This is a genomic window from Vibrio neptunius (genome assembly GCA_019339365.1).
Taxonomy (GTDB): domain Bacteria; phylum Pseudomonadota; class Gammaproteobacteria; order Enterobacterales; family Vibrionaceae; genus Vibrio; species Vibrio neptunius.
This window is the reverse complement of record CP079859.1, coordinates 2,364,532-2,422,202: the sequence shown is the minus strand read 5'-3', so window position 1 is coordinate 2,422,202 and position 57,671 is coordinate 2,364,532. Positions and strand designations below refer to the sequence as shown.

55 protein-coding genes and 7 pseudogenes (2 of these 62 only partly in view) are annotated in these 57,671 nt (G+C 44.6%); 35 read left to right on the top strand and 27 right to left on the bottom strand.

Going from position 1 to position 57,671, the window contains the following annotated elements:
• The 6 genes and pseudogenes from KW548_11465 to KW548_11440 all read left to right on the top strand — a co-directional run.
• Positions 1-315, top strand: a pseudogene (locus KW548_11465) (hypothetical protein); it begins 526 nt to the left of the window's first position.
• A gap of 504 nt (positions 316-819) precedes the next feature.
• Positions 820-1,032: a hypothetical protein gene (locus KW548_11460; GenBank protein ID QXX05798.1), complete on the top strand. Its 213-nt coding sequence runs from the start codon at positions 820-822 to the stop codon at positions 1,030-1,032.
• 107 nt (positions 1,033-1,139) lie between these two features.
• Positions 1,140-1,388 carry a hypothetical protein gene (locus KW548_11455; protein ID QXX05797.1) on the top strand — a complete coding sequence of 83 codons (249 nt, stop codon included), beginning with the start codon at positions 1,140-1,142 and terminating at the stop codon, positions 1,386-1,388.
• A gap of 151 nt (positions 1,389-1,539) precedes the next feature.
• Positions 1,540-2,052: a lipocalin family protein gene (locus KW548_11450; GenBank protein ID QXX05796.1), complete on the top strand. Its 513-nt coding sequence runs from the start codon at positions 1,540-1,542 to the stop codon at positions 2,050-2,052.
• A 2-nt stretch (positions 2,053-2,054) separates the two neighbouring features.
• A complete protein-coding gene (locus KW548_11445; protein ID QXX05795.1) occupies positions 2,055-2,477 on the top strand; it encodes a glyoxalase/bleomycin resistance/dioxygenase family protein in 423 nt (140 codons plus the stop codon).
• 398 nt (positions 2,478-2,875) lie between these two features.
• Positions 2,876-3,904, top strand: coding sequence for an LD-carboxypeptidase (locus KW548_11440; protein QXX05794.1), 1,029 nt, complete (start codon positions 2,876-2,878; stop codon positions 3,902-3,904).
• A gap of 54 nt (positions 3,905-3,958) precedes the next feature.
• On the opposite strand, the pseudogene KW548_11435 reads toward KW548_11440, so the two are convergent.
• Positions 3,959-4,479 (bottom strand): annotated as a pseudogene (locus KW548_11435) (DUF2058 domain-containing protein).
• Positions 4,480-4,651: 172 nt separating this feature from the next.
• On the opposite strand from KW548_11435, the gene KW548_11430 reads away from it, so the two are divergent.
• The 15 genes from KW548_11430 to KW548_11360 all read left to right on the top strand — a co-directional run bounded on the left by KW548_11430 (position 4,652) and on the right by KW548_11360 (position 12,395).
• Positions 4,652-5,038, top strand: coding sequence for a DUF4440 domain-containing protein (locus KW548_11430; GenBank protein QXX08047.1), 387 nt, complete (start codon positions 4,652-4,654; stop codon positions 5,036-5,038).
• Between the two features lie 98 nt (positions 5,039-5,136).
• Positions 5,137-5,661 (top strand): GNAT family N-acetyltransferase, encoded by a 525-nt coding sequence (locus KW548_11425; GenBank protein QXX05793.1) that lies wholly within the window; start codon positions 5,137-5,139, stop codon positions 5,659-5,661.
• The gene (locus KW548_11420; GenBank protein ID QXX05792.1) at positions 5,658-6,152 is read left to right on the top strand and encodes a GNAT family N-acetyltransferase; all 495 of its coding nucleotides are present in this window, start codon (positions 5,658-5,660) and stop codon (positions 6,150-6,152) included. Before KW548_11425 ends, KW548_11420 begins: the two co-directional genes overlap by 4 nt.
• A 2-nt stretch (positions 6,153-6,154) precedes the next feature.
• Positions 6,155-6,637, top strand: a complete 483-nt coding sequence (locus tag KW548_11415) for a GNAT family N-acetyltransferase (protein QXX05791.1) — start codon at positions 6,155-6,157, stop codon at positions 6,635-6,637.
• Positions 6,638-6,646: 9 nt separating this feature from the next.
• Positions 6,647-7,123 carry a GNAT family N-acetyltransferase gene (locus KW548_11410; GenBank protein ID QXX05790.1) on the top strand — a complete coding sequence of 159 codons (477 nt, stop codon included), beginning with the start codon at positions 6,647-6,649 and terminating at the stop codon, positions 7,121-7,123.
• Positions 7,124-7,141: 18 nt separating this feature from the next.
• Entirely contained in the window at positions 7,142-7,705 is a 564-nt protein-coding gene (locus tag KW548_11405; GenBank protein ID QXX08046.1) for a hypothetical protein, read from the top strand.
• Between the two features lie 23 nt (positions 7,706-7,728).
• Positions 7,729-8,130, top strand: coding sequence for a DUF2007 domain-containing protein (locus KW548_11400; protein QXX05789.1), 402 nt, complete (start codon positions 7,729-7,731; stop codon positions 8,128-8,130).
• Positions 8,131-8,154: 24 nt separating this feature from the next.
• Complete coding sequence (locus KW548_11395; protein QXX05788.1) at positions 8,155-8,673, top strand: NAD(P)H-dependent oxidoreductase; 519 nt, start codon at positions 8,155-8,157, stop codon at positions 8,671-8,673.
• Between the two features lie 155 nt (positions 8,674-8,828).
• A complete protein-coding gene (locus KW548_11390) occupies positions 8,829-9,251 on the top strand; it encodes a hypothetical protein (protein ID QXX05787.1) in 423 nt (140 codons plus the stop codon).
• A gap of 72 nt (positions 9,252-9,323) precedes the next feature.
• A complete protein-coding gene (locus KW548_11385) occupies positions 9,324-9,788 on the top strand; it encodes a GNAT family N-acetyltransferase (GenBank protein QXX05786.1) in 465 nt (154 codons plus the stop codon).
• 9 nt (positions 9,789-9,797) lie between these two features.
• Positions 9,798-10,352: a GNAT family N-acetyltransferase gene (locus KW548_11380; GenBank protein ID QXX05785.1), complete on the top strand. Its 555-nt coding sequence runs from the start codon at positions 9,798-9,800 to the stop codon at positions 10,350-10,352.
• Entirely contained in the window at positions 10,345-11,115 is a 771-nt protein-coding gene (locus KW548_11375; protein QXX08045.1) for a nucleotidyltransferase domain-containing protein, read from the top strand. Before KW548_11380 ends, KW548_11375 begins: the two co-directional genes overlap by 8 nt.
• A gap of 1 nt (position 11,116) precedes the next feature.
• On the top strand, positions 11,117-11,341 hold the full coding sequence (locus KW548_11370) for a hypothetical protein (protein QXX05784.1): 225 nt from the start codon (positions 11,117-11,119) through the stop codon (positions 11,339-11,341).
• Between the two features lie 23 nt (positions 11,342-11,364).
• Positions 11,365-11,883 (top strand): GNAT family N-acetyltransferase, encoded by a 519-nt coding sequence (locus KW548_11365; protein ID QXX05783.1) that lies wholly within the window; start codon positions 11,365-11,367, stop codon positions 11,881-11,883.
• Positions 11,880-12,395, top strand: a complete 516-nt coding sequence (locus KW548_11360) for a GNAT family N-acetyltransferase (protein QXX05782.1) — start codon at positions 11,880-11,882, stop codon at positions 12,393-12,395. Before KW548_11365 ends, KW548_11360 begins: the two co-directional genes overlap by 4 nt.
• 307 nt (positions 12,396-12,702) lie before the next feature.
• Here the strand turns inward: KW548_11360 and KW548_11355 are convergent, their stop codons facing one another.
• Positions 12,703-13,224 carry a hypothetical protein gene (locus tag KW548_11355; protein QXX05781.1) on the bottom strand — a complete coding sequence of 174 codons (522 nt, stop codon included), beginning with the start codon at positions 13,222-13,224 and terminating at the stop codon, positions 12,703-12,705.
• 968 nt (positions 13,225-14,192) lie between these two features.
• On the opposite strand from KW548_11355, the gene hppD reads away from it, so the two are divergent.
• Genes hppD through maiA form a run of 4 tightly spaced genes read left to right on the top strand, consistent with a single transcriptional unit; the run spans position 14,193 to position 18,074 of the window.
• Positions 14,193-15,266: a 4-hydroxyphenylpyruvate dioxygenase gene (gene hppD / locus KW548_11350; protein QXX05780.1), complete on the top strand. Its 1,074-nt coding sequence runs from the start codon at positions 14,193-14,195 to the stop codon at positions 15,264-15,266.
• Positions 15,259-16,398 (top strand): homogentisate 1,2-dioxygenase, encoded by a 1,140-nt coding sequence (locus tag KW548_11345; GenBank protein QXX05779.1) that lies wholly within the window; start codon positions 15,259-15,261, stop codon positions 16,396-16,398. The genes hppD and KW548_11345 overlap by 8 nt, the downstream gene beginning before the upstream one ends.
• Before the next feature lie 12 nt (positions 16,399-16,410).
• Positions 16,411-17,421: a fumarylacetoacetate hydrolase family protein gene (locus tag KW548_11340; protein ID QXX05778.1), complete on the top strand. Its 1,011-nt coding sequence runs from the start codon at positions 16,411-16,413 to the stop codon at positions 17,419-17,421.
• Entirely contained in the window at positions 17,421-18,074 is a 654-nt protein-coding gene (gene maiA / locus KW548_11335) for a maleylacetoacetate isomerase (GenBank protein ID QXX05777.1), read from the top strand. Before KW548_11340 ends, maiA begins: the two co-directional genes overlap by 1 nt.
• A 78-nt stretch (positions 18,075-18,152) precedes the next feature.
• Here maiA and KW548_11330 read toward each other — a convergent pair whose 3' ends face one another.
• The 5 genes from KW548_11330 to KW548_11310 all read right to left on the bottom strand — a co-directional run bounded on the left by KW548_11330 (position 18,153) and on the right by KW548_11310 (position 22,046).
• Positions 18,153-18,332: a hypothetical protein gene (locus KW548_11330; protein QXX05776.1), complete on the bottom strand. Its 180-nt coding sequence runs from the start codon at positions 18,330-18,332 to the stop codon at positions 18,153-18,155.
• 169 nt (positions 18,333-18,501) lie between these two features.
• Positions 18,502-19,536: a J domain-containing protein gene (locus KW548_11325; protein ID QXX05775.1), complete on the bottom strand. Its 1,035-nt coding sequence runs from the start codon at positions 19,534-19,536 to the stop codon at positions 18,502-18,504.
• A gap of 111 nt (positions 19,537-19,647) precedes the next feature.
• Positions 19,648-20,316: an OmpA family protein gene (locus KW548_11320; GenBank protein ID QXX05774.1), complete on the bottom strand. Its 669-nt coding sequence runs from the start codon at positions 20,314-20,316 to the stop codon at positions 19,648-19,650.
• Between the two features lie 191 nt (positions 20,317-20,507).
• Positions 20,508-21,191 (bottom strand): DUF2786 domain-containing protein, encoded by a 684-nt coding sequence (locus KW548_11315; GenBank protein ID QXX05773.1) that lies wholly within the window; start codon positions 21,189-21,191, stop codon positions 20,508-20,510.
• Between the two features lie 171 nt (positions 21,192-21,362).
• A complete protein-coding gene (locus tag KW548_11310) occupies positions 21,363-22,046 on the bottom strand; it encodes a DUF3334 family protein (protein ID QXX05772.1) in 684 nt (227 codons plus the stop codon).
• 205 nt (positions 22,047-22,251) lie between these two features.
• Between KW548_11310 and KW548_11305 the strand changes: the two are divergent.
• Both KW548_11305 and KW548_11300 read left to right on the top strand, forming a co-directional pair.
• Positions 22,252-25,283: pseudogene (locus KW548_11305) on the top strand (FAD-binding oxidoreductase).
• A gap of 126 nt (positions 25,284-25,409) precedes the next feature.
• On the top strand, positions 25,410-25,811 hold the full coding sequence (locus KW548_11300) for an isoprenylcysteine carboxylmethyltransferase family protein (protein ID QXX05771.1): 402 nt from the start codon (positions 25,410-25,412) through the stop codon (positions 25,809-25,811).
• A 49-nt stretch (positions 25,812-25,860) separates the two neighbouring features.
• Here the strand turns inward: KW548_11300 and KW548_11295 are convergent, their stop codons facing one another.
• From KW548_11295 to hutC, 6 genes are all read right to left on the bottom strand, one after another.
• Positions 25,861-26,586, bottom strand: a complete 726-nt coding sequence (locus tag KW548_11295) for a DUF3581 domain-containing protein (GenBank protein ID QXX05770.1) — start codon at positions 26,584-26,586, stop codon at positions 25,861-25,863.
• A 137-nt stretch (positions 26,587-26,723) separates the two neighbouring features.
• Positions 26,724-28,256 (bottom strand): histidine ammonia-lyase, encoded by a 1,533-nt coding sequence (hutH, locus tag KW548_11290; GenBank protein ID QXX05769.1) that lies wholly within the window; start codon positions 28,254-28,256, stop codon positions 26,724-26,726.
• A 26-nt stretch (positions 28,257-28,282) separates the two neighbouring features.
• Complete coding sequence (locus KW548_11285) at positions 28,283-29,980, bottom strand: urocanate hydratase (GenBank protein QXX05768.1); 1,698 nt, start codon at positions 29,978-29,980, stop codon at positions 28,283-28,285.
• A gap of 95 nt (positions 29,981-30,075) precedes the next feature.
• Entirely contained in the window at positions 30,076-31,074 is a 999-nt protein-coding gene (gene hutG, locus KW548_11280) for a formimidoylglutamase (protein QXX05767.1), read from the bottom strand.
• Positions 31,067-32,305 carry an imidazolonepropionase gene (gene hutI, locus KW548_11275; protein QXX05766.1) on the bottom strand — a complete coding sequence of 413 codons (1,239 nt, stop codon included), beginning with the start codon at positions 32,303-32,305 and terminating at the stop codon, positions 31,067-31,069. The genes hutG and hutI overlap by 8 nt, the downstream gene beginning before the upstream one ends.
• Before the next feature lie 107 nt (positions 32,306-32,412).
• Positions 32,413-33,126, bottom strand: coding sequence for a histidine utilization repressor (gene hutC, locus KW548_11270; protein ID QXX05765.1), 714 nt, complete (start codon positions 33,124-33,126; stop codon positions 32,413-32,415).
• Between the two features lie 187 nt (positions 33,127-33,313).
• Between hutC and KW548_11265 the strand changes: the two genes are divergently transcribed.
• Positions 33,314-34,057, top strand: coding sequence for a sporulation protein (locus tag KW548_11265; GenBank protein ID QXX05764.1), 744 nt, complete (start codon positions 33,314-33,316; stop codon positions 34,055-34,057).
• A 183-nt stretch (positions 34,058-34,240) separates the two neighbouring features.
• Here the strand turns inward: KW548_11265 and KW548_11260 are convergent, their stop codons facing one another.
• Both KW548_11260 and KW548_11255 read right to left on the bottom strand, forming a co-directional pair.
• Complete coding sequence (locus tag KW548_11260) at positions 34,241-35,389, bottom strand: SEL1-like repeat protein (GenBank protein ID QXX05763.1); 1,149 nt, start codon at positions 35,387-35,389, stop codon at positions 34,241-34,243.
• Positions 35,390-36,090: 701 nt separating this feature from the next.
• A complete protein-coding gene (locus KW548_11255) occupies positions 36,091-36,369 on the bottom strand; it encodes a hypothetical protein (protein QXX05762.1) in 279 nt (92 codons plus the stop codon).
• Between the two features lie 615 nt (positions 36,370-36,984).
• On the opposite strand from KW548_11255, the gene KW548_11250 reads away from it, so the two are divergent.
• Positions 36,985-37,944 carry a transposase gene (locus KW548_11250; protein ID QXX05761.1) on the top strand — a complete coding sequence of 320 codons (960 nt, stop codon included), beginning with the start codon at positions 36,985-36,987 and terminating at the stop codon, positions 37,942-37,944.
• 426 nt (positions 37,945-38,370) lie between these two features.
• Here KW548_11250 and KW548_11245 read toward each other — a convergent pair whose 3' ends face one another.
• The 3 genes from KW548_11245 to KW548_11235 all read right to left on the bottom strand — a co-directional run bounded on the left by KW548_11245 (position 38,371) and on the right by KW548_11235 (position 40,768).
• Positions 38,371-39,339 (bottom strand): DUF3187 family protein, encoded by a 969-nt coding sequence (locus tag KW548_11245; protein ID QXX05760.1) that lies wholly within the window; start codon positions 39,337-39,339, stop codon positions 38,371-38,373.
• A gap of 128 nt (positions 39,340-39,467) precedes the next feature.
• Positions 39,468-39,935, bottom strand: coding sequence for an ASCH domain-containing protein (locus tag KW548_11240; protein QXX05759.1), 468 nt, complete (start codon positions 39,933-39,935; stop codon positions 39,468-39,470).
• Positions 39,936-39,994: 59 nt separating this feature from the next.
• Positions 39,995-40,768: a phosphoribosylglycinamide formyltransferase gene (locus KW548_11235; GenBank protein ID QXX05758.1), complete on the bottom strand. Its 774-nt coding sequence runs from the start codon at positions 40,766-40,768 to the stop codon at positions 39,995-39,997.
• Positions 40,769-41,081: 313 nt separating this feature from the next.
• Here KW548_11235 and KW548_11230 point away from each other — a divergent pair.
• Positions 41,082-41,733, top strand: a pseudogene (locus KW548_11230) (thiopurine S-methyltransferase).
• Between the two features lie 36 nt (positions 41,734-41,769).
• Here the strand turns inward: KW548_11230 and purT are convergent.
• Positions 41,770-42,946 (bottom strand): annotated as a pseudogene (gene purT, locus KW548_11225) (formate-dependent phosphoribosylglycinamide formyltransferase).
• Between the two features lie 337 nt (positions 42,947-43,283).
• Between purT and KW548_11220 the strand changes: the two are divergent.
• Positions 43,284-44,486 carry an HD-GYP domain-containing protein gene (locus KW548_11220; protein ID QXX05757.1) on the top strand — a complete coding sequence of 401 codons (1,203 nt, stop codon included), beginning with the start codon at positions 43,284-43,286 and terminating at the stop codon, positions 44,484-44,486.
• 48 nt (positions 44,487-44,534) lie between these two features.
• Here KW548_11220 and cdd read toward each other — a convergent pair whose 3' ends face one another.
• The 4 genes from cdd to sbcB all read right to left on the bottom strand — a co-directional run bounded on the left by cdd (position 44,535) and on the right by sbcB (position 48,282).
• On the bottom strand, positions 44,535-45,422 hold the full coding sequence (gene cdd / locus KW548_11215; GenBank protein QXX05756.1) for a cytidine deaminase: 888 nt from the start codon (positions 45,420-45,422) through the stop codon (positions 44,535-44,537).
• A gap of 249 nt (positions 45,423-45,671) precedes the next feature.
• Entirely contained in the window at positions 45,672-46,349 is a 678-nt protein-coding gene (locus KW548_11210; protein ID QXX05755.1) for a CidB/LrgB family autolysis modulator, read from the bottom strand.
• Positions 46,349-46,714 carry a CidA/LrgA family protein gene (locus tag KW548_11205; protein ID QXX08044.1) on the bottom strand — a complete coding sequence of 122 codons (366 nt, stop codon included), beginning with the start codon at positions 46,712-46,714 and terminating at the stop codon, positions 46,349-46,351. Before KW548_11205 ends, KW548_11210 begins: the two co-directional genes overlap by 1 nt.
• Before the next feature lie 143 nt (positions 46,715-46,857).
• Positions 46,858-48,282 carry an exodeoxyribonuclease I gene (gene sbcB / locus KW548_11200; GenBank protein QXX05754.1) on the bottom strand — a complete coding sequence of 475 codons (1,425 nt, stop codon included), beginning with the start codon at positions 48,280-48,282 and terminating at the stop codon, positions 46,858-46,860.
• 182 nt (positions 48,283-48,464) lie between these two features.
• On the opposite strand from sbcB, the pseudogene KW548_11195 reads away from it, so the two are divergent.
• Positions 48,465-48,802, top strand: a pseudogene (locus KW548_11195) (Arm DNA-binding domain-containing protein).
• A gap of 47 nt (positions 48,803-48,849) precedes the next feature.
• Here the strand turns inward: KW548_11195 and KW548_11190 are convergent.
• A complete protein-coding gene (locus KW548_11190) occupies positions 48,850-50,304 on the bottom strand; it encodes a hypothetical protein (protein ID QXX05753.1) in 1,455 nt (484 codons plus the stop codon).
• A gap of 654 nt (positions 50,305-50,958) precedes the next feature.
• On the opposite strand from KW548_11190, the gene KW548_11185 reads away from it, so the two are divergent.
• The gene (locus KW548_11185; GenBank protein ID QXX05752.1) at positions 50,959-52,707 is read left to right on the top strand and encodes an ankyrin repeat domain-containing protein; all 1,749 of its coding nucleotides are present in this window, start codon (positions 50,959-50,961) and stop codon (positions 52,705-52,707) included.
• A gap of 84 nt (positions 52,708-52,791) precedes the next feature.
• On the opposite strand, the gene KW548_11180 is transcribed toward KW548_11185, so the two are convergent.
• Positions 52,792-53,235, bottom strand: a complete 444-nt coding sequence (locus KW548_11180) for a DUF2079 domain-containing protein (GenBank protein QXX05751.1) — start codon at positions 53,233-53,235, stop codon at positions 52,792-52,794.
• A 416-nt stretch (positions 53,236-53,651) separates the two neighbouring features.
• Positions 53,652-54,614, bottom strand: coding sequence for a nitrilase family protein (locus KW548_11175; GenBank protein ID QXX08043.1), 963 nt, complete (start codon positions 54,612-54,614; stop codon positions 53,652-53,654).
• Positions 54,615-54,705: 91 nt separating this feature from the next.
• Between KW548_11175 and KW548_11170 the strand changes: the two are divergent.
• Positions 54,706-55,585: pseudogene (locus KW548_11170) on the top strand (LysR family transcriptional regulator).
• 544 nt (positions 55,586-56,129) lie between these two features.
• On the top strand, positions 56,130-56,624 hold the full coding sequence (locus KW548_11165) for a hypothetical protein (protein ID QXX05750.1): 495 nt from the start codon (positions 56,130-56,132) through the stop codon (positions 56,622-56,624).
• A 417-nt stretch (positions 56,625-57,041) separates the two neighbouring features.
• Here KW548_11165 and KW548_11160 read toward each other — a convergent pair whose 3' ends face one another.
• Positions 57,042-57,671, bottom strand: partial view of an L-cystine transporter gene (locus tag KW548_11160; GenBank protein ID QXX05749.1) — the end only. Its footprint extends 744 nt past the window's final position; the window shows 630 of its 1,374 coding nt (coding positions 745-1,374); its start codon lies off the right edge, out of view; its stop codon occupies positions 57,042-57,044.

Here is a 57,671-nt window from a genome sequence, read left to right as displayed (position 1 = left end):
ACTCTGTTTAGTGACTTGAATGTAGACCCCTTGTACGTGCATTTGTGCAAAAAACAAGAGTGCTTTAGAGCAAGGCTGACGCCAAAGCCATGGCGAATTGGTATGCCTAGGCCAGCAAGCCGCTTTCCGCGCTCAGAGCAATCGAGTATCAACGAATTTCAACAATGGCTTGGGAAATACAATGCAGCCTCTGTGAAGGCAACCTCTGCGAAATACATCACCTCGTTTGGGGAACACAGGCCACATCAAGATGTACAAACTGTCATTGAAATACATGACCAACATATTGCGCGAACAGACGTTGAACTGGCTTGATACCTTTAGATGCTTATGTAAGCAAAGGCTTTATGAGTTAAAAATAGCGTATAGCGTTAGGGCCTGTAATCAATGTTGCTTGTACCGCATACCTTCATTGGAACAGCGCTTGTAGACACATCGAATTGGAGAAGCGAATTATGGAAGTCAGTTGCCATTGTGGAAATGTGAAGTTAGCTGTTCAGACAAAACCATCACAATTGGGGGAGTGCAATTGTTCAATCTGTCGTCGCTATGCTGCATTGTGGGCATACTACTCCCCTTCTGAGGTAGACATAATCTGTGTTGAAAACCCTACGGTTTTTTATATTTGGGGAGACAAATGTGTCGAGTTTCATCGTTGCGAGCGTTGCGGGTGTTTGACCCACTATGTGACAACGCCAAAGTGTGATGAGAAGATTACGGCGATCAATATGCGTATGGCAGAAAGTGTTATACTCAAAGACATCCCAATAACTAAAATAGATGGTGCATCTTATTAAAGTCGTAGACAAAGGAAGTGAAATGGAATTTTCGATTCAACGGCTGCCCACATCTGTAGGGACTTTTCGATTAAAAGGCAAGCTCATTAATGTTAAGAGTATTCAGGAAATAAGCTATGTGGAAGCTGAATTTATGGGTACTGACGGTTGGGTTGAGATAAATACACAATCTGAAGGCGGGTTGGCCATTTTAAATCAAATAAAATCCGAAGTTATTGAACATCTGATTGAGTGAAAGGTTGACGAAAAAATACAAAATATGATGACAACAGGATGTATTTATCACAAAGGTGAGTAACATGTTATGTTATCCTGTGTTTTATAACTGAATGAGTCGCGTCATTGAAAACTAATCAATACATTAAGCACCCACATTTCTGTCAACAATGCCAATCACTTACCCCTCATATCCAACTAACGCAAATGAACAGAGTCGATTCTAAGTTCGAGCAAACACAGTCATTAATGGGACACTGTATAGAGTTCCTGATGGGATTGTTGAGCAAAGGCGATGAGCACACCAACCGCTTTTTTATCGATGAAGAAGATCAGTTTCAGTGTGAGAAATGCGGAGCCCAATCTTGGCATTAAAGTCGATTTGAATAACGACGGAGGTTGTGCGCTCTTTCTTACTGGGATAAGGATAGGGCTGTTTTCATTGAACTTGTGACAGTTAAACTCAGTATATCACTAGGGTTATTTAGAGAGTTGGCTCATACGTTTTGGTTAGAGTGGAGGTAGTATGAAGAAAACGGTTTTTGTATTTGCGGTGTTGCTTATCAGCGGTTGCTTAGGAATGCCCAGCGAGGTGAAACCTGTACAGCACTTTGACATCAATAGGTACATGGGTAATTGGTATGAGATTGCAAGGCTCGACCATTCGTTTGAGCGAGGGCTGAGTAAGGTAACCGCACAATATAGTCTGAAGGATGACGGTGGCGTTAAAGTCATCAACCGAGGCTTTAACGCACAACTCAATGAGTGGAAAGAAGCACAAGGTAAAGCCTATTTCGTTCGAGATTCAGATCAAGGTTATCTGAAAGTGTCATTTTTCGGTCCGTTTTATGGTTCATATGTTGTTTTCGAACTTGAAAAAGATAACTATGATTATGCATTTGTGTCTGGGCCAGATAATGATTACTTGTGGCTATTGGCACGTTCAAGCACGGTAGAGCAAGCAGTTATCGATAAATTTATTTCTATGTCCAATGCGAGAGGGTTTGATACGAGCCGTCTTATTTTTGTAGAGCACTAGCGATGGCTGGACAGAGAAATAAAGGCGTTGAAATAGGACAAGCGAGTTGGAGGCCAACTTGTGTTTTGATTCATGTACCTGACGTCGAACTAGGTTTGAAGTGGTATCAACAAGCCTTTCCTATGTCTAAAGTGATACATTTGCCAGAGTTTGATTTCACAGTGCTTGATATCAACGGCTTTTCTCTGGAGGTGGTACAAGCGGATGAGAAGGTGTCTGCTGGTAAGTCAGGAACCGTTTTATACTGGGCAGTGGAAGACTTACACTGGGCACTTGTTCACTTCCAGTCACTTGGCGCGAAGCTCTATCGAGGTCCAATGGAGATAGATAAAGGGCTTTCCATGTGCCAAGTAGAAGACCCTTTTGGTAATTTAATCGGACTACGTGGAAAATTAGATCTAACGTCATCAGTGAAAGATCAGTAAATGCGCACGATTAATGAGCTTTTAGCATTGTGTAGTGATGCCTATCAATGCTTGTTTCTTATATTCACCCGTTTTAATGTGTCTTATCTCTAGCCTATTCCCTGAAAGCGTGGCCGCTCGACAGGTATTCATCCTTGATATTAATATGGTTCAATCTTCGTGCGGTATGTCTGTACCGTATTTTACGTACGAAATGGACAGAAAAGATTTGGCAAAATGGTGCCAAAATCAGGGGACTTAGGGGATAGAAAAGTATTGGCTGAAGAAGAACCAAAAGAGCATCGATGGTTTTGAACCAGAGATCGCCAGTCGCTCAGGTTTAAGTGAAGTCTCTGATGAGCCTTTTTAGTTTGACCAATTTTGTTATATCTAATGGCAAGACAAAAAATAGGAATAATATGAAATACCCAGAGCCTCTACAGAAAGGGGATAAGATCGCCGTCACCGCTTTTTCTTCGGGCGTTCCTTCAGAGTGTCACCAACGTTTAGATCTCGTCTTGGATCACCTTCGAAGCCTTGGATATAGTGTTATCGAGGGTCATTGTCTAAGAGAAAACCAAAAGCATGTGAGTGCTACTCCATCAATGAGAGCAGAAGAGTTGATGAAGTTCTTGTGCGATGACTCCATTTCGGCTGTTGCTCCCCCTTGGGGTGGTGAATTTGCAATGGACATTCTGCCTCTTCTCGATTTCGAAAAACTGAAGCAGGTTAAGCCAAAATGGGTATTTGGGTTTTCTGATGTGAGTACTATCAGTTCTGTGCTTACCACGCAATTGGGTTGGTCGACGTTACATAGCTCCAATTTAATGGAGCTAAACCCACTTGAGACTGACGAGCTTACCGCAAACACCTTAAATGTTATGACAACCAAATGCGGGGCTGAAATCACGCAGTTCTCTTCTGATCTCTATCAGGTTTCTGGTGAGTCTTTCGAAACTCATCCGAACTGCTGCATAAATAAAACAGAGAGAACTCAGTGGAAAGCGGTGGGTGAGGTGGAAGAGTTGAGCTTCAGTGGGCGTCTGATAGGAGGCTGCTTTGATACTATGGTCCACCTGATTGGGACAGAATATCTCGATCTTGAGCGTTTTAAGCAATGCTATCCAAATGATGGTTTGATTCTGTATTTGGAAAATGCAGAGATGCCACCGACAGTGTTAAAGCGCGCTTTACAAGGGTTAAAATACCAAGGTGTATTTGAACAGGTTAGTGGACTGTTATTTGGAAGGAATGCGGTTTTAGATAATTGTGGAAAAGCAATAACGTCAAGTGAAGCTTTCCTTTCTGTTGCCAATGACTTAAAGGTCCCTGTTCTCTATGACGTTGATATAGGCCATCTACCGCCTAACTTGGCGCTCTTGAACGGTGCGCATGCAGAAGTTCATTTTAAGGACGGCAAAGGAAAAGTAGTACAAACTCTGCGATAGATAGCTCGCAGAATGCTAGTCAAAAAGCCACTCGGTTGCCGAGTGGCGTTTTCTTTACCACATTAGGTCGTCTGGGACTACATAGTCTGCATATGGATCGTCTTCAGCTGGCACTTCTGATTCTGGCTCTTTGAGCTCAATGATGATCTGGTCATCACGCTGTGCAATTTTGTTTGCAACAACTCCGGGGATCACCGCATAACCATCTTCATGACGGGCAATAGCAAGAATACCTTTGATCAGTTGTTCGCGAATAATCGATTCAACGTAAAGGGATTTGACGAGTGTTCCATCGGTGAAGTTGTATTTAATATCTCCCTCTTTCTGATCGATTTTGTTCATCTCGATCAACTGCTTGATTTGCGACTGAATTTCTTTGTTCAGACGCTGCTCATTTTGTTGGTCGCTTAGCTCTTTATCACGCTCTTGCTGTTGACGTTTTTGTTCTTCGACCGCGGCTTTGACTTCACGAGCTTGTACGCGTGACTTTTTGAACCTTTTTTGGCTTTCTTTAGTTTTTTTTCATTCACTAAACCAGCTTTGAGCATTTGTTCTTGAAGAGTGAGTTTTGCCATGGTGTATCCGTGTTGATAAATGTTTTATGCATTTTATAGGGACAGAGCCTGCAAATAAAGATATGTGAAGAATGTACATTAAGTTTTCTTTATTCATTGACGTGTTTCATATGGCAGCCTGGAGTGATATCTTCAGGCTACGGAAATATATGCAATGAGAGGTACTAGTGGGATGGAATTCCTGATTGAACAAGAAGTCTTGCTTCAACAATATGAAGTTCGCCACAATGAATCTGAGGTGGTGCGTTTACTTCACCCTGATTTCGTTGAAGTGGGGCGCTCAGGTAAAAGCTTTGATCTGAAATCAATCCTAGAGATGATGAAGGGCGAGACACCATCAATAGGCAAGATACACTCACAATCGTTTGAGTGTGTAGCGCTTGAACCATCTGTCCAACTGCTTATGTATAAATCTGTCTGGATCGATGCCAATGGAAATGCAAGTTTGTTTACTAAACGTGCCTCAATTTGGGTGTTTACTGGTGAAAAATGGCAGTTAAAGTACCATCAGGGCACCCCTTGTGAGCCGTTTAGGATTGAAGAGGCCCGCACGAGTTAACGAGCATACGCTATGTACCCATCACAAACTGTTGCCAACTTGCTCAAATGGATATGATGTAGAGTACTAAAATCAAACCTTAACAGGATTAAAGGAATATGTTGTACACGGAACGCTTGGTATTGAAGCCTGTAGAAGAGATGGATGTTGATGTTTATAGGCAAGTATTAAGTTCAGATAGTTTAACTCAGTTCTTGCCAAAGGGCATCGCTTATTCAGAACCAGAGATACTCCAGCATCACGCCAACAGAGTTGCGCATTGGCGAAAGTATGGTTTTGGTTCGTACGTCATCTGTTGCAGAGAAAATCCAAATTGTAAGATGGGGTACGCAGGCGTTGAAGTGTGTGAAAACCCAGAATTCAGTGATATCCGATACGCGCTATTGTCAGAATATCAGGGCAAAGGCTACGTGATGGAAGCATCGAAGGCAGTCATAGCAGCAACATTTAAACTTGGTAAGCACGAGAAAATCTATGGTGTATCTTTGGAAGCGAATAAACCTTCGGTCACCATTTTGAACAAACTTGGCATGCGGCGAGAGGTGGGTATCAGTCTATATGGCGAATGCGATGGCTTGGTGACTTTCTCGATTGATGCAGACGCTCTGGAGATTCAGCAATGAAGATTAGAACTGCACTTCAAAGTGATGTTCAAGCAGTCACCGATATCTTTAACTATTACGTTGACCATACCAACGCTCGTTTTGAAGAAACGCCATTTGCATTGGAAAACCGTCTAAATTGGTTTGAACAATTTTCACCAAACACTAAGCATCAATTATTGGTAGCCGAACATCAGGGAAACATTGTTGGATTTGCCTGTTCGCAACCATACCGGCCATCTGAGGCGTTTGCAGACACGGTAGAAGTGACGATATATCTTTCATCTGACGTAAAAGGAAAAGGTACCGGCTCTGCATTATATCAAGCACTTATGGAGGCGTTAAAGCTGCAGGGTGTTCATCGGGCGCTATCTGGTATTGCTTTACCAAACGAGGCCTCAATTGCTTTGCATAAGAAGTTTGGCTTTCGTGAAGTGGGTGTTTTTGATTCCTATGCAAAGAAAAATGGACGCTATATCAGCTCTGTTTGGCTGGAAAAATTATTCGGATAATTATGATTTCTATAGAAAAGTACAGTGCTGAAAAAGCACACCTTATACATGCATTAAGCGTTACACCTGAACAAGCTCAGTTTACCGTTGATAACATTGGCGAAATGATCCCCGAGTTGAAAGAAAGTGAACATCCCTACGTGATTATGAAAGGCGATCAGCCTGTCGGCTTCTTTCTGCTTGATATGGGTTATGCCGAGAAATACAGCTTTTGTCCTCAGCATGGTATTGGGATTAGAGCGTTATTGATTGATCGTAATCTACAGGGCCAAGGTATCGCCCGTGAAGCTCTTAAGTTGCTTCCTCAATATGTTGGAAAAGTCTATCCGCAAGTCAACGCGCTTTATCTCACAGTAAACTGTCGAAACGAGCCTGCCTATCGATGTTATTTGAGTAGTGGTTTCACTGATACAACTGAGTTGTACTTAGGCGGCCCTGTCGGGCCTCAGCATATCATGATGGCACCAGTTTATGGTCAAGGTTAAAAGATAAATATGGTTAAGCTAAGAGAAATGCGATCGGAAGAGTTTGCGGATTTTTATCACTATGCTGCTGAAGCCTATGCGCAGGATATTGCCGAGAATCAAGGCCACGCTGCTGAAAAATCTCTTGAACTCGCTCATCAGGCTTTGAAGCGTTGTTTTCCCGATGGTGTTGAGTCGAAGGGGCAGTCACTGATGTGTATCGATGCTGAAGAAGATGGTGAATCAATATTGGCAGGTTACTTGTGGCATTGCGTTAATAAAAAAGAAGGGTCGACATTTATCTACGACTTTTACGTTATGGAAGCCTTTCGAGGGCAAGGTTTGGGTAGTAAGGCTATCGAGCTTTTGGAAGCGAAAATGAAAGATGTCGATATTAAACAGATTAAATTGCGCGTTGCCTTCAACAATGAGCGGGCCCGAAAGCTCTATGAAGAGTTGGGGTTTGTGGTCACTGGTTACAATATGTCTAAGGTCATTAATGGTTGAACTAATGGGAAATAAATGATGAATACACACTTTGAGCGTTTGAAATCTCTAGGAGCGGGTGACTTTCAGCACTTAAACGGTTCGCTTGAATCCCACTTGATTGGAACAGAGTCCTTGCTGGCAAAATGGCATGCGAGTGATATGGTCAGGAGCGCTGGCCTCTTCCATGCGGCATACGGCACCGCCGGATTTGATGAGAGTATGGTCTCACTGGAAATGCGAAGTGAAATCGCCGCAGTTATTGGTCGAGAAGCAGAAGCTCTGGTTTATCTCTATTGCTCTTGCGACAGAGACTATGTGTTTCCTCAGTTTGATTCTAAACCGTTCATCCAGTTTCGTGACCGTTTTACGGGCTCGGTATTCGAGATGACGGAAGAGCAGTTACACCAGTTTTGTGAGTTGACCGTTGCCAATGAACTGGAGTTGGTATTAGCAAGCGAAGAGTTTAAGTTGAAATATGGCCAAGAGCTATGGAACCTATTTGAAGGTATGGCGGTCTATTTGAGTGAAAGTGCCAGAGCAGAGTACAAGTTGGCGTTAGCTGACTATGATACGTCCGAAAAAATGGCATGCGAAGAGTGATGGTTTAGCACAGGAGAGGTTGTATGGTAGTTGTAGCTCGTTTTTCTTTCCCTCATGAGGCTCATATTGCGAAAGCGAGCTTGGAAGCCGCTGGAATTGAAAGCAATATTGCTGACGAACATACCGTTAACACCCAGTGGCTCTATTCAAATGCGATTGGCGGAGTTCGTTTAATGGTTCAGGAAGAGGATGCCGAGCAAGCGACCATTATCCTAAATACCGATTATTCTGATGCTTTATGCTCTGAAGAAAGTTCCACTTCACAAGATCATTGCCCTAACTGTGGTAGTCTAAAACTAGAGCCGTTTACCAAAGGTAAGCGACCCGCTTTTTTAGTCTTTATTCTTTTAGGCTTTCCGCTGTTTTTCTATAAACACGGTTATAAATGTAGCGATTGCGGACATTTCACCGAAAAAACGGCCTAGCTTACTAAACTAGAGGGAATTCTAATGAAGGTAGCAGTGGTCTTGGGTACGTCAAAAACAGATGGTAATACGCGTCACTTAGTGAATAAATTTGTTGAGATGACAAGTGCTGCGGTGTTTGATTTAGCGGATCACCAGCTCTCTTATTATGACTATCTACACGAAAATCGCAGCGATGATTTTATTCCTTTGATTCGCATGCTTACCACCTATGAGCACATTGTGTTCGCTTCGCCTGTCTATTGGTATTCCATGTCGGCACAACTGAAAGTGTTCTTCGATCGCTTGTCAGATCTGCTGACCATAGAAAAGCCACTTGGACGCCAGCTGAAAGGTAAGGAAATATCTGTTATCTCGACTGGCTACAATCATGAATTACCAGATTGTTTTATTGAACCTTTTAAGCTTACTGCTCGCTACATGCAGCTTGAGTTTAGAGGCTTTGCTTATCTTCCTGTGAGCGAAGAAGAAGACCTTGGGCGAGCTCGTGCCATTGCTGAATGGTTTAGTGAAAGTATTTGTCGAGAATCTTCTAATACCTGATTCAACTATATTTCCCTCATCTATGACTGACCTTTGGCAAGCTAAGATAATTATTCTTGTTTTTCTCATTGGTTTGTTTTATAAAATCAATTAAATCCATAAGTAACTCCATGTATATCGTCGTTTTTTACATTTTCATAACATGGAGAAAAGTGATGAGTAAAATCACTCAAAGTAAAAAGCTAGTGGATTGGTTTCGTTTTCGCACAACGGTAAGCGAACAAGACTTTATGCTAACTTCCAATGAATTAGTGGTTAAGTCCGACGCTTATAAGTTGAGTAAAATCAAGCGTTTTGAGGTTCGTCGACTAGGCATCAAAGAAAATGTTGTCCGAGTATTGTCATTAGCATTGCTCTTGTCTGCTGCCACATGGGCATTTGTCCCACAGTTTGGCTTGTATACTTTGGCGCTAACCCTGATTATCGCCTTTATCACGTGGCGTGGGTATGAATTGCGTGCGGAGTTTAGAGGAACAGATGAAACGGGAGATCACTGGGTGTCTATTGTTCGTGGTTGTGATAAAGAGGAATACCACGTCTTAAAAGAAGTTGAAGCAAAGCTACAGGCTGCTATTTAACGGGAAAGCTCGCTAATGATTAGCGAGCTTTTTTCATCTTATAACAAAGACCTGCAATCTAGGGAGAGCATTATGATTACTATTCGTCAATATCAGCCAGAAGATGCCAAAGCCCTTTGGGAGGTGTTTTTCTATACAGTCCGAAATATAAATCGCCAACATTACAGCCAAGAGCAGGTGGAAGCATGGGCGCCAGAAGAATGGGACATTGAAAGGTGGAAAAACAAAATGTCCCAAATTAACCCTTACATCGCTGAAATGAACGGCCAAATCGCGGGGTATACCGATTTGCAAGATTCCGGATTAGTTGATCATTTCTTTTGTCATCACGCTTTTCAGGGTAGGGGTGTGGGTCGGGCGCTTATGGAGCATGTATTAAAGGTTGCGAACGACAAAGGTATCAGCCGCCTCTACTCGGAGGTGAGCATTACTGCTCGTCCTTTCTATGAGCGGATGGGGTTCAAAGTAGTCAAAGAGCAACAGGTTGAGATGCGTGGTCAGGTACTGACCAATTTTGTGATGGAAAAGCACCTTTAGGGAAAACAATTGTTTAGGCTAGACACACCAAGACTTGTTATCAGAGACATGTCGCTAGAAGATGAAGCGGCGTTTGTGGCGATATCTCAAGACGAAAAGTATCAACGTTTCTATGACGAAGCGGACAGCAAAGCAGAAAAATACCGTCAATTGACCAAATTGTTTATTCAACAGGCTGCTGAAATACCAAGAAGAAGTTACCAACTTGCCATAGAGCATAAACAGCAAGGTATCTTTATTGGTACGGTATGCTTGAGATTGGAAGATGAGCATAATGCGTCAATGGGATGTGGAATAGCCCGTTCATTTCAGGGAAATGGTTTGATTTATGAAGCCGCGACGGCTTTGGCAAATTATGGGTTTAGTGAACTTAATATGCATCGGATATACGCCGAAACGATTAAGGAAAATCGTGCGGCTATTAAGCTTTGCTCTGACTTGGGTATGCGCAGAGAAGCGGTATTCAAACAGAACCGGTATTTTAAAGGGCGCTGGTGGGACACGGTGGTTATGGCAATGTTGCAACAAGAATGGCGTGACAAACTTGATGAAACCAATCAATAACGGGTTGGACGAGCAAGGTTACATTGTCAATCATTGTTCAGTCGCCTATATTCAGCCCGCGTTTAGGCAGTCAGTTGATCGTGTGGTTAGCTGTTTACGTGACACTTTTGCAGGCAAAATTCATAGCCTTTATCTATATGGGAGTGTCGCTAGGGGCACAGCGGTTGAGTTTGAGTCAGATATAGACTTATCTATTGTTTTCACTAAGTCTTTGGATCTTGAAACCGAACGAAAACTTCAGGCTACCAAACTAAAATTAGAGCAAGAGTTAACGATTTTCAGCAAGATAGACTTCGATCCTGGCCATCTAGAAGCAATTCTTTCTCCAAATGAAATTCATCACTGGCAGTTTTGGTTAAAGCACTGCTGTTGTTGTGTGTCAGGTGATGATTTGTCCCTGAAATTCAGCCGACTAAAACCTAACCGGAAAATCGGTTTTGCTCTCAACGGTGATCTCTCATCTTTCATTACCCAAGCATGTGATGAGCTTAATGAGTCTAACCATAAGTATATTGGTAAAATGTTGGCTAAGAAGATCCTCCGTAGCGCTTACACCTTGATCGCAGAAAAGGACAACAGTTGGCACGTAGAGATAAAGTGGTGTGTAAAAGCCGTATTACGCCATTATCCAAAAGAGTCACAGAGTGTTGAACTTGCGCTACGCATGATTGAAGGTCAACCCTATGGTATTGAGGATATTCAGCAATTGGCAAACGGGTGGGGTAGACGAGTCGCTTCCCAGTTTAAACTTGAGGAGTACTAATATGGGATCTGACCTAGGTTTTTCCTTCGAAGAGAATCGCGCTGAACTGAGGATTTTGCGTAACGGTAAGATTGTGACCATATTGCGTGGAAAACAGGCATCTGAATTCGTTTCGAAGGTTAGTGTGCTGTCAAATCATGACCAACAGCAACTGATGGCAAGAGTTACTGGCAACTATAAACGGGGCAACGAAAGGTTAGCTAAAAAGCACCGTAAACACAGATGAGTTTAATAGTAAGGGAGGCTCTGGTGGAAGCATATCGTACACACAGGTTAACCATAAAGCAGTTTAAAGATGGTGATTGCAATGCTCATTTTCTATCTGAAATTCAAGCAACGTTGACAGAAAAGGTTGTTGAGAATTTACCCCCGTACTTTCACCAAGTCAGGTCGAATGAATCGGCAGAAAGCTGGTTAAGCAAAATGAATGATGAAAGCGTGCTTTACGTAGTGAGAGCTAACGATGGTGCGTTAGCAGGTTTCGTATTTGTCTATCAAGACAATGGGAGTGCTCATATCGGCTATTTACTTGCAGAAGAGTACTGGGGGCAAGGGTTGGCTAGTGAGCTGCTTGCTGGGTTTATTGACTCTATTGCGAACAAAAGTAGTTGGAGAGAGCTCGTAGCTGGTGTTGATGAGTCAAACATTGCATCGTTGAAACTTTTAGAAAAGCTTGGCTTTGTAAAACAGTCCATAAATGAACAACGAGTTGTTTTCTATCAATATGGTCTAAAAAATAATTCTCAGAGTGAGGAACAGAATGGATGAAATTAGTCCCCCCTTCATCGCAGTTCAAAGAGGCATTTTCTCGATTCTACCAAGATTTCAAGCACAACGATCCTGAAAACGCAGATTACTATGCGGAAGGTGAGAGTGATATCGAACGCTATGTAAATCGACTTTCCAATGAATCCTTGGGCATCGATTTAAAACCGGGTTACGTCCCTTGTAGCCATTTTTGGTTGATTGATGAAAATCAGAGTATTCGCGGAGCCATTCGGGTTCGTCATCATATTGAAAATGAATTTCTTTCTTCAGAAGCTGGCCATATCGGGTATGACATCGCCCCCAATTTCCGAGGCCAAGGTAACGGTAAGATGATGTTGAAGTTAGCATTGGTGGAAGCTCGTAAACTGGGTATATCCAAAGCACTTGTGACTGCAGATGATGATAACTGGCCATCCCGAAAAGTGATTGAAGCGAATGGCGGTCAATTAGAACACATTATTATGGGTAAAGTGTTTCCCAATCTTTTGGCAAGGTATTGGATTCAGTTGTAGAGAGCGAGCAGTCGCTTTTTCTCATCGCTCTGCGAAATCCGCCTATCAGAAAATATCAGTGGCAATGGATTATGTAACCGGAGGGCTATTTACTTTCCTTGGTATCAAAACCATGGCCTCCCAGCTTTAGAAGGGAGGGTAAGTCTATACTGCCAGTACTGAGAGTTTTATTTATAGTTCTGTCAATTTTAATTGGGGGAGCATTAATAAGTGAACGATTGCAATATGGTGCGTTATTCATATAAAGAGCTTATATCTTAAAGGTTATTTTTATATAAGCTCACTCAAATGATGAAAATAGGAATGCTTAAATAAAGGTCCCCATCTTCAATAGTTCTTCTAAATCCTCGATATTGATTTTTAAGACGTGCTCTTTACCTAATACATCGAGTTTTACAAACATAATCTCCTGTTCACTCAAACTTTCAAACAACTCAGCATCTCTTTCTTTGCTCAGTCGTGTAAGCGTTGGTCTGATGTAATGTCTATTTGTCGAGAGATCATAAAGGATTGGGTCTTCGCTGAAGCGAATTTGAATCTTGCCCGATATCGGCCGCGTAACATAGTGACTCTTATTTAGATTAGTGGCATAGACGTGGACTAAATCCGACTTCTCGCTTTTCTGGAACACCAAATATTTTTCTGTATCGAGATCTTTTAAAACCAACTCAAATGTTTTGTTATCAGGTGAAAATGCATCATAGCTTTCGGCTAAGTAGTTACTGCCTGAGCGATATACTTGTTCAGTGGCTCCATTTTCAAGGGAATTGGCGAATGACAACTGAGAAATAGCACAAATGACGGTGAGTAATGCAGTTCTTATAAACATTATTATGCAGTGTATTGTTATTGAGAGGGAGGAGTCTAGCAATCTATATTTGCTCTATCAATATTATTGACTATAAATAAATAACGAAATAATAATTAAATTGGCAATTAGATATAAATTAGTATTTTTTGATTGTTATTTGAACAAATAAATAGAATAAGCCAGCTCTAAATTAGCTATTGTTAATGAGTTAGATAATGTTTAACACATTGTGATGTTTTTACCATGCCATTGATAGCAATACTTCTTCAGTGGTGTGAACTTTTGCCATACCAGTAGAGATATTAACTGCTGTTAGCCCTTTCGCGTTTTAGTTATTGGCATGACTGCCACCCATGTACCTTGGCCGTAAGGTATTGCGCCAATGGCTTCGAATGATAGTTTGATGGACACTATAGTCGGGTGATCATCGGCGACTTGAATGGCACTGATCCCTTTCAACTAAAACAAAGGCGCTATCAGACGTTCGCGGTTTATATCACTCATTGTTGTTTGGCCTTTCCGGAAATTGTGGCGTTCACCATATCCTTGCCTGTAGATTTTCGTCTCTGAGTTACATCAATAAATGAGGGAGTAGGAAGCGAAATTTTCCAGACACTAAAAGTGATATTTGGGCGCTTTATACTTGTTTGGTTTATCTACTCATTTTGCAGATAAATCCGAGATTTACGACTACGCAGTCTGTTTAGTTTCACTGGTCTAGTTGCTAGAGCGTTGTGCATGTAAACGGAGCATATCGGTAATCAGATTCGTTGGTTTACAGATTGAATGTAAATTAAATGTTACTAATGGCCAATTTAATCTTTTTTAAATCAGTTGTTTATTGGGTTGTTTTTTATCTGTTACGCTTTGTTTACAAAATGTTTTGAAAGGGCCTCTAGAACGATTTGACGCGTATTTATTCCCTTCGTCATCAAGTTAGTTCAAGTTAGTAACAAAGGACGTAACCAATCACTGAGGGAAGAACAATGACTCAAACACACAACCCACTTGGAACTGATGGATTTGAATTTGTCGAGTATACCGCTGCGACAGATGAAGGGATCGGGCAATTGAAGGCGTTGTTTGTTTCTCTGGGATTTGCGGAGATAGCCAAGCACCGTTCTAAGGAAGCGTGGCTCTACCGCCAGGGAGATATTAGCTTCATCATTAATGCTCAACCGCATAGTCAGGCTGAGGAGTTTGCCAAAATTCACGGACCTTCGGTTTGTGGAATGGCATTTCGTGTTAAAGATGCTGGTATTGCAATGGCGCATGCGGTTGCAAACGGGGCAGAAGAGTATAAAACCGAAGTCGGACCAATGGAATTGAGTATTCCTGGGGTGTACGGCATCGGTCAAAGTTTATTGTATTTCGTGGACCGTTATGGAAAACAGAGCATCTATGATGTTGATTTCAATTTTTATCACGATGCTGAAGCTCGTTTGAAAGAAGCGGACGTAGGCATGTATGAAATTGACCATCTGACGCATAACGTTAAACAGGGCAACATGGATACATGGGCTGGTTTCTATGAACGTATCGGTAATTTCCGAGAGATCCGCTACTTTGATATTGAAGGAAAGCTAACAGGGTTGGTTAGCCGAGCAATGACAGCACCATGTGGCAAGATTCGCATCCCAATCAATGAGTCTTCAGACGATAAATCACAAATTGAAGAGTTCATCCGTGAATACAACGGTGAAGGTATCCAACATATTGCGATGACAACGGATGACATCTATCAAACCGTACAAACACTGCGTGACCGTGGTATGGACTTTATGCCAACGCCGGACACTTACTACGAAAAAATCGATTCGAGAGTAGAAGGCCATACGGAAGATGTTGAGAAATTAAAAGATCTGCAGATCTTGATCGATGGTGCGCCCATGAAGGATGGCATCTTGCTGCAAATCTTTACCCAAACGGTCATTGGTCCGGTTTTCTTTGAGATTATTCAGCGCAAAGGCAATGAAGGCTTTGGTGAAGGTAACTTCAAAGCCCTGTTTGAATCGATTGAAGAAGATCAGATTCGTCGAGGAGTATTGAGCGATGCATAAATGGATTACATTCCCTCACCGGGAGGGAGTGTGCTCCAAGCAGGCACACGCCGACTTTCCGGAAGAGGCAATTTATGAGCGTGAGGCAGGCCGAAGTGGATTCTTCGGTCCAGCAGCTCACTTCCACCACCAACATGCACCAACAGGTTGGACGGAATGGGAAGGGGAGTTAAGACCTCGCGCATTTAACTTTAATCTGGTTGAGAAAGCTGCTCAGGTCTCACCATGGGCGGTGCCCAATCTCTTGCATAATAATGACTGTAAAATTCGTATCTGGCGTATGGATGACAAGATGGATTTTCTTGTACGAAACGCGGATGGGGATGAACTGCTGTTTATCCATCAGGGTAAAGCGGATCTGTATTGTGACTATGGTCATCTAGAGGTTGGCGAAGGGGATTATGTCATGATTCCTCGCTCAACGAATTGGCGTCTAGAACCTTCTGAGCCAATGTTCATTCTAATGGTCGAAAATACCGATGCCGCCTATTCATTGCCTGAAAAAGGCATGGTTGGCAATCATGCGGTGTTTGATCCGGCGGTGTTGGAAATTCCTTCAATTGATGACCATTTCAAAGCTCAGTACTCGGAAAATCAAACTCAAGTGCAAGTAAAAAGGCACGAGCAAGTGAGTGTGATCACTTATCCGTTTAATCCACTCGATGCTATCGGATGGCACGGCGACTTATCGGTTGTGAAGCTGAATTGGCGAGATATTCGTCCATTGATGTCGCATCGTTATCACTTGCCGCCTTCAGCACATACCACTTTCGTCGGGGCTGGCTTTGTCGTTTGTACCTTCGTACCAAGACCGATTGAAAGTGATCCAGGTGCGCTTAAGGTGCCGTTCTATCATAACAACGATGACTACGATGAAGTGCTTTTTTATCACGCGGGCGATTTTTTCAGCAGGGATAACATTGAAGCTGGCATGGTCACTTTCCATCCAGCAGGTTTTACTCATGGCCCTCACCCGAAAGCCTTTAAAGCGGGCCAGCAATACAAGAAGAAGTTTACCGATGAAGTTGCTGTGATGATCGATACCCGGCACGCTTTACACTTTAGCGATGAAGCTCACGCGGTAGAAAATCCAGAATATGTTTACAGTTGGAAATCACATCCAGAAGAATAAAAGGGAACAATAATGAAGTTAGCGACCCTGAAAAATGATACGCGAGACGGCCAATTGGTAGTGGTCAGCAAAGATTTGACTAAATGCACAGCGGTACCAGACATTGCGACTACGTTGCAGTCGGCACTCGACCAATGGTCTAAAGTAGAACCTCAACTGGCTGAGGTCTATCAAGCCTTGAATGAAGGTCAACTGGTGACCGAAATACCTTTTGAACAAAGCCAATGTGAATCTCCACTGCCGCGCGCTTATCAGTGGGCTGATGGCAGCGCTTACGTTAATCACGTTGAACTGGTTCGCAAAGCACGTGGTGCAGAAATGCCCGCCAGTTTTTGGACCGATCCTCTTATGTATCAAGGCGGATCGGATGCGTTTATCGGACCTCAAGACAATATTCCTTTGGGCAGTGAAGAATGGGGTATTGATTTTGAAGGGGAAGTCGCAGTGATTACCGACGATGTCCCTATGGGCGTGACTTCAGAAGAAGCGGCGAGTTCGATTCGCTTATTGATGTTGGTGAATGATGTCTCACTGCGTGGTTTGATTCCGAATGAGTTGGCAAAAGGCTTCGGCTTCTTCCAGTCAAAACCTTCCTCGGTATTTTCTCCAGTAGCCGTAACACCTGACGAATTAGGTGACGCATGGGATGGCGGTAAAGTCACTCTGCCTCTATTGTCATTCTATAATGACCAAGCATTTGGTTGTCCGAATGCTGGTGTGGATATGACGTTTGAGTTTCCTGAGTTGGTCGCGCATGCTGCCAAAACTCGCCCATTGTCGGCGGGTGCTATCGTAGGCTCGGGTACGGTCTCAAACAAGCAAGGCACGGAATACGGCACATCTATTGCCGAAGGTGGCGTGGGTTACTCGTGTATTGCCGAAGTCCGCATGATTGAAACGATTCGAGATGGTAAGCCTTCAACTAGCTTTATGAAGTTTGGTGACCGCATCAAGATCGAAATGAAGGACAAGTTTGGGGCATCTATTTTTGGCTCGATTAATCAGAAAGTGGTGAAATACTGATGTCGGAAATGACCTTGTATGGATATTGGCGATCATCTGCCGCCTATAGAGTGAGAATTGCGCTCAATTTAAAACAGTTGCCTTATGAGCAACGCTCTATCCACCTGGTCAACAATGGCGGAGAGCAACACTCCGCCCAATTCCAGTCTCTTAACGCCAGCGAACTCGTTCCCGTTCTTGTGGATGGAAACGTACGCCTTAATCAATCACTTACCATTATTGATTATCTTGATGAGCAATACCCAAATTGTTTGCTGACGCCTTTGGATAAACATAAGCGGTATGTGGTTAAAGCTCTGGCGCAGGATATCGCGGTTGATATTCATCCCATCAACAATTTGCGTGTACTGCAATATTTAACCAACGAGCTATCGGTGGAAGAGGCAGAAAAATCACAGTGGTATCGCCATTGGATTGACGTTGGGTTTCATAGTTTAGAGAAAAAACTGTCTGAGACACATGGTGCGTATTGTGTGGGAGATGAAATAAGTTTGGTCGACGTTTGTTTGGTCCCTCAAGTATACAATGCCGAGCGATTCAGTGTCGATTTGGACCGTTACCCCATTATTCAAAAAGTGACGGCGTCACTTATTCAGCATCCCGCTTTCATTGCCGCAGCACCCGAAAACCAACCTGATGCCGTAGCAAGTTAATTTTCTCGACTGCTAAAACAACAAAGCCACCGTCAAACGGTGGCTGTTTCTTCTCATCGAGAAAGCGAATTGTGACGGTTAAGGTTGAGCGTTGCGCTCACGTTGCTGACTCTCTGCGATATTGAATTGGCGAACGTCCAGCTTGGCTAGGTCGTTACACTCGATGCAAGAGTGGTGGCAGAGGCCATCAATATACTCATGTTTGGTAACTAGGCTAGGTTTTTTGCACCAGTCGCAAGTACCTTCGATAGTAAACATAGATTTCTCCTCACCTTGTTTTACCAGGTGTTATTTTCGGCGCAGATTATGACATATATGCGGAATCCAAGTTAACTATTTGTTACGTGAACTGGGAGGGGATCGATTGCGCAATTGAGCTAAAATGGGAGCTGTGAGCGACTTATACGTCTTGCGCCTAAATTTGTAACTATTTATTAACACGGCTAAGAATGATTTTCAACGCGCTATTAAGTCGTTTCATTTCCTCGTCACTACCTTTTAAATCCGGATGATAAATCTTACACAACTGCTTATATCTGACTTTGATTTCTTTTTCAGTTGGAATTGCCTCGACTTTAAATCCAAACAAAGCGCACGCCAGTGAGAGTTTTTGTTCAGCAGCAGGGGGCTCAGAACGTCGTTTCGGCGTGTTATGACCTTGCGATGACTGCAGTTTTTTAAACTGCCTGTACAAGGTTTCTAACTGTTTCTTCTGTTGTTTTAAGCGGTTGTTTTGGTCCTTTATTTGCGTCTCTAGTTTTCGTTTTTCGGAGGATAAGTCATTGTGCGAAAGTGTTGAGTGTGCTTTTAGTTTGCGTACCTTTCGGCCTAGCGAGATCGTTATTACAACAAGTACTGCTGAAAGCCCAAGCAAAGAATAGATGATGTTATAACTGCGCTGGTTAGCACTGGATTTGCTCTTGGCGACTGGGCTGAGTTGAATACTTGAATCATCAAAAGCGACTTGCAGTTGGTCAATTGAGGAAACCAGCTTTGCTCTTCGAGCATTGAATTTTTTTTCTAACACTCTGGCGTAGGCTTGCTCGGCGTCCTCACTTTGTGGTGAAGCGGTGCGATACCAGATCTCTGCCAAGCTCAGTGTGTCTGGTGAGTGGGCCATGCTTTCATACACTTTGCCTAGATTTAACTGAGCCTCTACGTTGCCTGCCACGGCGAGTTGTGTCAGCCAATACGTTGCTTCGTGAGCGTTGTTGTTGTCTGGTTGAAGATAGAGAGAAGCCAACCGGGCGATGGCTTGGTTACTGCCATTATTAGCGGCCTGCTCAAGCCAGTAGATCGCGTCTTCTTGTGAGGGTTGGACACCCTCTCCATTGAGGTATTGGTTGGCGAGTTGGAGTTGCGCTTCTATGTCATTGCTCTGAGCTTTACTGGTTAAGGCTTCAACGGAGTCTGCCAACGTGATTGGGGAAAGCAGTAACAATAAAAGGCTGATAAATTTCAAGATATTCCCAATCCACTAAAACTGACGTATCTAGCTTATAGTGTAATGTATTTATCTAATAAATAAAAAATGGCTTCCTGAGAAGCCATTGTTATTGACAAATTACGGCGATTATTTGAGCGGTAGAATTTTAATCTCTACTCTTCGGTTGCAAGCACGGCCTTCTGAAGTGCTATTGGTGCAAAGTGGGAAACGTTCGCCGTTGCCGCGAGCGATCGCACGTCCTGCTGCTACGCCTTGTGATAACAGATAGCTACGAACGGATTCGGCTCTGCGCTCGGACAATAACTGATTCGTTGTCTCACTGCCTGTACTGTCTGTATGTCCTTCAATGACTAAGCTGGTATCAGGATACTCAACTAGAATCTTAGCGACACCTTGTAAAGTGTTGTGAATACTAGGATCTAAACGGTGCGAGCTTGTTTGGAATCCGATGCCATTTTCCATACGCAGCAGTAGCTGGTTGTCACCGACTCGTTCTACCTGAACGCCTGAGTTGAGTAATTCTTTTCTTAGTGCTGCTTCTTGCTGATCAAAGTAATAACCCACACCGCCCCCAACAGCGGCTCCGCCAGCGGCACCAATTAAGGCGTGTTGACGACGTTCAGTGGCGTTGTCGCCTGTTGCCAATCCAACGGCAGCTCCAGCTAAAGCACCTAGCAGAGCGCCTTTGGTCGCTGAGTTAGTTTCTGATTCACCTGTAGTTGCATTCTCTCGCTGTGTTGCTTGACAGCCAGTTAACGCAATTGCCACCGCTAGCGCCAAAGTCATTTTTTTCACGAAAACATCTCCATGTATCCATTATTTTCATTTTCCGCCGAGGACAAAATTGACTCGGGGAGTGAGCGGAAGTAGAAATAACTCTTTAATGTTATTTATGTCAATTTGGGAGGTATTTTTTGACTGAATATTAACGCTGGCTGAACCTTAATGGTGGTTATTCAGCCAGATTAAGTGCTAGAAGGGCAGGATTAGCGAAGCATTTTAGGTGCCTGTGCACCATCAATCGGGCGACTCACGGAGACTGAACGACCCTTTTTCAGACCCACTTCATAGTCTTCCGTCAGGTTTTTCATCGCCTCTTGGAGCTGTTTCTTGAACGTCTCACGATCAATATTCTTAAACTCTTTGTCTATGTAGTCGTCGATTTTCTTGTTTGAATCGTCATCTGGGCTAATGATAGGCAGCTTTTCTAATGCCCCTTCGACCCAGCCAGAAACAAACGAGTTGACGCGTCGAGAAACTTCATTTGTTGCGGTGCCTGTACCCGCAAAGCTGTTACGGAATTTTCCTGTTTGCTCATTGAGTTCACGATAAATGATGTCGAATGCGAAGGCGGCGAAAATGGCGCGATCGGCTTCACCTATAAACTCGGCGCGTTTTAACCCTTTGTGGTTTGTCAGCACGGCTTCAACGCCAAACCTTGTGTTAATACCACGAATAATACGCAGCAGCGTAGAGCTGACGTTGGATGGCAGAAGGTGCGTCGATTTAGTTTTGCCCATCTTGATGAACTCAATATCATCTTTATCTAAGCCGTATTTGAGCATAAGACGATGCGCCATTTTGATCGCATTCGCCGCTTCATTAACGTTGGCTGAGTTACCAAGTTCAAGACACTTAGCTATTTTTTTGAGGGCTTTTTGTTTATCCATCGACAACAGAAAATCTCACTGACTTAAATGAAGTCGACCATTTTAACGTTTCTGACACTAAAACGAAACTCCTAGCTGACCTGATAGCTAGGTTTGTTTTGAACAATGAGAAAGCCATTGGGGAAAAGCCGCTTAAGTATAGCGGCTTCGCCAGTTTACATGCCCACAGTATTAGATACCAAGCTCGTCTAATAAATCACTGCCGTTTGGATCCGCTTCTTCTTGAGGCGATTCTTTTTTCGATGTGAGTTTTTTCTGAGCTTGCTCCAGGATCGAATCAGGGCTTTCATCTTCTTGCGTTTCGAATTCCTCGAGCTGAATAAACTCTGTTTTGTCCATCGCGAGTTCAAGGTAGAAAATATTGCCTTTCTCTGTCGAGAAAGTGACTCGTCGCGCTTGCGGACGGTCTAAGTTGGTATCGACTGACAAGATAACCTGTTTGTTCAGGGTGAGCATTTTAGGCTGGTTTTGGGTGATATGCGTCTGAAGATCTTTTCTCACTTGGTTAGTAAAGTCACCGACCAATTGGTTCATCAGTTCGCCTAGGACGTCAGCCACTTCGTCTGAAGTATGTAGGACCGCTAATTCTTCTTCTGGCATGCCCATGTTCCGCATATAGTTCGTATAAACCTCTAAAGCGGCTTTTGATGTGAAGTTGATAACAACCAGTCCTGAAAAACCACCATCAAACAATACAAAGCAACCGAAGTCAGGTTTCAGGCCAGTTTTAGTGATTTTTTGCACCATGGCGGAATAGTGGATATCTGAGCTTGTTGCGGCGGTCAGTACGTTAGATACGGATTGACAGAGTTTTAATAGAATGTCTTCTGTGGTGATAATTTTATTTTTTTTCATTGATGATTCGCTCATAAAAAGGCACTTACTAATGTCGCTACTAATTACTAAGTGTGGGTAAGAATTGCAATTTGTGCCATTCTGACACTGCATTTCTGTTTTATTCACTCTTTCAAATGTTGTAAAGTGACCAAAATCAAAAAAATACTACTCATTATATTGAACCCAATGCTGATAGGATCAGCGCAGTAGGGGCAGGAAGCAAATGTTACCAAGATTACACTCTCAATCTGATGTGGACCCCGTCGTACTGACTTTTCTGGAAGCGCTCCGTCAATCGGGGTTTACCGGAGATATTGAAAGCCAATATTCCAGCCGTCTGGCTGTCGCGACTGATAACAGTGTTTATCAACAGCTCCCTCAGTCGGTTGTCCACCCTAAGTCTACTCAAGACGTCGCTCTGATCGGTAAGCTTAGTACACAATCTCAATATGAGCGTATTACCTTCTCTCCACGCGGTGGGGGTACGGGTACGAATGGCCAATCGTTGACTAAGGGTATCGTGGTTGATTTGTCTCGTCACATGAATAAGGTACTGGAGATTAATGAAAAGGAAGGCTGGGTAAGAGTGCAGACTGGGGTGGTGAAAGACCAGCTTAACGATGTCATCAGACCTTACGGCTATTTTTTCTCGCCTGATCTTTCGACCAGTAACCGTGCGACTCTGGGGGGATGATCAACACCGATGCTTCCGGACAAGGCTCTTTGAAGTACGGTAAAACGTCTGATCATGTGTTGTCTTTGCAGGCGGTTTTTGCCGATGGTTCAGTGCTTGAATCAGACATGTCTCAAGGCCACCCTGAGGAGGGAGAATACGCTTTCCGAGCTTTGCAGGTGACAGAGCAGGTGTGCCGCGATAAACGTGAGAAAATTAACAATAAGTTTCCGCCACTCAACCGTTTCTTGACCGGTTATGATTTGAAGAATGCTATCGATGAAGAGACGCAGAACTTTGATTTAACCAGAGTCTTATGCGGCGCAGAGGGCTCGTTGGCGTTTATTACAGAAGCTAAGCTTGGCCTTACGCCAATTCCGAAAGCTCGCACGCTTGTTAACGTGAAATACAACAGTTTTGATTCAGCGCTGCGCAATGCGCCATTTATGGTTGAAGCCAATGCGCTCTCTGTGGAGACCATTGACTCAAAAGTGCTTAACCTCGCCAAACAAGACATTGTCTGGCATACCGTCAGTGATTTGCTGACCGATGTTCCAGGCAAAGATATGCAAGGCATCAACATGGTGGAGTATGCAGGCCAAGATGTTGAGGAAGTGGAGCAGCAGGTCGATGCGCTGACCAAACGTTTGGATCAAATGATGGAAGCCGAGCAAGCGGGCATTATCGGTTATCAGGTGTGCAGTGATGTAGCCAGTATTGGTCGTATCTACAACATGCGCAAAAAAGCAGTTGGTTTGCTTGGCGCAGCGAAAGGGCGAGCTAAGCCTGTCGCATTCGCAGAAGACACTTGTGTACCGCCTGAAAACCTTGCTGACTTTATTGTTGAGTTCCGAGAACTACTGGATTCCAAGTCTCTCAGTTACGGTATGTTTGGCCACGTTGACGCTGGCGTTCTTCATGTGCGACCAGCGTTAGATTTGTGCGATCCTAAGCAAGAAGCCTTGATGCATGAAGTGTCTGACGAAGTGGTTAAGCTTGTTGCCAAGTACGGTGGATTGATGTGGGGCGAACACGGCAAAGGTTATCGCTCTGAATATGGTCCAGAATTCTTTGGTGAAGAGCTTTTTACCGAGTTGAGACGAGTCAAAGCAGCATTTGATCCGAACAACAAGATGAACCCGGGGAAAATTTGCACGCCGCTAGACAGCGACGCGCAATTGGTTAAGGTCACGGACACGAAACGAGGTTACTTTGACCGTCAGATAGACGTTCAGGTACGGGACAGCTTTAAGCAGGCAATGGAATGCAACGGTAACGGCCTTTGCTTTAACTACGATACGTCGTCTCCAATGTGCCCTTCGATGAAAGTGACCGCCGATCGTCGCCACTCACCTAAAGGTCGTGCTGGCTTGGTTCGTGAGTGGCTTCGCCAACTGACGGAGCAGGGGGTTGATATCCTCGATTTAGAGAAGCAGGCATTAGAAGAAACATCATCGATCAAGTCGATGCTGGACAGAGTGCGTAATTCTTTAAATAAACGCCATGAGTATGACTTCTCCCATGAGGTCTACGAAGCAATGAGTGGCTGCCTAGCCTGTAAAGCTTGCGCTAGTCAATGCCCGATTAAGGTCGATGTACCGAGCTTCCGTTCCAGGTTCCTCAATATTTACTATTCTCGCTATCAGCGTCCTGCTAAAGATTATTTAGTCGCGAATATAGAATCTGTCCTACCTGTGATGGCGAAGGTGCCCAAGTTAGTCAATGGCGTTCTGAGTCAGAAGTGGGTGCAAAGTCTCACCGCTTCCGCAGTAGGTTACACTGATGCACCCCTTATGTCCGTGCCAACGTTAAAGTCACGATTGCAGCACCACCGACCTTTTGATCTTCAATATCTGGCGGCGTTGTCAAATGAAGATAAAGCCAACCATGTAGTGATCGTACAGGACCCATTTACCAGCTACTATGACGCTGAAGTGGTGGAAGACTTTGCCAAGCTACTGACTAAGCTTGGTAAAATACCGGTTGTGTTGCCTTTTAAACCTAACGGCAAGGCCCAACACGTTAAAGGCTTCTTACAGCGGTTTGCCAAAAGCGCCCAAAGCACGGCGATGTTCTTACAACAAGTGGCCGATTTGGATATTGCTATGGTGGGTGTCGATCCTGCGTTAGTCTTGTGTTATCGCGATGAATACAACGAAGTACTTGGCGATAAACGTGGTGATTTTGAAGTGCTAACAGTCCATGAATGGCTACAACCTAGGTTGGGTGAGTTCGAGGCCTCTGGTACTAGTGCAGAAGAACCTTGGTATCTTCTTGCTCACTGTACAGAGAAAACCAAAATGCCCAACGCAGAAAAAGAGTGGGGAGCAATATTTTCGCACTTTGGCTCTCGCCTGAATACGGTTCCTGTGGGCTGTTGTGGTATGGCAGGAACGTTCGGCCACGAGGTCGATAAGTTGCAGATGTCGAGAGACATTTACGGGCTGAGCTGGAAACCTCAACTAGATCAGTTGCCGAAAGAACGATGCTTAATGACAGGGTACTCCTGTCGCAGTCAGGTTAAGCGTTTTGAGGATGTCAAAGTGAAGCACCCCTTACAAGCGCTACTGCAAATGGTATAAATAAACCTAGCCCAGCTTTGAAAGCTGGGCTACTTTTTTAGAAACGTCAGTAAGACTATTGAAGACTGTGGAAAAACTAGAAAGAAAAATCCCCCTGTTGCTCTATTTATCCTTCTTGGTGTAGTGATGAACCATGTTGGCCATGAGTTCCGTACTTTCTCGCTAGGCTTACCGGCACCTTGGTTTGTTTTATTCGCCTGTTTTATGATTGCCGTTGTTGTTGGTTTGGGTGGGGTTTACGAATTTCGCAAAGCGAACACGACAGTGAACCCGCTCAGGGTAAAGGATGCGGCTCAAGTGGTGGACACGGGCGTGTTTGCTTACTCAAGAAACCCCATGTACCTAGGGTTGTTCTTACTGTTGTTCGGGCTTGCTTATTGGCTGCAAAACGTGTTGTGCGTCGCGCTTGCTTTTGGGTTTGTCTTTTACATGAATCGTTTTCAGATTCGTCCGGAAGAGCGCGCGCTGGAAGAACTTTTTGGCGCGGCTTATTTGGACTACAAACAGCGAGTCCGACGTTGGATATAAAATAACCCCGCTCATTGGAGCGGGGTTAGGTTCAAAAATCTTGGTTGCGTTATGCTGCTTTGGTGAATTGTGCTAGAAAGGCTTCTTTGCGCTCATTGAAGCGTGTGACTAGACCGTCGATATCTTCTTGATTGTAAGGTTTTAAACCACTCGCAACCATGCGTTTAACGCCTTTACCGACCGTCTCTTCGCCTTCTTTGAAATCAAAGTTTAATGTCACGACGCCACGTTTGCCTTCAACATCAAACGTGGCACCTGCGAATTCGACTTCTGGGTGTGAGAGGTTTAAGCGAGTGAATTCCACTTCCATGCTCTCATAAATCACCAGAGGACGTTGGCAGTTGATCATCATCTGCTGCTCGTCCATCAGTGGAACCATGATGTGTGGAAAGTTCATGCCCGAGAATTGGACATAATTGGTGACTACATGCTCAATGAACGCAGCGTCACGATTCACTTCACCTTCACGCGTCATGTGCAGGTACTCTTTACCGTTTTCATCGACAACCGCGGCTTGTTTCTCACACTTGTTTTCGATGTGAAGTGCTACGCCTTCGCTGACCATGCCAGAGAAATCAAAACGCATTTTCTGGCTGACGCCTTCTTTTTGCAGTAAAACAGCGAAAAGCAGGTCACCTGGAACACAGAAGCGCTTATTGTCTTCATCGTGAATTGGGTTGAAGTCGCCAGCGACCATTTTTGCAAAATGGCTTGCTTGTTGACGAGTGAACTGGAACTGCTTGTCGTTGTTAGAAAAATATGGTTTCAAAAACATAATTTACGGTAAATAGCCAAAACAGAGGGGGATTATATATGACGAATTATGTTGAATGGTCCATCCAGTGGTTTTATTACTGAATACTGACACTAAAATGCACAAAGGGCTCCGATTGGGAGCCCTCATATAGACGCTTAGAAACTAGGTAGAATCGCGTCTGGCATCAGTGAATTGTGTACGGCGAGTTTAAGCAAACTGTTTGCTTGTTCGATATCCGGCGCAAAATAGCGGTCTTTATCATAAAACGGGACCTTTTCGCGCAAAATATGTTTCGCTTGTTCGACTCTGGCCGATGATTTGTTTGGAGCACGGAAGTCTAACCCCTGAGCGGCGGCAAGATACTCGACCGCAAGAATGCCGCGAGTGTTTTCCGCCATGTCACGTAGACGGCGCCCAGCGAACGTTGCCATAGAGACGTGATCTTCCTGGTTTGCCGATGTGGGTAAGCTGTCGACAGAGGCGGGGTGAGCGAGAGTTTTGTTCTCACTAGCTAGGGCCGCCGACGTGACCTGAGCAATCATAAAGCCTGAGTTAACTCCGCCGTTGTCAACAAGGAAGGGCGGTAGCTTGCTGAGTGCGCTGTCGATCAACAGTGCCATACGACGCTCAGACAGACTACCAATCTCAGCGATAGCTAAAGCGAGGTTATCTGCAGCCATAGCGACAGGCTCAGCATGGAAGTTACCACCGGAGATAATGTCACCATCTTCAGCAAAAACCAACGGGTTGTCAGAGACAGAGTTGGCTTCCACTTCCAGAGTCTCAGCCGCATTGCGGATTTGTTGTAAACACGCGCCCATCACTTGAGGCTGGCAACGCAGAGAGTAAGGATCCTGAACCTTCTCACAACCGGTGTGCGAGTCGCCGATTTCACTATCGGCATCCAATACATGGCGATAGGCCAGTGCGGCATCCATCTGGCCTCGATGACCGCGCACGCGATGGATACGAGGGTCAAACGGACGACGGCTGCCAAGTGCTGCCTCTACCGACATTGCGCCACAGGTCGTTGCAGAAGCAAATAGGTCTTCAGCATCAAATAAGCCCTCAAGCGCAAAAGCGGTTGATGCCTGAGTGCCATTGAGCAGTGCGAGGCCTTCTTTAGGTGCCAGTGTAATTGGCTCCAGACCCGCGATTTTCATCGCTTCTAGACCGGAGATGATCTTACCATTGTGACGTGCCTGACCTTCACCGAGTAATACGGTACTCATGTGCGCTAATGGAGCAAGGTCACCAGAAGCGCCGACTGAACCTTTTTGAGGTACACACGGATAAACCTGAGAGTTCACGAGATCGATCAGTGCCTGAATGACGCGAAGGCGAATACCTGAAAAGCCGCGAGCTAGGCTGTTGATCTTGAGCACCATCATCAGGCGAACCGTTTCATCTGACATAAACTCACCGATGCCAGCCGCGTGCGACAATACGATGCTCTTTTGCAACGTCTCAAGATCTTCTGGTGCAATTCGAGTGTTCGCCAGCAGACCAAAGCCCGTGTTAATGCCGTAAACGGTGCGATCTTCGGCAATCACTTGCTCAACTACTTTGGTGCTTTCATCAATAGCAGTAATGGCTTCTGGATCCAAGGTTAATCTTGCAGGAGAACGGCTCACCTGACGGAGTTCTTTTAAGCTAATATTTCCCGGCTTTAGCATTAAATTTAACATTTTGTCTTTCCTTTCCTCAGGTGTGCTTACTTAAGCTTATTCAGTGCTTCGTTGAGCATAGGTAGATCGAGCCCTTGTTCTGCTGCGCACTGTTTGGCAATGTCATAGCCTGCGTCTGCGTGCCGCATTACGCCTGTTCCTGGATCGTTGTGAAGCACGCGTGCGATTCGCTCGGAGGCATCGTCGCTGCCGTCACAACAAATGACCATGCCTGAGTGTTGAGAGAAGCCCATTCCGACACCGCCACCGTGGTGAAGCGATACCCAAGTAGCACCGCCTGCTGTATTCAGCAGAGCATTTAATAGAGGCCAATCCGATACGGCATCAGAGCCATCCATCATGCCTTCAGTCTCTCGGTTCGGGCTGGCGACTGAGCCAGAGTCTAAGTGGTCGCGGCCGATAACAACGGGGGCTTTAAGCTCGCCATTTTTAACCATTTCATTGAACGCTTGGCCGAGACGTTGACGATCTTTCAATCCAACCCAACAAATACGAGCAGGTAGACCTTGGAACTGAATACGTTCACGAGCCATGTCTAGCCAGTTGTGTAAGTGGGGGTTGTCTGGGATCAACTCTTTGACTTTCTGATCGGTTTTGTAGATGTCTTCTGGGTCACCAGATAGCGCTGCCCAGCGGAATGGGCCAATACCTTCACAGAAGAGTGGACGAATGTAAGCGGGAACGAAACCTGGGAAGTCAAACGCGTTTTCCACGCCTTCTTCTAGGGCCATTTGGCGGATGTTGTTGCCGTAGTCCAGAGTAGCTGCGCCGCGTTCTTGCAGCTCAAGCATAGCTTTCACCTGAATCGCCATGGACTCTTTAGCCGCTTTAACAACGGCTGCTTCATCTTGCTTACGCAGATCTGAGGCGTGTTTCATCGACCAGCCAATAGGAAGATAACCGTTGAGTGGGTCGTGCGCTGAAGTTTGGTCTGTCACAACATCCGGTGTGATGTTACGTTCAACCAACTCAGGGAAGACATCTGCGGCGTTGGCAAGTAGCCCGACGGAAACAGGTTCTTCCGATTCGTAAATGATTGCCAGTGCTTCGTCCAAGCTGGTAGCCTTCTTGTCGACGTACCCTGTGCGCAGACGGTAATCAATACGAGACTCGTCACACTCAACCGCGATCATGGAGAAGCCTGCCATGGTCGCAGCAAGAGGCTGAGCCCCGCCCATACCGCCAAGACCACCGGTCAGAATCCAACGCCCTTTGGCTTTGCCATCAAAGTGCTTCTTGGCCACAGAAACAAAGGTTTCGTATGTGCCTTGAACAATGCCCTGTGAACCAATGTAAATCCAGCTGCCAGCAGTCATCTGGCCGTACATCATCAGACCCTCTTTATCGAGCTGATTGAAGTGCTCCCAGTTGGCCCAATGGGGGACCAAGTTAGAGTTAGCAATAAGAACACGTGGTGCATTTTTGTGCGTTGGAAAAACACCAACCGGCTTACCTGACTGAACCAGTAATGTTTGGTCGTCTTCAAGGCGCTCTAACACTTCAACAATCTTGTCAAAGCATTCCCAGTTTCGCGCTGCACGGCCAATACCACCGTACACCACCAGAGAGTGAGGATGCTCAGCAACGTCTGGATCCAGGTTGTTCATTAACATGCGAAGCGGCGCTTCCGTCAGCCAAGATTTCGCTCTCAGATCCGTGCCGTGTGGTGCGCGAATCGTGCGGGTGGTATCGAGACGCATATCTTCTACTTGGCGTTCCGTCATGGTAAGACTCCTTGTGTTTCACGTTTTCAGGTTGAAAGCGGCCAGCACGAGAGCTAGGCCCTCATGCAATGTCGTCGCTTTCCTTTCTGGTTTTTCTATTTTTCGGAAAAGGCGTTGGCAATATCCCAGCAAAGCCTCGCAGCTAACCTTGCCGTTTGACTATCGACGTCATAGGTTGGGTTGTACTCGGCGATGTCGGCAATCACCAATTTTTGTTTATAGTGCAAAATTCGGTCTAAAAAGAGTGCCAGCGTATCCATACTGACGCCACGGGCGGCGGGAGCGCTGACGCCCGGGGCTGTCGCTGCGGGGAAGACATCCAGATCTATGGTCAGATAGATGTAATCGCAATTATCGATGAAATGCTGCAACTGGGTTAGATGGTAGATGTGGTTTAGATGAGAGAGATCTTTATCTTCGACAAACCACACATTCAGCTGTTTGGCTTTTTCAAACAAGGCTCGTGTATTGCTGGCCTTGCTTACCCCCAAACAAGCATAATGGAATGGCCATTGATGCTTTTGGCAGTAATCATAAATTTGGTTAAATGGTGTGCCAGAGCTGGGTTTGACATCGGCGTTATTGCTTTCAAAGGCACGCAAATCGAAATGAGCATCAAAATTGATGATGCCGATCTTAGGAGGCTTCGACGGGTTCAAGTACTCCAAGTAGCGAGCCAACCCTTGGAAAGAAGCCCACGCGACCTCATGGCCTCCACCAAGGGTAATGACCGGAGTAGAACGCAGTGCCTCTGCGATAACATCAGCGCACTCTGACTGGTATTGCTCCAGCAAATCATCTTCACAGACGACATTACCCAAATCAATTAAGGCACTTTCTTTGTGCCATGCCATGTTGGCTAGGGCGCGTCTGATCAAGTCGGGTGCTTTCTTCGCTCCAATTCGGCCCTTGTTTCGCGCTACACCAGCATCACAGGCAAACCCCAAAACGCTGACCGCGTTTCGATAGGGTTCAAGATCCTCTACTTGAAGTTGCTTGATAGCGTGGTGGACACGTTTACCCAATACACCATCTTCGGCGTCATGTCGGCCTTGCCAGTGAAAATCCTGGTTAGTCTTCGGTAGGTTAGACATGTTCTAGCTCTCCGTTTACCATGCGGGCCGACAAGCGTGACAACCCTTGCTGATAGCTGAAATCAGCTGGGTGGCTGACGTCCCAAATCGCAAGGTCAGCATCAAAGCCTGGCTGAATCTGCCCTCGGCTACTCCCATAGCCTAGCGCTTGAGCAGCATGGCAAGTGACGCCACGCAAGCTCTCCTCTGGCGTTAGTCCAAAAAGTGTACAGCCCATATTCATCATCATAGTCAAATCTGAGAAAGGCGAGGTACCTGGATTAAGATCCGTTGCAATAGCTATTGGAATATTGTGTTGACGAAGTAGTTCAATGGGCGGCAACTGGGTCTCTCGTAAGAAGTAAAATGCCCCGGGTAGCAGCGTGGCAACCGTTCCTGATTCAGCGAGCGCTTTGACGCCATCTTGGTCGAGATACTCGATATGATCCGCTGACAACCCTTGATAGCGAGCGGTTAGTGCTGTGCCACCTAAGTTAGACAGTTGTTCAGTGTGGCCTTTTACATCGAGACCGTATTGCTTCGCTGCGGCAAACACCTTTTCCGTTTGGGCCAAGTTGAAGCCAATCGATTCGCAGAATACATCGACGCTGGTGGCCAGCTTTTCCTCTGCGACGAGAGGAATGATTTCTTCGCACACAAGCTTGATGTAGTCATCGGCTTTCCCGGCATACTCTGGCGGCAATGCGTGCGCCGCGAGCAAAGTGGTCGTGACTCGAATCTTACGGTGATCTTCTAGTGCTTTTGCGGCGCGAAGCATTTTGATCTCGTCTTTTAAGGTTAGACCGTAGCCAGATTTTACTTCGACAGATGTTACGCCGCTTCGAATCAAGCCGTCCAATCGTGGTAAGGCGAGATTAATCAGCGCTTCCTCGCTTGCAGCTCGTGTCGCTCGAACCGTAGACAGAATCCCGCCACCTTGTTTGGCTATCTCAGGGTATGGCACGCCATTAAGCCGCATTTCAAACTCATTGGCGCGATTGCCGGCATACACTAGGTGAGTGTGGCAATCGACAAAGCCGGGTGTGACCAGCTGGTTTTTACAATCATATGAATTTAGGCAAGACAGCTTGGCCGCGCCGATTTGCGCAATCTTTCCATCCTTAATCAAAAGGTGACTTGGCTCAGAAACGGAATACCCATGCGATCCAGCGACCATAGAAACCAGTCGTGCATTGGTGAGCAACAACTCTCGGCGGTTGGTTTGTAAGGATGAAGAAGCGCTTCCAAGCATGTAATAACGTCCACAAGTTCAAATGTATATACAAATAATTATTCAGGTATGACAATTGATCAAGGAACTTGTTGCAAAAATGTGATCAGTAAAAAGTATCGGATTCGCTAACTTAGTAATACCTTTGAGCTCAATTTGTATCGAGTCCCGGGGTGATAGAGCAGGGCAGAGCTCACCAGCTTGTCCTGACTCCAAGTTCGCCTGTTGAGCAGTAGGCAAGGTTCATTAACCCCAAGTCTCAAAGCGGTACGCACCTCGTCGTCTGCCACTATAGCTTCGACTGTATGTTCAATGGCGCTCAGTGGGCAGCTTTCAGACAGGTACTGGTTTGGAGTGATCTGACTAAAGTCCTGTTCCAGGTAGGCAGGCGCGTAAGCGCTATTGACCCAGCGCAGCTCATATTGAATAGGGGAGTTGTCTTCAAAATGAATGATTTCACTATAGAAAATCGGGCTGTTCAACATCACTCCCAACTTGGTAGCCACGGTTGCATCGGCACGCATCGACGCTTGCCTGACCACCTTACTTGAGTAGACCTTGCCGCGTAATTTCACCTCTTCAGCAATATTCTGAATATCCAGTAATGGCGATTCCGCTTTATCATCGGGAGCGCAAACAAACGTCCCTACTCTAGGTCGCCTTTGCAGCCTACCTTCGGCGACTAAATCGCGGATCGCCTTGTTGACGGTCATCCGGCTCACCTTGAATTGTTCGGTCAGCTCCAGTTCTGTCGATATACGCTGCCCAACAGGCCAATGTCCGCAATCGATGTTGTCAGTAATGTATTGCTTAATTTGAAGATATAATGGTGATTGACTCATAACGCTTTAACAATTGGCTTATTTGACTATACAAATAGTGATTCATCTGTCATGGAATTGCAACTCTGGTGATGGATTGAGCAGTCGAAACGATAGTTGACACATTATCCAGAGAAACCTCTTGCGACGCGCTAATCCCCCATGTTAATCAGAAACAATAACGACATAGAAAGTAAAAGGAAACCTTATGTTTAGTAAGTTGAAAGCGTCACTGGGAATTGGTGCTGCGAAAGTAGATACCGTTCTGGAGAGGATGTCTGTGTTTCAGGGAGACACTCTTAAGGGCGTTATTCATATTCAAGGGGGCGATGTCGAGCAGCAAATTGATGCGATTAATCTCAAGCTTTGTACTGAGGTGAAAGTGGAGAGTGACAACGGTGTAAGCTATCAGAACTTCACCATTGGTCGTCTTCAGGCGGTCCAGCCGTTTATCATTCAACCTCAAGAAAATAAACAGGTTCCGTTTGAATTAAAGCTAGATGATGAAACGCCAATTACGGCACTCACTGCGACAAAGAATCAGTGCCATGTTTGGGTGGAAACATCGCTGGATATTGATTTCGCAATTGACCCTAAAGATCGTGATTTCGTCGAAGTAAAAGCACTGCCAGTCGCTTCCAAAGTGATCTCCGCCATAGAACAAGCGGGTTTCGTTATGGTCAAGGCTGATGTGGAGAAAGGGCATTTGCGAGGCAGCAACTTCTCATCTAAATCGGGTTGCTATCAGGAGATAGAATTCCGCAACAGTGGCTTCATTAACAAGAAAGAAATAGAGTTGTCTTTTATATTGAATGGCAGCGTTATGCATTGTTTGGCGGAAGTCGACCGTTCACTGAGTATGCGTGGTGATCAGTACGTCTCTTTCTCTCTAAGCCTTAATGCCAGTGACGCGGAGATTAGCTCTGCGGTGAGCCGAGTACTTTCGATCTAAGTGTAAGGCTCACAGAAGCCAGAATTTGGTCGAAAAAGTGTCACGCTTGCTCAATTAATGGCAAGCGTGCATGTAGCAGCCAAACCGCCGTGCGTGATAGTGCTTAGGTACTTGGTGAAATCGGGACTGACCAATGCGATGAAATGGCTTATCTTTTTTTAATGCCTTATTGAGCGATATACCCTATCGATATATTTTGCCCGTATCTCCCAGTCTATACCCGATTTGAAAGCCAAAACTTTTCACTGGTTTTACTTTACATTGCTGAGCTGCACGTAAGCCTCTTTTTATTTGTGATTCCGTTAGTTTGTCAGAGATTGCTTTAAACTGCTTTTCGGCGCCTGGATGGTTGTTTTTATTAGCCCGGTAAGACCACTTGAAAGCGTGCAATAAATCCATCATCCCATATTTTTCATCAAGATATAATTCAGCATAATAAAACTGAGCATATGGATCATTGTACAGGGCTCCCATAGAGTATAACGATTTGGCTTGTTCGATATCCTTATCCACCCCCAACCCATATTGATACATATAGCCTAATCGCCCTGGCGCAACTTCTGAGCCTGCTTTTATTGCGTAATAATATTGTAGAAAAGCATAGTTATAATCAACTACTTTATATTTATCCGATGAATAAATGTAACCAAGTAGGAATAAGGCATGGTGGTGATTCTTTTTGGCTGCAATCTTGAGCCACTTAATCGCCTGATTGAGATCGTAATGCTGTTCATCAAGATAGCCCTGCGCGAGAAGAAGCATCGTCTCTATATCGTCTTGATTCGCTGCTTTACGGAGCCAAAACATCATCTTTTTAGGGTTAATATACTCTTTTTCTGAGGCGTAAATCCCTGCAAGAGCTATTTGTGATTCTAAACATCCTGATTCTGCTGCAATCTTGTGCCATTTATACATTTCTGGTACATCTCGACGAAAATGTTTGTTTCCTTCATAGATGAAACCCAAAACAGAGGCGCAATCCTTTTCTCCCTGATGGTATGCTTCTAGCAACCATGTGCTAGCTAGCCGCCAATCCTTTTTAAATTTTTCACCACTAAAATACAGGTGGCCAAGTTCTTTTTTTGCTTCAGAGCTTCCTTGTGATGCCGCCTTAGTCAACCAACGTAGTGCCAATTTTTTGTTACCAGCGACGCGTCTACCATGATAGTAACGCCTCGCTAAGATAATTTGAGCGACAGTCGATCCCTTGGTCGCTAAATGTTTAAGCGTTCCAACAGGTAAAATAATAAGCAGTAATTTGTAAATCGGAACTAAGGTCTTTTTTAGTTTACCTATGATCGGTTGCAGTAAATCCATATCACCTATTTTCATTGTTATCTATCTGTCTCCATAGTGATAGGTGCCAACACTCGCTGAGTTTAAGATCTATCAGCACCTTTAAATCCTTGGGGTTAATATGTCGCTCATATTGACAGAGTCATTGAGTGGCTTCGGAGTATAGCTGAAATTTAACTGTGTTTATGTTGGTTTTTATAGGCAAAATAACCAAACTGAACTTCGGAATTCATGCGTAATTCGAGACACATACCAAAGACAAGTAATTCAGCAAGGGTAATTCAGAAGGGGACAGGTAATTCAGGACAGGTAATTCAGGACAGGTAATTCAGGACAGGTAATTCAGGACAATTCAGGACACACACCAAAAACAGCTTTGTTTGAGGCGGCGTTCTCACTGTCTAGTTTGAATGATTTTTATAAGATAAATTATTGTTTTCATTATGTAAGTCTTGGATGTCGGCTTAAAGTGAAAAATTTCGAGTAAGGAGGTGCCAAGGGTAAATGAAGATTGTAGAGGTGATGAACAATTCTGAGCTAAGTACGCTTCTAGATTCGTATCCTATCGATTGTCTCAGGTAGTGAAACTACTTTAAAAGTAATGACATCTCTATTATGTGAAGTTAAGCGCACCTATTGAAATACAGTGCGCCACTTTCCAAAAACTTCAGTGACTTACAGTTCTTATTGTTATTACGGAGTATGCTGAATGTGAAAATAAGTTATTAATATAGTTACTATCCCGGTATAATTACCCTGAATAAGCCAACAAGGATTAATCCAGAACAAGCAACTACAATAAATTTTTTCTGCGTAGGCAGCATCCTATAAACGACCCCTTTGCGCTTTAAATAGACATCCCCACTCAAGACTAAGATTAATGTAAACGGGATAAAAAACAGCATCGATACACAAATAAACCAACGACGACGATACATAGGCGTTTGTTCATAGGTAATATCTAAGCGCTCAAATCTATCATCAGGCAATAAATCTTCGCTTGTATTTTTTGTCATAACTTTTCCTTATTTTTCATAGTGCTTTCATTCTGTATTGTTCACTATCTGGCAGTGCTAATACTGCAATATCTTTGCTAGTAACCTGATTCGGCCAAACGGGATATCTTATTAAGCGACATTTTTCTGCCAAAAGTTAAGCAGGTTTGACACGCAGGGGTAATCTGCTTTCTGACTCGATTGTAATCAACCTCCATTGACACGAAGAGATCTCATTTTTATTGGCTTGATGCAGAGTAAATAGATAGCAAATTAGCAAATTAACAACATATATGGTCACCTCGCTGATCGCAAGGCCCGATTGAAATTAATGTCAATCTTTTCTTTGGGCTAATTCATAGGTCCCCTTTGAAAACAAATACGAGTAAATTCAGTAAATTCAGGACACACACCAAAAGCACCAAAAGCACCAAAAGCACCAAAAGCACCAAAAGCACCAAAAGCACCAAAAGCACCAAAAGCACCAAAAGCACCAAAAGCACCAAAAGCACCGTAAATTCAGGACACACACCAAAAGCACTAAATAAGTATGATTTCCTCCTTTTCGAGGGACTGATTACAAACTCTTGTTTGAATGATTGCTACCTTGTTATTGTTCGACAAGGAGACACATTGATGACAACAGCGCGCAAGCAACTTATCTCGATTGAAGCCACATCCTATTATCACTGCGTTTCTCGTTGTGTGAGGCGCAGCTTTTTATGTGGTGAAGACCCGCAAACCCTAGTGAGTTATGAGCATCGCCGAGAGTGGATTGTCAACAAAATGCACTCGCTTGCTGAGCTCTACTGCATCGATATTTGTGCTTACGCCATCATGAGTAATCACTACCACTTAGTCGTCAATATCAACCGAGAGAGAGCCTTGGGCTTGTCACATCATCAGGTTGTTGAACGCTGGGGGATGGCGCATAAGTTACCCCCTATTGTTCAGCGCTGGCTTGATGGCCAGCTTACTCACCCGATGGAACAGGAAACATGTATCGAGATCATTGAACGTTGGCGAGAACGTCTGTGGGATTTAAGCTGGTATATGAAGGAGCTTAACTACGATATTGCTTGCAAAGCGAACAAAGAAGATAGCTGCACTGGGCATTTCTGGGAAAGTCGATTTAAAAGCCAAGCTTTGCTGGATGAAAAAGCCCTAACCGCTGCGATGGCGTACGTAGACCTCAATCCTATTCGAGCAGGCATTGCCACTAAACCCGAAGACTCAGAATTCACTTCCATCAAAGCTCGAATCGACGCCTTAAACCAACAGCAATCTACAGCCCCTTGCCTTCATCCATTTATCGGTCACGAGAGCCACTTAAAAAGAGACGGCATTCCTTTTCGATTGATGGATTATCTTGAATTAGTCGACTGGACAGCCCGTCAAATTCGGCCCAATAAAGCATCGATGAATACCAGCCTGCCACCCATATTAGATAGGCTTGGGGGAAACAGAAACAACTGGCTCAAGGTGTGTACTCAATTGGAGAAATTTCACGTCACGGCGGTAGGCAGTCAAGCCAAGGCAATCATCGCCAAAACCGCTCTGAATAAGAAAAAGCTTCATTTACTCACCTTTGAGTAAGCGTCACTCGAAAGCTTTTAGAAATTACCCCACAGCTTGATAGCTGACATGGTGTTGAAATAAACGTAGCGATATTCAATAAAATACCTTCCTCGAGTCCAAGTCGGCGACAATATTCATCAAAGTTGGCCGTTTATCAAAATAACCCTCGGGTGATTTGGTGAGTTTTACTTTCGATTTACTGGTGTGTGTCCCGATATTCGCTATTCGCCGATATTCGTGCCCGATATTCGCCGATATTCTGATATTCTAGTCATATTAGCTGTCGCTAACTGAGCTTGATACTTCGTCGTCTTTTCGACGACTTCAGCTCAGCTCGGACAAAGCCTAGAGACACGTCAGTTTTATTGAGTTGCTGGCGCTTGGCATAGAACGTGGTGTGTGTCCGGTATTTATTGGTATTTATTCGGTATTTAGTATTATTCGTTAACTTCCAAATCGGTATCGGTATCCGATCCCAAATGCAATATCTGTGCTGTTGTCTGCATTAAACATGTTCTCGACGGCAGTCAATTCTATTGCCGAGTTTTCCATCTGATAGCGATAGCCAAAGGTGAACTCAGTCGATGGTTTGGAAAACTCATCTTCTCCGTTTGATACGCCCTCATGAAATGCAATTTGTCCGACCAGGTGGTGTTTTTCCAATAACTGGTAGCGATAACTTGCTCCGACTGTCCAAGTACTTGAACGATAGGGCATATCTTTGAACACGGTTGGCGTGTTGCGAAAAGTTATCGCGAGTAGGGTATCGAGAGAATGCTTGTCTCGGCGATAACCATAGTTTATCTGGATGCCTTGTTCGAATTCTGAAGAACTGAAAATGCCGTGTTTGGTGTCGTTATAATATAGAGACCCACCAACAGAAAGCCCGTGATGTTCTTTGTTGATCAGTTGGTATTGTACGTAGCTTGTGATCGCGTGACTTAGACTCTCTCCACGGAAGTCTTGCAACTCTATGCCATACTCAGGCATATTGATGACAAATCGGTCATTTGCCACATCCTCTCGGCCATTTTGATCAATGCCAACCCAATCATGAAAAGCGATGGTTAACCGATCTAGGTGGTTGTTGCCAGCGTAGTTCCAGCGATAGCTTAATTCTAATTGCCATTCTGAAGCGACCTGCCATTTGCCACCGACGGCGATTTGATTTTGATAATAGTCCAATTCGTAATCTGGAGTGACAGCCCAGATACTTGAAATGATACCTGTACCATAGACTTCAGCTTCGTTTTCATCCATTGAAAACCCAGAACGGAGCTGAGGTGACAAACTGTTGGTATGAAAAGGTGATTGCGTATAGCTTTGCACAGGACCGTAATCGCTTTGGCCCCACGCAGTGTTAGCGATGATTAGGGGAATGAGAGATAGCAAAAACTGTCTGCAAAGGATCATAGATTCATTTCTTATTCTTATGTCACTGATAAAATGATAGTTTATGATTTTATCGCGTGCCGAATTTATGATCGGATATGTGCTGAGGGGGCGTCTGGCTAACCCTCAGCAGTCGGGCTGGGTAAGCTTTACAGTGGATACACTTTTTCGAATCGTTCTAGTACCAATTCGGACTGTAAATTGAATTCGGCGCCAATTTCACCTGCGTATTGAGTAAAGAACTTAATGTGTGCTTCACGCCACCATTCATAGCTGAGGTCACCTTCTCCTTCTGAGCGAGCAAACTCTGCACTAACCTGATCGAAAGGGCAAACTGAAACATCTGTCAGGCGAATGATACACACTGGCTCCTGTTGCCAGTTAAGCACTACCGTGATTCGACCAACCTGAGGAAGGGGCTCTTGTTCAATATCGTAGCCTTGCTTCAGACTACAAGATGCTCTCTTCACACCTTCGTTTATCAATCTGGCGCATTCGTTGGCATTAAACTCATCAGCGCAAAAGTATTCAGCGATGGTACTTGGTATCGCTTCTCTCTGCTGAGGTGTCAAAGTGGTGAGATATTGGTCTAGGTATGTTTGTTGTTGTGGGGTCACACTGTCTTCCTTGAAAAATCGCCCTCTCAATCGGAGAGGGCGATTCTAATTCATTGGGCCTAGGCGGCACTAAGATGGGTGGTAATATAAGGCAGCCATGCTTGTTGGTAAAGCGCTTTTGATTGAGCTCGCATTGTCTTAATTTGGGCGAATTCAAACTCACTGATGTCTCGACTCTCTGAAGCGGCTTGACGCTCTATTTTCTGAATACGTTCGTAAAGGTCATGTTCTGGACCGCTTTTTACATCAGCAATGGCTTTAAGGTGTAGCTGGACTTCAGCAACTATGTTGGTCTTTGGAAGCTGAACTAACAGATTCAAGTCACGATAGCCCGAAGCGCCGGGTTTCTTAAAGCGATTTTTTACCTTCACGACAGTGGTTTCACGGTTTAACACTTCATAAGCCGACATCAAGCTTTCGATATCATTGGCAACAATCGTTGCACGGGCGAGGTCAGTAATACGTTCTGTATCCCCATCCAGTTCGTAAGCGATTTTTTGTTTTGCTCTGTCTGCCGACTTCACTCCGGCAAAGTAAGCGTCCGTTGAGGTCAACATTGCGGTGCTCTTACAGAGCATTTCTAGTTCAGCTTGAGCTTGGTGTGCTTTGCTGTAAAGAACATCGAAATCAGAGTAGGGCTGAACAGGAGTTGTTGGCGTGGATTGGATGCCATACAGGCCACTTAGGTTATGTTTGAATGCTTTGGAACAGACTTCGTTCTGGTTCGTTGAACGATTTTCTTCACTACCGGGTGTTGTTGGAATAGCGGCGAAAGCTGGTGCGCGGCTGAGCATTAAAAGCATCAGGGCCGTAGTTCGCAGAAATAGGCTCATTCACACTCCTTAGATTCGTAGCGTCTTGGGTAAACGGTGCAAGAAAAGGCTCAACAGCCAAAACGTACTTATCTCTACTCTTTATATTGGGGCTTTCTGGCGAATTACAATATCGGTTTACCCCATGATTTGATTATTTGAACTCTCTCAGTTTATTTGAGCGTCTGATTCGCTTATGGTTCATTCTCAAGTTGTAAATAAGTATAAACACCCAACCTGAACCTAATCTGAACGATTTATACAGCTTGAGGGATACCACTCAGAAATGCTTTGGTATAGGCTATGACGCAGTCACGTCAGGTAGGGAATAGAAATGAAAGATCCAGAATTTTGGCACAGTAAATGGGCATCAAACCAAATTGGTTTTCACCGCGAAGATGTCAATCCATTGCTGGTTCAGTATTGGTCCGAAACAAAACCGAGCAGAGAGGATAAAGTGTTTGTCCCACTATGCGGCAAGACAGAAGATCTTGTCTGGTTGGCGACCAAGCATGACGATGTTCAAGGCGTAGAACTGAGTAAAATTGCTGTACGCTCTTTTTTTTTCTGAACATTTTTATACGCCTACGGTGATCTCAATAAGTGGACAGCACGAATTGTATCAGTTTGATGAACTGTCTATTTACAACGGAGACATCTTTACTGCGCCGGTTCAGCCTGTCGAGATTGTGTATGATCGCGCTGCTCTCGTCGCATTGCCAGAAGAAATGCGCACCGATTACGCTCAACGAATCAAGTCATTGCTTAAACCTGGCGGTAGAATTCTGTTGGTCACTTTGGATTACCCACAGGCTGAAATGGCGGGTCCTCCATTTTCAGTCGCCGAGTCTGAAGTTCGCCAACTGTTCTCAGAATATAAAATTTCCAAACTGTATCGTGATGATGCTGATGAGAAGCACCCGAAGATAGCGAAGAAAGGCTTATCCCACTTTGCAGAAGAAGTGTATTTGATCGAGAGCGAATGATAACAGCCCCTGTGTTTGAGCGCAGGGGCTGTTATTTTAATAAACGATGTTTACCTTAGCTGCGCTGGCGACAGCGCTTTCTATTGCTTGCTCAATGGTGTCTCTCCGAGCAATGCTCACTCCTAATCGTCTTCGTCCGTTGATATCAGGTTTGCCAAACAAACGTAGCTGAGTTTGCGGCTCGGCTAGAGCGTCGGTGACTCCCTCAAACTGAATATTCTCGGATTGACCTTGCCCTAAAATCACGGCAGATGCGGTTGGACCGTATTGAGTGATACTTGAAATAGGTAAGCCAGTGAAAGCGCGTACGTGCAGTGCGAATTCAGAACTGTCTTGAGACATGAGAGTGACCAAGCCGGTGTCGTGCGGGCGAGGGGAAACTTCATTGAAAATGACAGTGTCACCCTTGACGAACAATTCGACACCGAAGATGCCACGGCCTCCCAATGCATTGACCACCTTACTAGCGGCATGCTGTGCGGCAGATAGGGCGGCTTGAGACATCGCTTGAGGTTGCCAAGATTCACGATAATCACCGTCTTGCTGGCGATGTCCGATCGGATCACAAAAGTGGATGCCATCAATCGCTTTGACGGTTAATAACGTAATCTCATAATCAAAATCGATAAAACCTTCAACAATGACGCGCCCTGCGCCTGTTGCGGCCACCTTCTTGAGCGTATTGCCATGCTGCTTTTACGTCTGTCGCTGATTTAATGACACTTTGACCTTTGCCTGAAGAACTCATGATCGGTTTACACACGCATGGTATGCCAACAGATTCAATGGCTTGAGTGAACTCTTCATAGGAGCTTGCAAAATGGTAAGGGGAAGTATTGAGGCCAAGTTGTTCTGCTGCCATTCGCCGAATTCCTTCTCGATTCATTGTTAGGCGAGTAGCATTCGCTGTCGGGACCACATTGACGCCATTGGCTTCAAGCTCAACCAGCTTATCTGTAGCAATTGCTTCGATTTCAGGTACTACGTAATCAGGTTTTTCTTTGGCGATGAGCTGTTCTAGCGCATCACCATCAAGCATGTTCAGTGTATAGCTACGGTGTGCTACCTGCATTGCGGGGGCATTTTCATATCGATCACAAGCGATGACCTCCAAGCCCAAACGTTGACATTCAATAGCGACTTCTTTTCCAAGCTCTCCCGAGCCTAGGAGTAAAACTCGTGTCGCATTGTTGCGAGTTGCAGTACCAAACATAGATAACCTTTAAATACGCGGATATGAAATTGACTCGAATCATACGGATATACAGACAAAAAGCAAACGTTTGCTTTTTGTAAGGGGAGGACACAGTGCAAGACCACGAAACCTCACTCAGACTACCAAAGAGGAAAAAAAATTTGAATGATGCTGGTTTCCTTATTAACGAATTTCATCAGTAAGTTAGAGCGATTGAGACCAGTGAAACTTTGATGTAACAAACAAATTATTATTGTGATTTGTATCAATAATGAGAATACTCAAGTAGAATGATGAGTTTGAGCTTATAATTCACTCAAACTATAAAATTAACAATAGCAGCCTTAGCCGATAGATGAAATACGATCCAAGCAACTCCATAAAGGTTCCAATTGATACGTTGACGGTTGGAATGTTTGTTACCGCAATCGAAGATAACGAACGCGTTAATTTAGCCAATGCTGGTAGAGTCTCCTCCCAGCAAGCTATTCAGCAGCTGATCAAAAATGGAATTAGATTTGCGTGGGTGGACCAAAACCTTTCTGTCAAAGGAAGTGTCTTTAAGCCGGTGGTTGAGGAGGTTCTACCCGAAGAAAGTGCACCGACCACACCGGTAAAGCGAAAGTCTATGAGCCGGTTTTCTAAGCAAAAGCGAGCTTCAAAGATCATCCGTGAAGCGAAAGATCTGGCTCAAAAAATCCTCAACCAAACGTTTGATGATAAGTCGATTCATGTCGATGAATTGGAGGGGTGGGCCGACGACCTTATTGAAACCGTATTGATTGATTCAGATGCGTTACATTGTGTCTCTGCTTTGCGTAACAAAGACGAATACTTGCTTGAACACTCAGTCAATGTTGCAACCTTACTCGTCACCTTTGGTAAGCATCTTGATTTGCCAAAGGACACGCTTAAACAGCTTGCAATCGGCGGCATCATTCATGATGTTGGTAAAATTAAGGTCGATGACAAAGTTCTGCATAAACCTGGCAAACTCACACCTGAGGAGTTTGATCATATGAAGCTGCATCAGGTGTTTGCTGAAGAGATTATCCTTACGGTGGACGGATTAGGAGACATCAGCCGAGATGTTTGTTTGATGCACCATGAAAAGTTAGATGGTAATGGTTACCCTAAAGGCTTGAAAGGCGAGGAAATTCCGCTGCATGGTAGAATGAGTTGTATTGTTGATATTTACGATGCGTTGACTGCCGACCGTTGTTACAAAAAAGGGATGAGTTCGGCGGAAGCGTTCAAGATAATATTGAGTTTAACGCCATTTCATCTTGATCGGGACTTGGTTTATAAGTTCATCAACTGTATCGGTGTTTATCCTGTGGGAGCATTGGTCGAGCTCAATGATGGCAGGGTAGGTATTGTTTGGACATCGAACCCAGATGAGCCCTTAAAACCAGAAGTGAAGTGTTTTTATTCGCGTAAATACAAGCGCTTTGTTGACGTTAGCTTTGTCGATATTAAAAATAGCCAGTATAAAATCGAGAGAGCGATTGCTCCGTCTAACCTAAATGTCGATCCGACTCCCTTCTTTGATGTTTGATTAGACTACAAAAAAGGCGCTTTTTCAGCGCCTTTTCGTTTTGTTGTCTTAGATGGCCAGATACGCAACAGGAATATCTGGGTTAATGGCTTCCAGAGTTGATTGCGTGTCGGCGAGGTGACTAATAGAACCTTCAGACATTTCCACTAGCGCGGTTGTTGCAATATCGTCAAAAGATTCACCATCAAGTAAGAGTTGAATAAGTGCCACTTGTAGAGGTGGAAGACTAGGGTTAAATGCTGCGTTTTCAGCATAGGCACCTTGATACACTTTGCCGTTTTTCAGCTTGATGCTCACGCCACTTAAGTTGTGTGTATACGGCGCGTGGCTCTTATTGAGGGCGCTCAGGGCTTTCAGTATCATTTCATCAGACTCTTGACACTTTTTGCCGTGATCTATAGTCGCCATCAAACCGGATTTGATGCCAAGATCAGATGGACCAAAGGATTCAGGTAGGTATTCTTTTAGTGTTTTTTCATCACGTTGAGGTAGTTGGACTACCAAGCTGTCTGCCGTCGTCAGCTCGTTCATAAACTGTCGGCAGTGGCCACATGGGCTAAAGTTGATTGTGATGTCAGAGATACCTTGTTCGCCTTTCATCCAGGCATGGCTGATGGCGGATTGTTCGGCATGAACTGTTTGGCCGAGTTGGGCCCCTAAGATCTCAACGTTTGCTCCAAAGTACAGGCGTCCGGTGAGGCCGCGAACAATGGCACCCACGTAGAATTTCGAGATCGGCGCATAAGAGTAAGCGGCGGCAAAAGGAAGTAGTGAGACACGCAGTTCATCGTCTTCCAAGCCGGAAATCGTTAATAGCTCTGCAAATTGTTCCGAAGAGAGCGTCGCGTCAAAATCATCCGCTAACAAAATAGGAGAAAGGAACTCTGCGACTTTAGCTGGCGCTTCAGACAGCGCTTGTTCAATGCGGCTTCTCATATTGAATCCTTGTTTAAGCAATAATAGGTATCTGGGGCTTGCCTGAGTTACCTGTTTAGAGTGGCTTGCCCTGATACTGGTATTACATTTTATGTAACACGGAGAACTTTTCTGAGATTTTAGTCACATAAAATAATGTAATGAATTTTGTTGTTTCATAATTAGAGTGAGCTCACACATGATAACGATTGCACTCTTCGATAAAGTGATGTGCGTCGGAATGCGAGGATAAGCAACCCGACGCAATAGTTATGTTGCTAGCCAAATAGCCAGCGCAAAGAATGAGGGGGCGAGGACGGAGGTGATCACACCACAAACTACCAGTGCTAAAGAACTGAAGGCGGCATCTTGAGCGTCTTTTTCGGCACAAGTTGCGGTACCTAAGGCGTGTGAGACCGTACCCATCGTCAACCCTTTAGCAATAGGGTGTGTAATGTTAAGCCAGTTGTAGATAGGGTAAGCCAAGATGGCGCCAAACAGGCCAACCAGCAAAACCAGAATAGCGGCAATAGCTGGCTCCCCGCCAAGATGGCTCGACACTTCCATTGCGATGGGAGTCGTAACCGACTTGCCAAGTAGACTAGCGATCAAAGAGAGATCCGTTTGCATGTAGGACGCAATAACCGTGGCTGTTAGCATCGACATGATGCTGCCGACACCACACGCTAACATAATGATCCGCCAGTTAGCGCGTATCTGTGGCAGTTGTTCATACAGAGGATAAGCGAGGGCAACCACAGCAGGTTGAAGTAGGAAATTAATCCATTTATTGTCGTCGTAATAAGTTTCAAACGGCACATGAAGATAGGTAAGCAACGGGATCATGACAGCTAAACTGATTAACAGAGGGTTCATAAAAGGGCTACTGACCTTTTGGCATAGCCAGCGCGCAGATAAGAAAACGATAATCGTTACCACTAGCCACATTATTGGTCACCTCGCTTTAGCATTCTATCCAACATCAGCCCAAGCACAACGATGACGATCAATGTGCCTCCAACGGCACTAGCGAGAATGGGCAGGGCATTGTTATAAAGCAGATCGAAATGCTCCATGAGTCCGACGCTGATCGGTACAAACAGAAGTACCATGTAGCGAATAAACAACGTGGCGCTTGGGCGTACCCACTCAACAGGTACTAGACCACTGGCAAGGAGAGCGAATAGGATAAGCATACCGATAATGCTTCCCGGAATAGAGATATCTAGAAGGTTTTGAAGGTTCATGCCTGCCATGAGGCAGAGGAAAATCAGCCCCATAGATACGACGTATTTAAGCAAGGTTTTCGCCATAGGTAGTGTCGTCCAAATTTTATCAACTTTTGCGTATGTGTAAGCCCTGAACCGTGGGTTCAGTTTGCTCACTGGCCTCGATCAACGTAGTGTTTTTATTGTGTGATGAGGCCTAGATGTTATAGGGTGCAGGCAATAAGTTGTTAAGATACTAGTTTTTGAACGTATTGGTAAACCGATTTTAAGACAGCTATCTTTTTATCGTCACTCTCATGTTCGTGAACTAAGTTTTCCAAATTCAGCATGTAGTCTTCAATTCGACTTTCGAAGTACTCGCGGCAGTGTTCCGCCCATTTTTTTTGTTCCGCCTCGTCTAATGTCCCCGGGAAATGTCTTGCCCGATAGCGAAATAGAAGTGGAGCAATTCTTTCATCACAGAACGCTATATCAAGGGCAGAAAGGTTGTTTGGTTCAGTCTCTCGTATGATGTCCATTGATTTTTTTGCCGCAGGAGAGAAGAAACTGTCGTAAAGCATGGTGTCGACATCATCGCTCTTTTCGTATTCTCGCTCGATGCTGTATAGCGAATTGAGTTTTTCTCTAATTTCTGGGTGTTGTCTTAGTCGTTCAAGGTTTTGTAAACACTGTTCTCTATCAATGCCTATGTTAGCTGCATTTTCGGCCGTTAGTGTTTTAGCTGGCGCCAAAATAGGGCACTTGTTGAGATGGATAAGTTTGACTGGCACAGGTAGCTCGTCTTGGCCAAGCTCAGAGTGTTTGGTGTAGAGGCGTTGATTCAACTGTTCAACATCTAAATCCAATAACGGCTGAGGATCTTTCGCTAGATCGATAACAATCACTGCGTTCTGATTGGTTGGATGCCAAGCGACTGGCACCACCCAACTGGTGTAATTGCATTCACGCCCCAACATACCCGATACGTGCATAAGCGGCGTCATGTTGACGATATCGACCAGTTCGTTGAGTTTACGTTTGTGGCGCATGCTAAGGAAATAATCAAACAGCTTAGGTTGAGCAGCTTTGACTTTTTTGGCCATTTCGATCGTTGCTATAACGTCGGCCATTGCATCGTGTGCATTCTCGTGCTCAATACCATTGGCCACCGATAAGTGCTCTAGCTTGAAACTAGTAAAGCCTTCTTCATTCTCCGGCCAGGTAACGCCCTCCGGACGAAGCGCATGGCAGGCGCGCATAACATCAAGTAAGTCCCAACGAGAGTTGCCATTTTGCCAGCTCCAAGCATATGGATCGATGAAATTTCGGTAGCAGGTGTATCGTGTCACTTCATCATCAAATCGAATGCTGTTGTAGCCTAAATTGATGGTGTTTGGCGTAGACAACTGCTCATGAATTTTGGCAATAAATTCCGGTTCTGGTAGCCCTTTACTAACCGCTGTTTGAGGCGTGATACCAGTAATAAGCGCAGCTTCAGGCGATGGAAGATAGTCTGAAGGTGGTTGGCAGTAGATAACAAGAGGCTCACCGATAATGTTGAAGTCCATATCGGTGCGTACACCCGCAAACTGGGACGGTCTGTCTTTTGCTGGGCTGGTTCCCCACGTTTCATAATCAAAAAAGAAGAATGTGGGCTGTTCGGTATTGTTCATAGCATTATTATTTTGTTGGTAATTCTTCAAATCAAGCCTTGTAAATCAGTCGATTCGCGCTAGTCATGTTGCTGTATTTTGATTTGAATATTTTAGTTTTTGCACGTTTTACATTTGCACTTGCGTCTAAATATGTGTCCAAATTCTGTAAGTGCTGTGTCCTAATTTTTAAGGCATACAAATTGAGCATCACAGATAAGCAACTAAAGGCGATTGCTAAGCAATCTGAATATAGCGGCCGAGCAGAATTGAGTGACGGTGAAGGGCTCATTGCGAAAATATCGCCCAAAGCAAACATCACTTTCAATACCGTTGCAGGTTCAATGGTAAAAACAAACGCATCCGTATCGGGAAGTATCCGATAATCAGCCTTAAGAATGCAAGGCAAATCCACAAAAGGATGCTTGAGCTGAAACAAGAGGGCAGAACCCCTGAAATTGCCCTAACCGGCGAAACAGACTTCGTCACCCTCAAAGATTGCTTGGATTATTGGTTTGAGCACAAAGTTTCAACCCAAAAACCGCCAACTCTGCTTTTTCTATAATTCGCGCCTGCTAAGTCAACCAACTACTCAAGTAACGCAATTCTGCGTTTGAGTTCTGTGACTTCTAGTTCCGCTGATGCAATGTTAAATTGGGCGTCAATTCGTGATTTTTCGTCTGTCACTGCAAGCATGTCTATCTGGGCTTTATTGAGCTTCCTTTCTGCCTCTATCAATTGACCTTGCAATGTGTACAGCGCGACGAGATCGGCCTCCATTTCCTTAGCTAATGCGTCTTCATTCGCTTTCTTAGTGGTGGGATCATACTTAGCTTTCAGAGCTTTCTTTAAATCGTCCTCTGATGTACTCAAAATATTTCCAACCTTTGCAAAGAAGGCATTCCCTTTGGTGGTTTCTGTGAGTTGCATGTGAACTTCAAAGAATCCAGCCTGAACTAGTGACCTTTTGAGTGCTTGTAGTTCAATACCTCTTTCTTGGTGTGTCAGTGTTGTGTTTATAAGCTTAGATGTACTTGTGTATCGCTCGGTCGCTATTGTTTCTTTGTACTTTGCGTCTACTGCTTTCTTACTACTCTCATTCTTGGCTTCGGCTATTTCTTTTAGCCTTTTACTCTCAGTGTGAGCAGCCTTAGCGTTAACTTTATCTATGTAAGTCTTTTTAATCTGATCAGAGAATATGTCGAGTTCATAGAAGGCCTCGCAGTTGGCTGAAGATCCCTCAAGTTCAAGCTCGAGCAAACATAGAGTTTCTTTATCTTTGCCAATATCATCATTTAATTTGTTGATTGCTATTAAAGTGTTTTTTGCGTCGGCTTCTAATTCTGGCAGGCTCATCCAGGTACTGGTGAAAACAGGGCCTGAATTTGTTACTAACTTATCGGGGGTGTATACATGGCCTAGCTCAACTCCAGTTAAGATAAGCGCAGAAGAAGCAAAAGTGCCACTGTCTTCAGAACTGCCAGGCTTACGATAGTCAAAAGCTAAAACTATGTCTTCAGACACCCCTTCGTTTTTGTGCTTGAGAAGAGTTTCACTCTGATACAGAACCTTTGTAATTAATCGGAATGCCTTTCTGTTTGAAGAAGCATCAATATCAAACTCAATGTATAGGGTGGGAGATTGCTTCAGCCCAATAAATTTATAGAAACTCGTGATCTCCCCATTTTTTTCTACCTTGGCGGGCTTCAAGTAATCAGGCAACGCAGATAGATCTTCCTCACCCCAAAAATTACCGGCTACTAAAACCATACAACCTGTATCGCTATTGATGGTGTCAATCGTATGATCCCAAGGGCGGTTATAAAAGTGCCCACTTTGTATGGCTGAAGCAGAGTACTCTTTATCCTCGCCCGCTTGTTTAGAGGCACTGACTATGCTCTCTACGGCAGTGTTTATGATTGATGGAATGACAGCTGCGGCAATAGCAGCTGTCGCTCCACCTTTTTCAACGCTTGTGTCGCCTGAGATAGGGCAGGTTTTAGTGAAATAGAGACGAACTTCATTTCTTTCTGGGTTAAACACATTAGCTATGTAGCGGTTGGTGCTGTTAGTAGAAGACTTGTTAGAGGTAGTCTGACACGCAACAAGCAGGATTGCTGTGCATAGAAGGAGTAGGATTCTGAGCGCCATTGTTAGTGTCCTTTTGTGCATTTAGTTTTATATTTTTATTGTGGTATGGAGCACTGCCTTTTCCACTACGTTAGTATGGACTTAAGAGGTTGGTCTCACTGTTTTCGATCTCAAACATTAGAAAGCCTTATGCTTGCTAATGAACAGAGAAATATATCTTAGTGAGTTGGTTAGTAGGGATTCGTAGGGCTCGTCTCAGAAAGCACTAAAAAATAGTGTCAGTGCAGAAAAGCGTCTTTATAGAAACAAGCGATAAGCTTGATGTATTAAGTCATTTAGGGACAGGCACTATAAGCTTATGGTTAACCCCATAATTAGTCTTTTGGTGTGTGCCCTGAATTTATTATTCAAGGTGAGTAAGGTGTTGGCGAAATCCGGGCACCTTTGACGGTCTCGTTCAAAACCCCATTGATGGCGCCTGTGGGTTGGGGTGAATGAACGTACCTTTAGAGTCAACATGGATTTTAAATGAATCTAGTTGATTTTATTTACAGTTTTTATGATTTCGATTTAGTATGTCTCCCCCTCCCCAAAAAAGGAAAGTTCATGCTTAAGAAGGCCTTGGCATGTTTAATCGCCACTACTATTAGCCAAGTTCACGCCGGGTCCTACCACTGCCAAAAGGAAAAACTGTTTAACGATCCGCTCGTTCGTTTACCGATTGCGGTTAAATTTGGTTGTTTAGATAAAGCTAAAGAATTTATCAAACTGGGCGACAACCCTGATAATCGAGATTTGTACAACATCACGCCTCTGATGCATGCGGCTCGAGGACATAGCGCCACCACGATGCTTCAACACCGAGGAGAGAGCCCCTTACTGATCGAAGATTTGATCAAGGCGAAAGCGCAACTCAATTTAGTGGATAACGATGGTGTAACGGCGCTGATGTATGCCGCCCTCGAGAATAATGCTTATGTGGCCGAGAAACTGATTGCCGCTAAGGCCGATCTCAATGTGCAAGATCATTCGGGCATGACGGCCATGCTGTACGCCAGCACACAAAGGGACGCCGCCATTGCAGAGCAACTGATTGATGCGAACGCTGACTTAACGATTCAGGACTATCATAGAGGCTGGACAGCCCTCATGTATGCCAGTCAAAAGGGGCGGACTGAGATTGTAGAAAAGCTAATTGCAGCCAATGTAGATCTTGATATCAAAGACAATCAAAGCGCTGCACGTACGGCCTTGATACTTGCAAGTTACAGCGGAAAAATTGATGTTGTAGACGCGTTACTGAAAGCAAATGCGAAAACCTATATACGGGATTCGACGGGCTATTCCGCTTTAGATTATGCAAAAATAAACAACAGTCGCAAAATAGTGGCGCTTTTTAGCCAATACAGGCAATCCATTGATATCAAAAACTTGCCAGTCGAACCAGAAATTTGTCGTCATACCCGCACTCAACAAGAAAAACCTGCGCTCATTTATGCGGTTGACAATGACTGCGCCCAGACAGTAAAAACATTGTTAGCGGAAGGCGCAGAGACTGAAGTCACCAATCAGTATGGTCGAACGGCTCTGATGGCCGCCAGTTTACAGCGCCATGCCGTCATTGCCAAATTGTTGATCGAGGCAGGGGCAAACGTGAAAGCGTTGTCTAACGGCGGCAGTACTCCTATTGGTGAAGCCGCAAGAGCAGGTGCTGCCGAGATTATTGAGCTACTCGTACAAGCAGGGGTTAATATCGAGACGCTTAACAAAGATGGAGAAACCCCGTTAGTGGCGGCGAGTCTCTACGGGTGGCCATCGGCGATTGAAACACTGCTTAAACTCGGGGCCAACACAAGCGCTACCGATCGCCATGGTCGAGAGCCTATTTTTATCGCCAGTGCCCGTGGTCACCTCGAAGCAGTCAGAGAATTTCTCAATGCCAAGGTGGATATTGATCGACAAGATGCTGACGGAAGAACCGCGCTTATGGAAGCCAGTGATCGTTCAAAAGCGGATGTCGTGAGAGCGCTGATTAAGGCAGGAGCCGACACCGGGCTCAAAGATAAAGAAGGGGACACCGCGATATCCTTAGCCCGAACGCGAACAAATAACCCAATGGTAATGAGATGGTTATCAAACGCCGAGTATGAAAAGCTCTATCCGAAAATTCAAGAGTTGGTGGTGGCCAGTACGCCCTTATCTGATCCAAAACTTTCCGCACTGATGGATCAGGTGGTCAATCTTGCGCCGAGGCAAAAACGCAGTCGTTTTTCCTCTCTCTACCTGCAAGATCGAGAGGGGTTATCATCCTTACCTCATGATCCAAACGAATTTCAAGACTACTACTGGTGGTAAGCGTCGATTCAAGGCGCGACCAATGGGGGACAGGCACGGCTTCAGTTCTTTTTCTAGTCTTTTGGTGTGTGTCTTGAATTTATGCTATTTGCAATCAGAAGAATCTATCGCAAACTTCTTACCAAACATGGGGAGGTATGTAGCAGGCAGCCCAGAACACTGCGTTAATCCTGCTTGCTTAAACTTGGATTCATATATCGTTGGTGTAACCATTGTCACTACAAATGCAATGATAAACGCCCCGACGATAGAAAGAGGCAATACAGGCCCATGCCTATCTTCCCAACGCTCTTCTTTTAATACGTAAAAACAACCGAGGATAACAAAAACGAAAAGCCCGACCCCCACAGGAAGAACAGCGAGATCAAAACGTGAATACATTGCGACTTCACCAACAGGCTGATTCAACGAAACGATGTTTTCTACGCCGATAAACAAAGAAGACAATGAAATAACAGCCACTAACAAGGTAGTCAGTGCGATTTTGTAGACTCGTTGTACTTTTCTACAGATAGATTTCAGAATCATCGCGGTTTAAGGACGAGTTCATTGATTGATTTTTTAAAATCGTTTTTTCAATCATTTAAATGGCCACCTACACCGAATCCAGTGCACATTGTTAAGACACATAAACTGTAAGCGATTAATTTAATTGCAATATTAGCGTTTTTCAAGCGTAAATCATTTAGGGACAGGCACTATAAGCTTATGGTTAACCTCATAATTAACCATCACCTAGGCTCCGGTCGACGTTGTTACTGACTTCCAACTATTTTTAGTGTCTTTCCACCCCCAACTTTGAAGAACCTGAAAGCTTCCTCAAGAAAGTCTTTTGGTGAGTCTTTTGGTGTGTGTCCTGAATTTACTACCGGCTCTGTACGAAAAAATCTATTCACAAGCGCCAACGTATTATTCGTTGGCGACCACTCAATAAGTTACGCCATCTATTTTTGTGTCGAGAATCTTGCCTGATAAGGTGTCAATTCATTCCCTTCCATCGTTAAGGGAGCGTATAGATTAGGTCTACGACCTCTGATCCAGCGTCTGCCTGTACACATATTTAGATCTTTCCCATTGAGATCGGCAATAACCATATCATTATCGATGTAGTCAGTTTCAGCGATAATTTCACCATAGGGATTGAGCACCATCGCGTTCCCCGTTCTAACTTCATCCATATCAACCCCAACACCGTTACTAAATATCAGGAACATACCATTGTCATGGGCACGCGCGGGTAGCCAACGCAATAACCATTTTTTTCCTTTAGAACCTTGCATTTCAGAACGAATCGAATCTGGATCTTGGTGACGATTATGCCAAAGTTGGGGATCAATCAACCCCATCGCATTAGGGCTGCGAGAGTTTGTTCCGCCTGTTTGATGAGGCGCGACTAGTATATCAGCCCCTTTTAATGCTGTTATTCGAACATTCTCGACTAAATTATTATCCCAGCAAATCAGGATTCCTAAACGGCATCCATGTGGTGTATCAAATACAGTGTATTCATTGCCACTTCTCATGTGTTCACTGACAAACGTATGCAGCTTTCTGTGTTTGGCTATCTGCCCATCAGGCATTGCCATTACGTAAGAATTGTAGAGATTTCCGTGCTTGTCCTTTTCAATTAAACCTGCGCCGATGCTGATTTGGTATTGCTCAGACATTTTTAGCAAGCGTTGAGACGTTTCTCCTTGTGGAATGAACTCGGACAAATCATTGATCTCAGATTTCTTGAGTTTCGAAACATGCCAATAACCAGTCACACACATTTCAGGGAAGACGATAATTTTTACCCCTTGTTTAGCTGCCTCTTCTACGTAACTTTGAATGACCGATAAGTTGTAGTTTTTGTCGTTCGCATGGTGGTTAAATTGGACAGTAGCAACACGGATATCTTTCATAATTGTTCCTTTACCTAGTGAATATCAACTATTTTAAAAAGTTCCTCTGATTCCGTATAATGAATAAAATTCCTATAATTAATGAGAGCATGGAATGGATGTTGTCGATTTACGCACATTTTGCCAGTTAGCGATGGATGGAAACTATCGAGTAGCTTCAGAGCACTTACACATCACTCAGTCAGCTTTAACTAAGAAGATTCAGCGCCTTGAAGCTTTTTGTGGAGTAGTTTTATTTGAGAGAGGAAGACAAGGGGCCAGTCTAACTGCGGCAGGCGCAGCTCTTTTTACCTGAAGCGCAACGAATTGTATCGAGTTTTGAATCGTATAAGTCTCTAACTCAACGAGTCGCCAAGGGAGTTGCAGGAACTCTCAATATAGGTTTTGGTATATCTTCCTACTACCTTGCACCAGATTACATAGCCAAGTTTAAAAAATACTACCCAGAGATCCACATTACACTTAACGATATACCATCTCAAAAGCAGTCAGAATTGCTACTTCAGGGGGATCTTCATCTCAGTTTTAGTCGACTACCAACTGTAGCTCCGCTGAAGGGCATGAAGCTCTGTAAAGATCACTTAGTGCTTGCGACGCACAAAAGTCAAATTATAGACAAGAACAAACTGTGGTTTTTGTTAGATTCAATCGATTATTTACAGCTTAACCCTGAGCGAGGTAAGGGGCTAAGCCGACAAATAAACATGCTATTGGAAGAGCATGAGAAAACACTGAATGTAGTTCAGGAGGCCGATGATATTCAAACATTGTTGGCACTCGTATCAGCAAATTTGGGCTTCACTATTGTTCCTGCAAGTGTAAAGCATATTGCGAATGAAAATGTTGCCTTTTGGGAGCTGTCTGGGGTAAATAGCTCATGGGATGTTGGCCTAATTTGGAATGAGCAGTTAGAGAGCTTTGCAAAAGATAACTTCATTCAATTTGTAGAGAAGATGCAAATTGAACGTCTTTGATTCTATAGGTTTGATGAAACTCATATTTGTACAAAAGCGCCCTAAATCGTTCGTCACATCTTGGTAATCTTTACTTTCTTGGTCGGGTATCCCTTCTCAGCCTTAAACAATAGAAGCCGTTTTCTGTGACGGCCTTGTCTAAACCTCATCCTTTACTCGACACATTGTTAACACACCTCTTTACAAGGTACTGATTTTTGACCACTTAATCGGCCTGCGTGCTGAAAGCGTTGACTCTTCTAAACCCCAGCGATATCCTGCAAAAGCACTGGCAAAATCCAGTGTCGGGATTCGTACCCCGCCTCAATTCACTAGTCGCATAGAGCGTCAGCAAAACGCTGCTCTCTATGTGCTGCCTTGGCGCACCTGTAGAAAACGGATTGGTCTTTGTTTGAACAATCCGGTTGGTATTACGGTGAGCTGGGCGAGGCAGCCTAGGCTGGCCGTTTACTAGTGAGCGGTAGTACCAACCTTGTTCAGTTCACCACCCTTTGTTATGGGGTCTCTGTGTGGTGATGGAAATGTTTTCCTGTTGGAGGTTGCCATGCCAAAGCTCACGGCCGATCATGTTCTGAAAGTCCTCAACTCTATTTGCTATCGCATTCACACCGAGCCTGAATCGATTCGCTCCCATATGCGTGATTTATCGACGCTGCTCAATGGGCCCGACCCTAAACAAACGTCCCAATACAGCTGGCTCGAAGCGATTATTAGACAAGCGCAACTCAATCGCTTTACTGAGCATTGCTCCCCATCTAGTGGCACTCCCGATCTTTGTTTAATCAAGATGCAGAACCAAAACGCTTATAATTTGTGTTTTACCCAAGATGTCGACCAATGTATTTGTCGTTTGCAGTCTTTGTGTGCACAGCCAATTGAGCTGGTGACGCATGGGAAGGCGAAACTGAGCCCAGATTCACTGCTTGAAGTACTGTCTGAACCGCAGATCCAAAAGAACCGCTGGTTTCCATTGAGTGATAGTCAGCGAGATGGCATCGTTAAAACGCTTAAGGCAGAGCAAACTCTCCCCTCGCGTTAATTGGCTATCAACGAGCAGGCAAAGAATCACTGAGTTTTGGAGTGGGGTGCTCGCTCTAGCCTTTGTGCTGTTCATTGATGCAGTTTATTGGGGTTAGACTCGGTTTGAGTATGAAAAGGCTTGTTTTCCGACAGCCCAGTCTCGCTTAGCAGCTAGAAGGCTTTATAAATTATTGTTATTAATGGGATTGTCGCTATTTTTTCTAAGATAACGCGCTCGGTTAAAAAGTGATAACACGCAAGCTCGTTTTTATATATTGTCGGCATGTATAGTTTGATGCGTTTATATTAATTTTTAGTCACTGATGATGTAGTGGTTTAATAATCAAAGAAGACAAATTTAGGGTGATGCGCTTGATTGTGAGAAAATTGAGCGGATAGAAAAAGCCCCGAGTTGTTCACTCGGGGCTTGGTCATTTTAGACTTGTTGAGCCTCAAGCTCTTCGTCTGAGACTTTATCGCCAAGGATACGACTGGTTATGGTGCCAGCCGTCATAGCGCCGGAGACGTTGAGTGCAGTTCTCGCCATATCGATCAGAGGTTCGATTGAGATAAGCAACGCAGCGATGGTTACTGGTAATCCCATTGCTGGAAGCACGATCAGTGCTGCAAACGTCGCACCGCCACCCACGCCTGCGATACCGAATGAACTGACCACAATAATCGCCACTAGAGACAGGATGAAGTTGATATCTGTTGGATCTACGCCAACGGTTGGAGCCACCATCACGGCCAACATTGCAGGGTAGATGCCTGCACAACCATTTTGTCCAATAGTTGCACCAAACGAAGCTGAAAGGTTTGCAATCGCTGGAGGCACGCGCAGTTTGTTGATTTGCGCTTCCACATTGAGTGGAATGGTGGCTGCTGAGCTGCGTGAGGTAAATGCGAATGTCAGTACTGGCCAAATTTTCTGGAAGTACTCTTTCGGGCTAACCCCAACGAAGGACACCAAAATACCGTGAACCACAAACATTAGAGCGATTGCAACGTAAGAGGCAACGATAAAGCCTAATAGATTTAGGATGTCGCCTGCACTGGATGTCGC

Bases quoted from the DNA above. Each gene is read 5' to 3' on its own strand.
- KW548_11460 (QXX05798.1), top strand. From the start codon at position 820: ATGGAATTTTCGATTCAACGGCTGCCCACATCTGTAGGGACTTTTCGA.
- KW548_11450 (QXX05796.1), top strand. From the start codon at position 1,540: ATGAAGAAAACGGTTTTTGTATTTGCGGTGTTGCTTATCAGCGGTTGC.
- KW548_11445 (QXX05795.1), top strand. From the start codon at position 2,055: ATGGCTGGACAGAGAAATAAAGGCGTTGAAATAGGACAAGCGAGTTGG.
- KW548_11440 (QXX05794.1), top strand. From the start codon at position 2,876: ATGAAATACCCAGAGCCTCTACAGAAAGGGGATAAGATCGCCGTCACC.
- KW548_11430 (QXX08047.1), top strand. From the start codon at position 4,652: ATGGAATTCCTGATTGAACAAGAAGTCTTGCTTCAACAATATGAAGTT.
- KW548_11425 (QXX05793.1), top strand. From the start codon at position 5,137: ATGTTGTACACGGAACGCTTGGTATTGAAGCCTGTAGAAGAGATGGAT.
- KW548_11420 (QXX05792.1), top strand. From the start codon at position 5,658: ATGAAGATTAGAACTGCACTTCAAAGTGATGTTCAAGCAGTCACCGAT.
- KW548_11415 (QXX05791.1), top strand. From the start codon at position 6,155: ATGATTTCTATAGAAAAGTACAGTGCTGAAAAAGCACACCTTATACAT.
- KW548_11410 (QXX05790.1), top strand. From the start codon at position 6,647: ATGGTTAAGCTAAGAGAAATGCGATCGGAAGAGTTTGCGGATTTTTAT.
- KW548_11405 (QXX08046.1), top strand. From the start codon at position 7,142: ATGAATACACACTTTGAGCGTTTGAAATCTCTAGGAGCGGGTGACTTT.
- KW548_11400 (QXX05789.1), top strand. From the start codon at position 7,729: ATGGTAGTTGTAGCTCGTTTTTCTTTCCCTCATGAGGCTCATATTGCG.
- KW548_11395 (QXX05788.1), top strand. From the start codon at position 8,155: ATGAAGGTAGCAGTGGTCTTGGGTACGTCAAAAACAGATGGTAATACG.
- KW548_11390 (QXX05787.1), top strand. From the start codon at position 8,829: ATGAGTAAAATCACTCAAAGTAAAAAGCTAGTGGATTGGTTTCGTTTT.
- KW548_11385 (QXX05786.1), top strand. From the start codon at position 9,324: ATGATTACTATTCGTCAATATCAGCCAGAAGATGCCAAAGCCCTTTGG.
- KW548_11370 (QXX05784.1), top strand. From the start codon at position 11,117: ATGGGATCTGACCTAGGTTTTTCCTTCGAAGAGAATCGCGCTGAACTG.
- KW548_11360 (QXX05782.1), top strand. From the start codon at position 11,880: ATGAAATTAGTCCCCCCTTCATCGCAGTTCAAAGAGGCATTTTCTCGA.
- KW548_11355 (QXX05781.1), bottom strand. From the start codon at position 13,224: ATGTTTATAAGAACTGCATTACTCACCGTCATTTGTGCTATTTCTCAG.
- hppD (QXX05780.1), top strand. From the start codon at position 14,193: ATGACTCAAACACACAACCCACTTGGAACTGATGGATTTGAATTTGTC.
- KW548_11345 (QXX05779.1), top strand. From the start codon at position 15,259: ATGCATAAATGGATTACATTCCCTCACCGGGAGGGAGTGTGCTCCAAG.
- KW548_11340 (QXX05778.1), top strand. From the start codon at position 16,411: ATGAAGTTAGCGACCCTGAAAAATGATACGCGAGACGGCCAATTGGTA.
- maiA (QXX05777.1), top strand. From the start codon at position 17,421: ATGTCGGAAATGACCTTGTATGGATATTGGCGATCATCTGCCGCCTAT.
- KW548_11330 (QXX05776.1), bottom strand. From the start codon at position 18,332: ATGTTTACTATCGAAGGTACTTGCGACTGGTGCAAAAAACCTAGCCTA.
- KW548_11315 (QXX05773.1), bottom strand. From the start codon at position 21,191: ATGGATAAACAAAAAGCCCTCAAAAAAATAGCTAAGTGTCTTGAACTT.
- KW548_11310 (QXX05772.1), bottom strand. From the start codon at position 22,046: ATGAAAAAAAATAAAATTATCACCACAGAAGACATTCTATTAAAACTC.
- KW548_11300 (QXX05771.1), top strand. From the start codon at position 25,410: ATGAACCATGTTGGCCATGAGTTCCGTACTTTCTCGCTAGGCTTACCG.
- KW548_11295 (QXX05770.1), bottom strand. From the start codon at position 26,586: ATGTTTTTGAAACCATATTTTTCTAACAACGACAAGCAGTTCCAGTTC.
- hutH (QXX05769.1), bottom strand. From the start codon at position 28,256: ATGTTAAATTTAATGCTAAAGCCGGGAAATATTAGCTTAAAAGAACTC.
- KW548_11285 (QXX05768.1), bottom strand. From the start codon at position 29,980: ATGACGGAACGCCAAGTAGAAGATATGCGTCTCGATACCACCCGCACG.
- hutG (QXX05767.1), bottom strand. From the start codon at position 31,074: ATGTCTAACCTACCGAAGACTAACCAGGATTTTCACTGGCAAGGCCGA.
- hutI (QXX05766.1), bottom strand. From the start codon at position 32,305: ATGCTTGGAAGCGCTTCTTCATCCTTACAAACCAACCGCCGAGAGTTG.
- hutC (QXX05765.1), bottom strand. From the start codon at position 33,126: ATGAGTCAATCACCATTATATCTTCAAATTAAGCAATACATTACTGAC.
- KW548_11265 (QXX05764.1), top strand. From the start codon at position 33,314: ATGTTTAGTAAGTTGAAAGCGTCACTGGGAATTGGTGCTGCGAAAGTA.
- KW548_11260 (QXX05763.1), bottom strand. From the start codon at position 35,389: ATGAAAATAGGTGATATGGATTTACTGCAACCGATCATAGGTAAACTA.
- KW548_11255 (QXX05762.1), bottom strand. From the start codon at position 36,369: ATGACAAAAAATACAAGCGAAGATTTATTGCCTGATGATAGATTTGAG.
- KW548_11250 (QXX05761.1), top strand. From the start codon at position 36,985: ATGACAACAGCGCGCAAGCAACTTATCTCGATTGAAGCCACATCCTAT.
- KW548_11245 (QXX05760.1), bottom strand. From the start codon at position 39,339: ATGATCCTTTGCAGACAGTTTTTGCTATCTCTCATTCCCCTAATCATC.
- KW548_11235 (QXX05758.1), bottom strand. From the start codon at position 40,768: ATGAGCCTATTTCTGCGAACTACGGCCCTGATGCTTTTAATGCTCAGC.
- KW548_11220 (QXX05757.1), top strand. From the start codon at position 43,284: ATGAAATACGATCCAAGCAACTCCATAAAGGTTCCAATTGATACGTTG.
- cdd (QXX05756.1), bottom strand. From the start codon at position 45,422: ATGAGAAGCCGCATTGAACAAGCGCTGTCTGAAGCGCCAGCTAAAGTC.
- KW548_11210 (QXX05755.1), bottom strand. From the start codon at position 46,349: ATGTGGCTAGTGGTAACGATTATCGTTTTCTTATCTGCGCGCTGGCTA.
- KW548_11205 (QXX08044.1), bottom strand. From the start codon at position 46,714: ATGGCGAAAACCTTGCTTAAATACGTCGTATCTATGGGGCTGATTTTC.
- sbcB (QXX05754.1), bottom strand. From the start codon at position 48,282: ATGAACAATACCGAACAGCCCACATTCTTCTTTTTTGATTATGAAACG.
- KW548_11185 (QXX05752.1), top strand. From the start codon at position 50,959: ATGCTTAAGAAGGCCTTGGCATGTTTAATCGCCACTACTATTAGCCAA.
- KW548_11180 (QXX05751.1), bottom strand. From the start codon at position 53,235: ATGATTCTGAAATCTATCTGTAGAAAAGTACAACGAGTCTACAAAATC.
- KW548_11165 (QXX05750.1), top strand. From the start codon at position 56,130: ATGCCAAAGCTCACGGCCGATCATGTTCTGAAAGTCCTCAACTCTATT.